This window comes from Lachnospiraceae bacterium (assembly GCA_022794035.1).
In the GTDB taxonomy this organism is placed as follows: Bacteria; Bacillota; Clostridia; order Lachnospirales; family Bianqueaceae; genus CALWPV01.
Window position 1 is genome coordinate 57,672 of the sequence record JAAWDX010000005.1, and the last position, 57,671, is coordinate 115,342.

General features: G+C 48.7%; 56 protein-coding genes. 42 read left to right on the top strand and 14 right to left on the bottom strand.

Annotated features, from left to right (window positions below):
• Positions 1-304: 304 nt before the first annotated feature.
• The 6 genes from HFE64_04960 to spoVAE all read left to right on the top strand — a co-directional run bounded on the left by HFE64_04960 (position 305) and on the right by spoVAE (position 3,925).
• On the top strand, positions 305-823 hold the full coding sequence (locus HFE64_04960) for a hypothetical protein (GenBank protein MCI8632814.1): 519 nt from the start codon (positions 305-307) through the stop codon (positions 821-823).
• A 171-nt stretch (positions 824-994) separates the two neighbouring features.
• Positions 995-1,618 (top strand): hypothetical protein, encoded by a 624-nt coding sequence (locus HFE64_04965; protein MCI8632815.1) that lies wholly within the window; start codon positions 995-997, stop codon positions 1,616-1,618.
• Positions 1,615-2,040 carry a stage V sporulation protein AB gene (locus HFE64_04970; protein ID MCI8632816.1) on the top strand — a complete coding sequence of 142 codons (426 nt, stop codon included), beginning with the start codon at positions 1,615-1,617 and terminating at the stop codon, positions 2,038-2,040. The genes HFE64_04965 and HFE64_04970 overlap by 4 nt, the downstream gene beginning before the upstream one ends.
• Before the next feature lie 11 nt (positions 2,041-2,051).
• Positions 2,052-2,504, top strand: a complete 453-nt coding sequence (gene spoVAC, locus HFE64_04975; protein MCI8632817.1) for a stage V sporulation protein AC — start codon at positions 2,052-2,054, stop codon at positions 2,502-2,504.
• Between the two features lie 10 nt (positions 2,505-2,514).
• Positions 2,515-3,564, top strand: coding sequence for a stage V sporulation protein AD (gene spoVAD, locus HFE64_04980; protein MCI8632818.1), 1,050 nt, complete (start codon positions 2,515-2,517; stop codon positions 3,562-3,564).
• A gap of 4 nt (positions 3,565-3,568) precedes the next feature.
• Complete coding sequence (spoVAE, locus tag HFE64_04985; GenBank protein ID MCI8632819.1) at positions 3,569-3,925, top strand: stage V sporulation protein AE; 357 nt, start codon at positions 3,569-3,571, stop codon at positions 3,923-3,925.
• Between the two features lie 142 nt (positions 3,926-4,067).
• Here spoVAE and HFE64_04990 read toward each other — a convergent pair whose 3' ends face one another.
• From HFE64_04990 to asnS, 3 genes are all read right to left on the bottom strand, one after another.
• The gene (locus HFE64_04990) at positions 4,068-4,472 is read right to left on the bottom strand and encodes a putative toxin-antitoxin system toxin component, PIN family (protein ID MCI8632820.1); all 405 of its coding nucleotides are present in this window, start codon (positions 4,470-4,472) and stop codon (positions 4,068-4,070) included.
• Positions 4,469-4,735, bottom strand: coding sequence for an AbrB/MazE/SpoVT family DNA-binding domain-containing protein (locus HFE64_04995; protein MCI8632821.1), 267 nt, complete (start codon positions 4,733-4,735; stop codon positions 4,469-4,471). Before HFE64_04995 ends, HFE64_04990 begins: the two co-directional genes overlap by 4 nt.
• A gap of 203 nt (positions 4,736-4,938) precedes the next feature.
• Positions 4,939-6,336 carry an asparagine--tRNA ligase gene (gene asnS, locus HFE64_05000; GenBank protein ID MCI8632822.1) on the bottom strand — a complete coding sequence of 466 codons (1,398 nt, stop codon included), beginning with the start codon at positions 6,334-6,336 and terminating at the stop codon, positions 4,939-4,941.
• 194 nt (positions 6,337-6,530) lie between these two features.
• Between asnS and HFE64_05005 the strand changes: the two genes are divergently transcribed.
• Positions 6,531-7,046, top strand: coding sequence for a DUF4358 domain-containing protein (locus HFE64_05005; protein ID MCI8632823.1), 516 nt, complete (start codon positions 6,531-6,533; stop codon positions 7,044-7,046).
• Positions 7,047-7,053: 7 nt separating this feature from the next.
• Here the strand turns inward: HFE64_05005 and glgB are convergent, their stop codons facing one another.
• On the bottom strand, positions 7,054-8,832 hold the full coding sequence (gene glgB / locus HFE64_05010) for a 1,4-alpha-glucan branching protein GlgB (protein MCI8632824.1): 1,779 nt from the start codon (positions 8,830-8,832) through the stop codon (positions 7,054-7,056).
• A gap of 90 nt (positions 8,833-8,922) precedes the next feature.
• On the bottom strand, positions 8,923-10,428 hold the full coding sequence (locus HFE64_05015; GenBank protein ID MCI8632825.1) for an IMP dehydrogenase: 1,506 nt from the start codon (positions 10,426-10,428) through the stop codon (positions 8,923-8,925).
• A gap of 519 nt (positions 10,429-10,947) precedes the next feature.
• On the opposite strand from HFE64_05015, the gene HFE64_05020 reads away from it, so the two are divergent.
• From HFE64_05020 to HFE64_05090, 15 genes are all read left to right on the top strand, one after another.
• A complete protein-coding gene (locus HFE64_05020; protein ID MCI8632826.1) occupies positions 10,948-11,478 on the top strand; it encodes a hypothetical protein in 531 nt (176 codons plus the stop codon).
• A gap of 9 nt (positions 11,479-11,487) precedes the next feature.
• Positions 11,488-11,919 (top strand): hypothetical protein, encoded by a 432-nt coding sequence (locus HFE64_05025; GenBank protein MCI8632827.1) that lies wholly within the window; start codon positions 11,488-11,490, stop codon positions 11,917-11,919.
• Positions 11,886-13,055, top strand: coding sequence for a CpaF family protein (locus tag HFE64_05030; protein ID MCI8632828.1), 1,170 nt, complete (start codon positions 11,886-11,888; stop codon positions 13,053-13,055). Before HFE64_05025 ends, HFE64_05030 begins: the two co-directional genes overlap by 34 nt.
• The gene (locus tag HFE64_05035; GenBank protein ID MCI8632829.1) at positions 13,052-13,798 is read left to right on the top strand and encodes a hypothetical protein; all 747 of its coding nucleotides are present in this window, start codon (positions 13,052-13,054) and stop codon (positions 13,796-13,798) included. Before HFE64_05030 ends, HFE64_05035 begins: the two co-directional genes overlap by 4 nt.
• Before the next feature lie 24 nt (positions 13,799-13,822).
• Entirely contained in the window at positions 13,823-15,268 is a 1,446-nt protein-coding gene (locus HFE64_05040) for a hypothetical protein (protein ID MCI8632830.1), read from the top strand.
• A 22-nt stretch (positions 15,269-15,290) separates the two neighbouring features.
• On the top strand, positions 15,291-15,494 hold the full coding sequence (locus HFE64_05045; GenBank protein MCI8632831.1) for a hypothetical protein: 204 nt from the start codon (positions 15,291-15,293) through the stop codon (positions 15,492-15,494).
• A gap of 128 nt (positions 15,495-15,622) precedes the next feature.
• The gene (locus HFE64_05050; GenBank protein MCI8632832.1) at positions 15,623-15,925 is read left to right on the top strand and encodes a hypothetical protein; all 303 of its coding nucleotides are present in this window, start codon (positions 15,623-15,625) and stop codon (positions 15,923-15,925) included.
• An 11-nt stretch (positions 15,926-15,936) separates the two neighbouring features.
• Complete coding sequence (locus tag HFE64_05055) at positions 15,937-17,748, top strand: hypothetical protein (GenBank protein MCI8632833.1); 1,812 nt, start codon at positions 15,937-15,939, stop codon at positions 17,746-17,748.
• The gene (locus tag HFE64_05060) at positions 17,732-18,673 is read left to right on the top strand and encodes a pilus assembly protein (protein MCI8632834.1); all 942 of its coding nucleotides are present in this window, start codon (positions 17,732-17,734) and stop codon (positions 18,671-18,673) included. Before HFE64_05055 ends, HFE64_05060 begins: the two co-directional genes overlap by 17 nt.
• A complete protein-coding gene (locus HFE64_05065; protein MCI8632835.1) occupies positions 18,661-19,068 on the top strand; it encodes an ABC transporter ATP-binding protein in 408 nt (135 codons plus the stop codon). The genes HFE64_05060 and HFE64_05065 overlap by 13 nt, the downstream gene beginning before the upstream one ends.
• A 3-nt stretch (positions 19,069-19,071) precedes the next feature.
• Positions 19,072-19,710 (top strand): hypothetical protein, encoded by a 639-nt coding sequence (locus HFE64_05070; protein ID MCI8632836.1) that lies wholly within the window; start codon positions 19,072-19,074, stop codon positions 19,708-19,710.
• Between the two features lie 107 nt (positions 19,711-19,817).
• Positions 19,818-20,576, top strand: coding sequence for a class I SAM-dependent methyltransferase (locus tag HFE64_05075; GenBank protein ID MCI8632837.1), 759 nt, complete (start codon positions 19,818-19,820; stop codon positions 20,574-20,576).
• On the top strand, positions 20,573-21,454 hold the full coding sequence (gene hslO / locus HFE64_05080; protein MCI8632838.1) for an Hsp33 family molecular chaperone HslO: 882 nt from the start codon (positions 20,573-20,575) through the stop codon (positions 21,452-21,454). The genes HFE64_05075 and hslO overlap by 4 nt, the downstream gene beginning before the upstream one ends.
• A 111-nt stretch (positions 21,455-21,565) precedes the next feature.
• Positions 21,566-22,627, top strand: a complete 1,062-nt coding sequence (gene tdh / locus HFE64_05085) for an L-threonine 3-dehydrogenase (protein MCI8632839.1) — start codon at positions 21,566-21,568, stop codon at positions 22,625-22,627.
• A 45-nt stretch (positions 22,628-22,672) separates the two neighbouring features.
• The gene (locus HFE64_05090; GenBank protein ID MCI8632840.1) at positions 22,673-23,854 is read left to right on the top strand and encodes a glycine C-acetyltransferase; all 1,182 of its coding nucleotides are present in this window, start codon (positions 22,673-22,675) and stop codon (positions 23,852-23,854) included.
• A gap of 70 nt (positions 23,855-23,924) precedes the next feature.
• Here HFE64_05090 and HFE64_05095 read toward each other — a convergent pair whose 3' ends face one another.
• From HFE64_05095 to HFE64_05110, 4 genes are all read right to left on the bottom strand, one after another.
• Positions 23,925-25,421, bottom strand: a complete 1,497-nt coding sequence (locus HFE64_05095; GenBank protein ID MCI8632841.1) for a glutamate synthase subunit beta — start codon at positions 25,419-25,421, stop codon at positions 23,925-23,927.
• A 10-nt stretch (positions 25,422-25,431) separates the two neighbouring features.
• Positions 25,432-29,943 (bottom strand): glutamate synthase large subunit, encoded by a 4,512-nt coding sequence (gene gltB / locus HFE64_05100; protein ID MCI8632842.1) that lies wholly within the window; start codon positions 29,941-29,943, stop codon positions 25,432-25,434.
• Positions 29,944-30,157: 214 nt separating this feature from the next.
• The gene (locus tag HFE64_05105; protein ID MCI8632843.1) at positions 30,158-31,519 is read right to left on the bottom strand and encodes an MATE family efflux transporter; all 1,362 of its coding nucleotides are present in this window, start codon (positions 31,517-31,519) and stop codon (positions 30,158-30,160) included.
• Between the two features lie 285 nt (positions 31,520-31,804).
• Positions 31,805-32,116, bottom strand: coding sequence for a GNAT family N-acetyltransferase (locus HFE64_05110; GenBank protein MCI8632844.1), 312 nt, complete (start codon positions 32,114-32,116; stop codon positions 31,805-31,807).
• Positions 32,117-32,132: 16 nt separating this feature from the next.
• Between HFE64_05110 and HFE64_05115 the strand changes: the two genes are divergently transcribed.
• Positions 32,133-32,435: a hypothetical protein gene (locus HFE64_05115; GenBank protein ID MCI8632845.1), complete on the top strand. Its 303-nt coding sequence runs from the start codon at positions 32,133-32,135 to the stop codon at positions 32,433-32,435.
• A gap of 34 nt (positions 32,436-32,469) precedes the next feature.
• Here the strand turns inward: HFE64_05115 and HFE64_05120 are convergent, their stop codons facing one another.
• Positions 32,470-32,886, bottom strand: coding sequence for a pyridoxamine 5'-phosphate oxidase family protein (locus HFE64_05120; protein ID MCI8632846.1), 417 nt, complete (start codon positions 32,884-32,886; stop codon positions 32,470-32,472).
• 183 nt (positions 32,887-33,069) lie between these two features.
• On the opposite strand from HFE64_05120, the gene HFE64_05125 reads away from it, so the two are divergent.
• From HFE64_05125 to HFE64_05150, 6 genes are all read left to right on the top strand, one after another.
• Positions 33,070-33,882 (top strand): Cof-type HAD-IIB family hydrolase, encoded by an 813-nt coding sequence (locus tag HFE64_05125; protein MCI8632847.1) that lies wholly within the window; start codon positions 33,070-33,072, stop codon positions 33,880-33,882.
• A gap of 32 nt (positions 33,883-33,914) precedes the next feature.
• A complete protein-coding gene (locus HFE64_05130) occupies positions 33,915-34,592 on the top strand; it encodes an HAD family hydrolase (GenBank protein MCI8632848.1) in 678 nt (225 codons plus the stop codon).
• Between the two features lie 51 nt (positions 34,593-34,643).
• Positions 34,644-35,174 (top strand): GNAT family N-acetyltransferase, encoded by a 531-nt coding sequence (locus HFE64_05135; protein MCI8632849.1) that lies wholly within the window; start codon positions 34,644-34,646, stop codon positions 35,172-35,174.
• Positions 35,175-35,367: 193 nt separating this feature from the next.
• Positions 35,368-36,465 (top strand): Gfo/Idh/MocA family oxidoreductase, encoded by a 1,098-nt coding sequence (locus HFE64_05140; protein ID MCI8632850.1) that lies wholly within the window; start codon positions 35,368-35,370, stop codon positions 36,463-36,465.
• A 65-nt stretch (positions 36,466-36,530) separates the two neighbouring features.
• Complete coding sequence (locus HFE64_05145) at positions 36,531-37,370, top strand: TIM barrel protein (protein ID MCI8632851.1); 840 nt, start codon at positions 36,531-36,533, stop codon at positions 37,368-37,370.
• Positions 37,367-38,332 (top strand): sugar phosphate isomerase/epimerase, encoded by a 966-nt coding sequence (locus HFE64_05150; protein MCI8632852.1) that lies wholly within the window; start codon positions 37,367-37,369, stop codon positions 38,330-38,332. The genes HFE64_05145 and HFE64_05150 overlap by 4 nt, the downstream gene beginning before the upstream one ends.
• Positions 38,333-38,430: 98 nt before the next feature.
• On the opposite strand, the gene HFE64_05155 is transcribed toward HFE64_05150, so the two are convergent.
• Positions 38,431-41,565: an isoleucine--tRNA ligase gene (locus tag HFE64_05155; GenBank protein MCI8632853.1), complete on the bottom strand. Its 3,135-nt coding sequence runs from the start codon at positions 41,563-41,565 to the stop codon at positions 38,431-38,433.
• 504 nt (positions 41,566-42,069) lie between these two features.
• On the opposite strand from HFE64_05155, the gene HFE64_05160 reads away from it, so the two are divergent.
• The 6 genes from HFE64_05160 (at position 42,070) to HFE64_05185 (ending at position 47,614) form a co-directional block, all read left to right on the top strand.
• Positions 42,070-42,726, top strand: coding sequence for a response regulator transcription factor (locus tag HFE64_05160; protein MCI8632854.1), 657 nt, complete (start codon positions 42,070-42,072; stop codon positions 42,724-42,726).
• Between the two features lies 1 nt (position 42,727).
• On the top strand, positions 42,728-44,113 hold the full coding sequence (locus tag HFE64_05165) for a HAMP domain-containing histidine kinase (GenBank protein ID MCI8632855.1): 1,386 nt from the start codon (positions 42,728-42,730) through the stop codon (positions 44,111-44,113).
• Between the two features lie 71 nt (positions 44,114-44,184).
• Positions 44,185-45,390 (top strand): hypothetical protein, encoded by a 1,206-nt coding sequence (locus tag HFE64_05170; protein MCI8632856.1) that lies wholly within the window; start codon positions 44,185-44,187, stop codon positions 45,388-45,390.
• A 74-nt stretch (positions 45,391-45,464) separates the two neighbouring features.
• Positions 45,465-46,085 (top strand): hypothetical protein, encoded by a 621-nt coding sequence (locus tag HFE64_05175; protein MCI8632857.1) that lies wholly within the window; start codon positions 45,465-45,467, stop codon positions 46,083-46,085.
• On the top strand, positions 46,078-46,983 hold the full coding sequence (locus HFE64_05180; protein ID MCI8632858.1) for a hypothetical protein: 906 nt from the start codon (positions 46,078-46,080) through the stop codon (positions 46,981-46,983). The genes HFE64_05175 and HFE64_05180 overlap by 8 nt, the downstream gene beginning before the upstream one ends.
• Complete coding sequence (locus HFE64_05185) at positions 46,976-47,614, top strand: ATP-binding cassette domain-containing protein (GenBank protein ID MCI8632859.1); 639 nt, start codon at positions 46,976-46,978, stop codon at positions 47,612-47,614. Before HFE64_05180 ends, HFE64_05185 begins: the two co-directional genes overlap by 8 nt.
• Positions 47,615-47,996: 382 nt before the next feature.
• Here the strand turns inward: HFE64_05185 and HFE64_05190 are convergent, their stop codons facing one another.
• The 3 genes from HFE64_05190 to HFE64_05200 form a co-directional block, all read right to left on the bottom strand.
• Complete coding sequence (locus HFE64_05190) at positions 47,997-48,908, bottom strand: CehA/McbA family metallohydrolase (GenBank protein MCI8632860.1); 912 nt, start codon at positions 48,906-48,908, stop codon at positions 47,997-47,999.
• Positions 48,909-48,972: 64 nt separating this feature from the next.
• Complete coding sequence (locus HFE64_05195; GenBank protein ID MCI8632861.1) at positions 48,973-49,611, bottom strand: hypothetical protein; 639 nt, start codon at positions 49,609-49,611, stop codon at positions 48,973-48,975.
• A gap of 5 nt (positions 49,612-49,616) precedes the next feature.
• Entirely contained in the window at positions 49,617-51,158 is a 1,542-nt protein-coding gene (locus tag HFE64_05200) for an extracellular solute-binding protein (protein MCI8632862.1), read from the bottom strand.
• Between the two features lie 154 nt (positions 51,159-51,312).
• Between HFE64_05200 and HFE64_05205 the strand changes: the two genes are divergently transcribed.
• From HFE64_05205 to HFE64_05235, 7 genes are all read left to right on the top strand, one after another.
• Positions 51,313-51,966 (top strand): Crp/Fnr family transcriptional regulator, encoded by a 654-nt coding sequence (locus HFE64_05205; GenBank protein ID MCI8632863.1) that lies wholly within the window; start codon positions 51,313-51,315, stop codon positions 51,964-51,966.
• Positions 51,967-51,970: 4 nt separating this feature from the next.
• Positions 51,971-53,020, top strand: a complete 1,050-nt coding sequence (locus HFE64_05210; GenBank protein MCI8632864.1) for an ABC transporter substrate-binding protein — start codon at positions 51,971-51,973, stop codon at positions 53,018-53,020.
• A gap of 7 nt (positions 53,021-53,027) precedes the next feature.
• Positions 53,028-53,783 (top strand): ABC transporter permease subunit, encoded by a 756-nt coding sequence (locus tag HFE64_05215; GenBank protein MCI8632865.1) that lies wholly within the window; start codon positions 53,028-53,030, stop codon positions 53,781-53,783.
• Positions 53,773-54,363, top strand: a complete 591-nt coding sequence (locus HFE64_05220; protein MCI8632866.1) for an ABC transporter ATP-binding protein — start codon at positions 53,773-53,775, stop codon at positions 54,361-54,363. Before HFE64_05215 ends, HFE64_05220 begins: the two co-directional genes overlap by 11 nt.
• Complete coding sequence (locus HFE64_05225) at positions 54,360-55,343, top strand: radical SAM protein (protein ID MCI8632867.1); 984 nt, start codon at positions 54,360-54,362, stop codon at positions 55,341-55,343. The genes HFE64_05220 and HFE64_05225 overlap by 4 nt, the downstream gene beginning before the upstream one ends.
• Positions 55,343-56,236, top strand: coding sequence for a helix-turn-helix transcriptional regulator (locus HFE64_05230; protein MCI8632868.1), 894 nt, complete (start codon positions 55,343-55,345; stop codon positions 56,234-56,236). The genes HFE64_05225 and HFE64_05230 overlap by 1 nt, the downstream gene beginning before the upstream one ends.
• 94 nt (positions 56,237-56,330) lie before the next feature.
• Positions 56,331-57,656, top strand: a complete 1,326-nt coding sequence (locus tag HFE64_05235; protein ID MCI8632869.1) for an MATE family efflux transporter — start codon at positions 56,331-56,333, stop codon at positions 57,654-57,656.
• Positions 57,657-57,671: the final 15 nt, after the last annotated feature.

Below are 57,671 nucleotides of genomic sequence, written 5' to 3' on the forward strand. Positions count from 1 at the left end.
ACAGAGTTCCTCATTCTCTGCGCCAAAATCGATTACTGCTGAGAGTATTGTAATGCACTTCTTGGATAAAATTACTTATACTAATGGTATTCAGGTTTGGGACGATGCTAGTGATCCTAATGGACTTCTCGGTTATTTCGGAGAATATAGCGGAAAGGCTGATTTTTCTGACAAGCGAATTGATCAATCTGGTAGTGTATATTTAGTCGGAGGAAGCGTAGAAACTTTTTCCTCTCAGAAAGATTGTGCTGATAGATATACATCTCTTAAGGATTTGGCTGATCAAAAAGTCATCAACCAATATATGTATAAATACGACACCGTATTATTACGTATTGATGCACTTATGTCTCAAGATGATGCAGAAAAATATTTAGATACATTAAACAATTACCTCGGGAAAAAGCCTATACTATCTTATATTCCTCAGGAAGAATCTTCTGTACCTTCTGTCGATGAAACTTCCAGCGGTGCAGAGCAGCAGGATCAGTCCAGTGAAACAGGCACTGCCGATATACCTCAGGAGTATAGGTCTGCACTTGCTAAGGCTAAGACCTATAGCGATACTATGCATATGTCAAAAGCAGGTCTATATGATCAATTAACCTCCGAATACGGAGAAAAGTTTTCTGCTGAAGCTGCTCAATATGCAGTTGATCATGTCCAAGCTGATTGGAATCGCAATGCTCTGGAAAAGGCAAAGATATATCAGCAAAGCATGAATATGTCGCCTGCTGCAATTTGGGATCAACTCGTTTCAGAATACGGAGAGCAGTTCACTAAAGAAGAAGCTGATTATGCAATAGAAAATCTTCCGCAATAAAGTAAGTCAAAACTATGATTTGGATAAGATGGCTGAGTATCTAAAAGTAAAATAAAAAGAATCGGAGAAACTGACAATACACCTTCAAAAGCAAGATGCTTTTGGAGGTGTATATTTTATATCTCTTTGTGGAAAACTGGAAACAGTTTAGTTTCGGAAAGGATGAAAACGATGTCAGCAGATAAAACCCTATATGTGAAGCCGTCAAAACAGGCAAAGGTCGTTGGCAAAAAGGAAATTACCGTGCAGGATCTGGCGAAGCTGGAGGGAGATCAGACGCTGGTGGAGCAGATGCTGCCGGTCGTGGTCATGCGCGTTAAAAAGCCGGACCAAGAGCAGAAGCTGTACGCCAGCTTTTTAGATATTGCCAAAGCGATTCGCAAGGTCAATCCCAATGTGACGCTTGACTGTGTAGGCGAGCTGGATACGATGATCATGTATGCGCCCGAGATGAAGCAGCCAAAAAAAAGCGTGGAATTTTTGAAGGTTCTGCTCGTGTGCATCATTTTGTTTTTTGGATCCGCGCTTGCCATCATGACCTTTCATAATGATGCTTCTGTGCCGGATGTGCTTAAAATTGTGCATACAATTTTCACCGGAGAGGAAACGGACAGACCGGTGCTTCTCATCATTTCTTATGCAGCCGGAATCGCAATTGGCATTATGAGCTTCTTTAATCATTTTGGCAGAAAAAAGCTGACCGACGATCCAACGCCGGTGCAGGTAGAATTTGTCGCCTATAAAAAACAGATTGATGACGCTGTGGTAGATGAACTGGAGAATCAGCAGCAATGAGAGAGGTAGGCTTATGTTTATTTGGCATTGCCTCCGGCATTGTGATTTCAGGCGGCGTATTTGCCTTTATTGTCATCATCGGGATTGTGCCGCGGCTTGTGCAGAGGACTAAGACGGCCAAGCATATTCTGCTGTATGAATCGGTGATTAGCTGGGGCGGTGTGATTGGCACGCTGACTATGCTGGGTGATCATCTGCTGACGGACATGGGATGGGTCGAGGTTCCGATTGGCATAGGATACGGCGTGTTTGTAGGATGTCTGGCAGTGGCCATTGCCGAGGTGCTGGACGTCATTCCCATCATGTGCCGCCGTTTAAAAGTAGCTAAAAGCATTCCCTGGCTCATGCTGGTGCTGGCTGCCGGCAAAACGGTCGGGGCATTGATTTATTTCTTTGTGCCGGGATTTCTTATATTGAAATAAAAGGAAGGGGGATTCAATTGAAAGTAGAGAAGCAGCAATATCAAATGTGGGTGGAGCAGATCTCCCCGCAGACGAACCTATGGCTTGGATGCCTAAAAGCTTTTTTAGTGGGAGGACTGATCTGTGTATTGGGGCAGTGTATCCGCAATTTTGCGCTGACAATAGACGGTGTGACAACAGAACAGGCGGGGATCTGGACCAGCATCACGCTGATTTTTCTGGGAGCCTTTGTAACGGGAATCGGATGGTATGACAATCTGGGGCATTTTGCTGGCGCCGGATCGATTATTCCGATTACCGGTTTTGCTAACGGCATTGTTTCATCGGCGATTGAATACAAAAAAGAGGGATTTATTTTGGGGCTGGGCGCAAAAATGTTTTCGATTGCCGGCCCGGTGCTGGTGTACGGAACGCTTGCCTCATCGCTGGTGGGGCTGGCGTATTGGATCATAGGGAGGTTTTAACGTGGGAAAGATGCTTGGCAAGCAGAGTGTGATTTTTGAAAATCCGCCTGTGATTATTTCAGAAGCGAGCGTGGTAGGGCCTAAGGAAGGCGAAGGCCCGCTCGGCAGCTTTTTTGATACCGTATGGAAGGATGAGAAAAATGGAGCAGAGTCTTGGGAAAAAGCGGAGAGTCAGCTGGTGCAGCAATCGCTGGAGATGTCCATTCAGAAAGCGGGGCTATCTAAGGAACAAATTCGTTATCTGGTAGCCGGAGACCTCCTCAATCAGCTGACCGCAACACACTTCGGAGTAAGGGATCTAAACATTCCTTTTATTGGCGCCTATGGCGCGTGTTCAACGATGGGGCTGTCTATGGGGCTCGCGGCTATGCTGATTGACGGCGGCTTTGCCGATTATGCGGCTGCGGAAGCATCAAGCCATTTCTGTACGTCGGAGAAGCAGTTTAGAACGCCACTGGGCTATGGCTCGCAAAGGCCGCTGTATGCCACATGGACGGTGACGGGAAGCGGGAGCGTGATCCTTGGCCGCAAGGAGTCCGAGAGGAAGGACGGTCGTCAAACCGTTGTGGTGAGCGGCATGACCACGGGAGCAATCGTGGACTATGGCATCAAGGACGCTTTTAATATGGGCGGAGCGATGGCTCCGGCGGCTGCAGCGGTTATGCTAGCGCATTTTCAGGATTTTTCGCGCACTCCGGAGGATTATGACTGCATTTTCACAGGTGATCTTGGATATTATGGAGCCGAGCTCCTGCAGAAGCTGATGGAGAAGGACGGATATCTCCTGGAGGGGCATTACCGTGACTGCGGCACAATCATCTATGCCAAGGAAGAGCAGGATACGCATGGGGGCGGCTCCGGCTGCGGTTGCAGCGCGGTTACGCTGACCGGCTATTTGATGAAAAAGCTGCGCGGCGGCAAGCTGGGACGGATTTTATTTATCCCTACAGGAGCGCTTCTATCACCGCTCAGCAGTCAGCAGGGAGAGAGCATTCCCTGTATCGCTCATGCGGTCGTGATTGAGACCAAAGGATATTGCCGCACGGCGGAAAGGAGCTGACGCGATGGAATATATTAAGGCATTTATCGTGGGCGGACTGATCTGCATCGTGGGACAGATCATCCTACAAAGAACGAAGCTTACACCAGCGCGGATTGTTGTGATTTTTGTGGCCGCTGGCGCCATACTGACGGGTCTCGGCGTATATGAGCCATTGGTAGAATTTGCAGGCTGCGGTGCCACTGTGCCTCTGACAGGGTTTGGATATACGCTGGCCAAGGGCGTAATGAAAGCAGTGCAGGAAGTAGGAATTTTAGGTATTTTCACCGGCGGCTATCAGGCAGCAGCTGGCGGCGTGGGCGCCTCGATTCTGTTTGGTTATCTGGCCTCGGTAATTTTTGAGCCCAAATCGAAAAAATAAGAACGTAAATCAACTCCCTTCTAAAAACAAGTTATGCAGAGCTTGTTATAAAGAAGGGAGTTCGTTTTATTGATTGCCGAATTCATTGTATAAAACCATCTGACTGATAAGCACAGATGAATGTAAAAATTTCTTCATTGAATTAATCAAGTAAATATTTTTCACAGAAATCTTTAGCTGTAATAATCTGGATATTCTCATATTCTTTAATGATAAGCAAGTCTTTATCGCCGCTGACAATATACAACGCATGGGAATCTTTTGCACATTCCAGAAATTTATTATCATCTGAATCGCGACATATTTCAATATGGGAGGATGGTTCAATTATTTCCATAGTTTTAATTAATGGAATAAGAATTGTTCTATTTATGTGTCCTTGCTTTCGGTCAATCATCTCCTGTATAATTTCTTCGTATTCATTAATAATTTCAAACGTAGCATAAGCTGTTATTTTCCCGTTGACAATAGAGCTGAGAATTTTTCTGGGAAATCCACCAAAAAACACACCTGAGATTAAAACATTAGTATCTATAACAATTCTCATGTTCTTTTTTTCCTTCTTGAAGATTTAATGATATCATTAACGTCATTTTCGGTATAGCCAACAGTTGCTGCCCATTTTTGTGCCTCGTCTAACGTTGCTTCAAATTCTTCTGCGGAGGGAAGCTTTAATGGTTTAAGCATGATAACATCTCCGGAGGCATATGCAACCAACTTATCTCCGGTATCAATTGACAAGCGTTCACGAATGCTGACCGGGAGGGAAATCTGTCCTTTTGAAGAAACGGTTAATATCTGTGTATTCATTTAATTTTTACTCCTTTTAGGTAAGATTTTCTTACTTATATTATGCCACGATATAGCTATTTATACAAGAAAATTATTATCCACCATTCCTATCGTTTTCTTCCTAGCCGGTTTCACTCATATAGCGTTTTAATAATAAACCTCAATTAATAAAGGAACCGGAGCATGAAGTTTCGGTTCCTTTTCTTTGCTTGAAAATGATTTTAAAAATCCAGATTGTTGACGGTACGCGGGAAAGGAATTACATCGCGGATATTGGTCATACCGGTGACGTACATAATGAGCCTCTCAAAGCCAAGGCCAAATCCGCCGTGACGTACGCTTCCATAGCGGCGCAGATCCAGATACCACCAGTAATCCTCTTCGCGCATGCCAAGCTCACGGATGCGCGTTTCCAAAATGTTCAGACGCTCCTCACGCTGGCTGCCGCCGCAAAGCTCTCCGACACCGGGAACCAAAAGATCGGCTGCAGCAACGGTCTTTTCGTCATCATTGAGGCGCATATAGAAGGATTTGATCTCCTTTGGATAATCCGTAACGAAAACCGGTGTACCCTCAAAGGCAACCTCCGTCAGATAGCGCTCATGCTCTGTCTGCAAATCGCAGCCCCATTCGGGCTTGTAATCAAACTGCTTGCCGCTCGCCTGCAGAATTTCAATGGCCTTTGTATAAGAGCAGCGCACAAAGTCTTTATTCACAATGGTGTTCAAACGCTCTAAAACCGTCTTATCTACAAAGCCGTTAAAGAAGGCAAGCTCATCAGCGGCATGCTCAAGCAGATAGCGAATTACATATTTAAGCATATCCTCTTCGAGCTGCATCACATCGGCAAGATCTGCAAAGCAGATTTCAGGCTCCATCATCCAGAATTCGGCCGCATGGCGCGGCGTATTGCTGTTTTCAGCACGGAAGGTAGGGCCAAAGGTGTAGATATTGCGGAAGGCGGTAGCAAAGGTCTCGCCGTTTAATTGACCGCTGACAGTAAGGTTAGCCTCTTTGCCGAAAAAGTCTTCGCTGTAGTCAATTTTTCCGTCTTCGCCGGTGGGCACGGAGGCAAGATCAAGCGTCGTCAGGCGAAACATTTCGCCGGCGCCTTCACAATCACTGCCGGTGATGATCGGCGTATTAACATAAACAAAATCACGCTCCTGAAAGAAACGATGAATGGCAAAGGCCGCCAGAGAACGCACGCGAAATACGGCCTGAAACGTGTTGGAGCGAGGACGCAAATGTGCAATTGTACGCAGGTATTCAAAGGAATGCCGCTTTTTTTGCAAAGGATAGTCGGGAGTCGAAAGTCCTTCGATTTCAACCGAAGCGGCCTGAAGCTCGAAAGGCTGTTTGGCCTGGGGCGTCATCACAAGCCGTCCGGTCACAATGATAGAGGAACCAACGGGCAAGCGGCTGATTTCACTGAAATTATTCAGCTTGGACTCCTCGTATACGATCTGTAAAGTGTTAAAAGAGGTACCGTCATGAAGCACGATGAACCCCAGAGACTTAGAGTCCCGAATACTGCGCACCCAACCGGTGACAGTGATGGTTTGATCCGCATATTGATCAGGCTTCTTAAAAAGCTCACGGATTAAAACACAGTCCACATTAAAACTCCTTTCTTGCTCAGGTTATATTCCTGAGTTAATTTGATGATACTAGTTTTATCTGCCGCGCAGCATTTGACAGATGATGGAAATATCGGTATAATGCTACAGAAAACAGATTACAGACCATTATAGCATTGCACCTTAAAATTGGCAAGGACAAAATTTCAGTCTGTAAACGGAGGATTTTTACAATGAAAAAGAAAAGAAAAGGGCTCGCCCTCATATGCGGCCTGCTGCTGTCACTGAGCATGATCGGCTGCAGCGCGCCAAAGGACATCTCCCTGCAGGAGGTTCACGCGCAGATCAAAGAAGCATACGGAGAAAACTATTTGCCCTCCATGCCCTATGATTCACAGATTCTGGAGACGATATACGGCATAAAGCCAGAATGGGTCGAAGAATTTACGGCTGAAGGGCCGGCAATGAGCGCGCATGTGGATACCTTTATTGCCATCAAGGCAACAGAGGGGAATGCCGACAATGTCAAAAATGCGCTGGAAGCCTATAAGCAGGCCAATATAGAATCCGGATTTAACTATCCCATGAATCTGGCCAAGATCGAACAGTCAGAGGTCTATCAGATCGGCGATTACGTGTTCTATCTTCTGCTGGGCGCTTATTATGAAGGCGAAGATGAGAACGAGGAGCCGGCCTTCTATCAGGAGCAGACCAAGATCGGTCTCGATGTGCTCAAGCAATACGAATAACAGAGGCTCAAAGCTTAAAGAGCAGACCACTAAAGGGCGGCAGATCCAGCATCAGCTGCCCTTTTTGATAGGTAAAAAGCTTTTTTGGCTCAGCCGTTTGACCGCCAAAACATTCTTCATCGCTGCACAGCAGCAAAGCCGGACGAGATTTGCCGGCAAGCTTTAAGCTAAAGGCATGCCGGGGTTCATCCGAGAAATTAAAGACTGCCAATAGACTTTCTTTTTCGGTATGACGCAAAAAAGCATACACGCTGAGCGCCTCCTCATGGCAGTCCACCCACTGAAATCCTTCCTGCTCATGATCGGCGGCATACAAGGCTGGATGCGTCATATAGAGCTCATTTAGCCGGCGCAGATAATGATAAAAGCTGTCATGATTCGGATAGCGCAGGATATCCCAGTCCTGCTCGCGCGATTCATCCCATTCGCGCAGCTGCCCGATCTCACCGCCCATGAAATTCAGCTTTTTTCCTGGATGCGTCATCATATACAGATAGAGCGCACGCCCCTGAGGAAATTTATCTTCATAGTCCCCCTGCATTTTCTGCAGGATCGTGGCCTTGCCATGCACATTCTCATCATGGGAAAAGGGCAGCAGATAGCGTTCGTTATAATAATACATCATAGAAAAGGTAAGCTTATGATAATGCTGCGGCCGCTCCTGCGGCGTTTTTTTGAAATAATCAAGCGTGTCATTCATCCAGCCCAGATCCCATTTGTAATCAAAGTCCAGACCGCCGGAGGCGGCAGAGGCAGTAACGCCCGGATAGCTGGTAGAATCCTCTGCGATGAGCATGGCAGACGGATGAAGCTCATGAAGAGCCTGATTCATATTCCGAAGAAAAGCAGCCGCGGCATGGTTGACGCCTCTGGCGGGATCGCCCTGCCAATACAGAGCACGGCTGATGGCATCCATACGCAGTCCGTCGAAGTGGTATTCGCTGAGCCAGTAATTGGCGGCTGACTGCAGGAAAGAGCACACATCAGGGCGGGAATGGATGAAATTGTAGGTGCCCCATTCGCTTTCGCCTACATCGTGGTGCGGATATTCGTAGAGCGCTGTGCCGTCAAATTGATGAAGACCGTAGGAATCGACGGCAAAATGAATGGGCACGAAGTCGAGGATAGCACCCAGACCGGCCTGATGCAGCTGGTCGATGAGGGATTTGAGCTGCCGCGGCGTGCCATAGCGCGAGGTGGGACTGAAAAAACCGGTGTTCTGATAGCCCCAGGAGCCATCGAAGGGATGCTCGGAGAGCGGCATGAATTCGACATGCGTGTAGTGGCTTTGCTTCAGATAGGCGATGAGGGGCTCGGCAAGCTCTTCATAGCTGTACCAGCCGTTTGGGGCGTCCGGATTGGTACGCCAGGAGCCGAAATGCAGCTCATAGATATTGAGCGGGTCATGAAAGCAGCGTGTTCGTTTTTTCATCCATTTTTGATCATGAAAGGTATAGTCGTTCAGATCAACAATACGCGAGCAAAGACCGGGACGCAGCTCCATACTGAAACCATAGGGGTCAGAGTGGCGCACACGGGTGCCGGCATGATCATAGATGCAGTAGTGATAGAGCTGACCGGGAGCCGCCTGCGGATGGTCATATTCATAAAACTGGCTGTTTCGCTGCATGTCAATCTCCTGCCAGTTTGTAAATTCTCCCATCAGCGTTACGCGGCTGGCGGCTGGGGCATAAACGCGAAACTGTGTGCCGCCAGCATGGGGATGAGCGCCGAAAAACTGATAGGCGTCCATGGTCTGACCTTGATAGAAAGCTTGAAAATCCATACTATTCTCCATTAAAAAGAGGTAGAGAGCCTGGTTCATACGGTTGGTTATGCCGAGAACCAGGCTCTTTGCGTCAATAGTGTTTATTATTTATTTGGGCTGCTCGCTGTTTTTAAGGGTTACGTCGTGATAGCCGCCTTCTACGATGCTGGTGGCAGAAACGAGCGTGATCTTGGCCTTTTCCTGCAGCTCAGGAATGCTCAGGCAGCCGCAGTTGCACATCGTGTGCTTTACCTTGCTCAGGGACAGGTTGACATTGTCTTTCAGGCTGCCGGCATAGGGCACATAGGAATCCACGCCTTCCTCAAAGGAAAGCTTTTTGTCGCCGCCCATATCGTAGCGCTGCCAGTTGCGGGCGCGGTTGGAGCCCTCGCCCCAGTATTCCTTCATATATGTACCGTTCACCATGATGCGATTGGTGGGGCTTTCGTCAAAGCGGGCGAAATAACGGCCCAGCATCATGAAGTCAGCACCCATGGCCAGAGCCAGCGTCATATGATAGTCGTGCACGATGCCGCCGTCGGAGCAGATCGGGATATAAATACCGGTTTCCTTAAAATATTCATCACGTGCCTGCGCAACCTCAATGACGGCGCTGGCTTGTCCGCGGCCGATACCCTTTTGCTCACGAGTGATACAGATGGAGCCGCCGCCGATACCGATTTTAATAAAGTCAGCGCCTGCCTTAGCCAGATACAAAAAGCCCTCGCGGTCAACTACGTTGCCGGCGCCTACCTTTACGCTGTCGCCGTATTTAGAACGGATGAAGTCGAGCGTCAGCTTCTGCCATTCGGAAAAGCCCTCGGAGGAATCGATACACAGCACATCTGCACCGGCCTCTACTAAAGCGGGCACGCGCTCCGCATAATCGCGCGTATTGATGCCCGCACCCACGATGTAGCGCTTGTGCTCATCCAGCATTTCATTGGGGTTTTCCTTATGGGATGAGTAATCCTTGCGGAAAACAAAATATTTCAGGCGCTGGTGCTCGTCCACAATCGGTAGGGAGTTGAGCTTATGCTCCCAGATAATATCATTTGCTTCTTTTAAGGTAATGCCGTCCTTAGCATAAATAATGGACTCAAACGGCGTCATAAATTCCTTGACCTTGGTCTGAGGATCCATACGGCTCACACGATAATCACGGCTTGTCACAATGCCGACCAGCTTGCCGGTGGGCGTGCCGTCCTCTGTCACCGCCATGGTGCTGTGCCCGGTCTCCTGCTTGAGCGCGAGCACATCCGCCAGCGTATCTTCAGGATTGATATTCGAGTCACTGGCAACAAAGCCGGCCTTGTAATTCTTTACGCGTGCCACCATGGCCGCCTCTTCTTCAATCGTCTGAGAGCCGTAAATAAAAGAAACGCCACCCTCTGTGGCCAGCGCAATGGCCATTTTTTCGCCGGATACCGACTGCATGATCGCAGAAACCATCGGGATATTCAGGCTAAGAGGGCACTCCTCCTGCCCCTTGCGGTACTTAACCAGAGGAGTTTTAAGGCTAACATTACTGGGAATGCACTCAGAAGAGGAATATCCCGGCACCAGCAGATACTCGCTAAAGGTGTGGGAAGGTTCGGAAAAATAATAAGCCATTGTAAGAGTCTCCTTTACGTATTCTAATTTAATTTGTTATTATATCAGCCGCCCCTTAGTTGGTCAATCCCGTTTTATCACAAAGCCAAAAAGAAAATTTTGAAGAATGTGAGCGATTTGCATAAAAACTGCAGGAGGCTCTTGCAAAATAGGTTGGCCCGCGGGGCGGGCAGCCGCTGATGGCCTACTTCATCAGAGGTGCGTCGCCTGGGCACATTGCGCCTGTGGCGCTAAACGGGCAAGAATAAAGGGTTTTGCCGGCGGCCCCTAAAAAAGCTGCTTTTCTTTATTTACAAAAATAGATTTTGGCAGAAAAAATACGATAATAGAAGTACAGTGAAAAACCGTGTCACGGAAATCCAAAAGGATTTCATGGTAGTATGATGGGTTTGTTTTGCTGTAGGTGGTGCATGGCTTCGAGACAATCTCTAGCCAACTGGAGCCCGGAATCTTTTGTCAAATTACAGCGAAGCTATGGGCCTTGAGATTCCGGGTGCTTTTTAAGGAGGACAGCAGTAGATGAAGCGCTTTCAGGTGTGGGTGGATTTGCAGGACAGACAATATGCAAAGCGGCTGATTGATTTTTTAAATATGCGGTACGGCAGGCAGATGCAGGCATTTCCAAAAGGAAAGAAGGAGGTTCTGCCGGATGGGCGGGGAATTTTACTCAGCGATCGTCAGACAGAGGAAACCAAATATGGCAGGCTGATGCTGGTTTCGGCGAAGGAGGGGGTGAATCCTTATCAGTCGGGGCATCAGATTGCTAAGGCAATTTTGGAACGGTATGAGCAGGAGGGGGAGGAGTCATATTCAGAGAAAGAAGGAGAAGGCGACTGGGTGAGCGTGTACTCTGCTATCGGCGGAATCGGAAAGAGCACACTGGCCATGGGGCTGGCACAGGCATTGGCGGAGGAAGGGAAAAAGGTATTGTATTTGCCGCTGGAGGGACCCTCTGCATGGGTTTTGTATTATCAGTATCCGTTTGCATATACATTATCCGACTTGCTGTACTGCTTTTTGATGGACGGGGCACAGAAGAGCAGGAGGTAGCTGCAGGATATGATCTATAAGCAGGGCAGCGGCGTATATTTTCTGCCGCCCTGTTTATATCCTGATGATTTGATGGAGCTCACAGAAGAAGAGATAGATGGATGGATGAATATGCTAAAGGATGCTTTTGAATATGTGATTGCGGATATGAATAGTCAAATGATTCGGCCGCTGCGAATAGCTCTGGAAAAGAGCACACGGCTCTGCTATTTGATGGATGCTCGGGCAGAAGGGGAGGCAAAGTGGCAGGACGTTCAGACAAGACAGCGGCAAAAGGAGCACGCGGATGTTTTTTGCCGATACGGGGAAAGGAATAAACAAAATGAGATTTTACTTCCGGAGGAGGCGCAATTGTTTGAAATCTGTGAAGGAAAAAAGCGGTTTAGAAAGGAAACGGCGTATTTCAGATGTCTGAAAAAGACCATAGCGGCATGGAGCTGAGAGATATATATTTGCAATGCAAAAAAAGAATTAAAGAAAGGGTGCGGGAGGAAGATGCCTATACTGATGAGGCCGTAAGAAAAATAATCCTACAGGTGATTGGGGAGGAGCATAGAAAAAGCTGGATTCCAATTCGAGAGAGAATAGCGGTTGGCCGGCGTATTTTCTATGCACTGCGCAGATTGGATGTGCTGCAGCCGCTGATGGAAGACGAAGAGGTTACAGATATTATGGTCAATGGACCCGATCATATTTATTATGAGAAACATGGGCAGATGAGGCGATATCAAGAAAAATTTGAAAGCAGGCAGCGTCTGGAGGATTTGATTCAGCAGATCGTCGGCAATGTAAACCGGAGCGTAAATGAAGCGAGTCCGATTGTCGATGCGCGGCTTGCAGATGGTTCTCGGGTGCACGTAGTACTGGCACCGGTTGCACTAAATGGCCCGATACTTACAATTCGGCGTTTTCGCACTGAACCGATTACGATAGAGGATCTGATTGCCTGGCAAACGCTGACCAGAGAGATGGCCGATTATTTAAAAGCAGCCGTTGAGCAAAAGAAAAACATTTTTGTCTGCGGCGGGACGGCATCAGGTAAGACAACGCTGCTGAATATTTTATCCAACTTTATTCCCAGAGAGGAACGCATCATCACGATCGAAGATGCGGCGGAGCTTCGTTTAGCCGGTTTGGAAAATATAGTGACGCTGGAGACCCGAAATGCCCGTGCAGACGGCAAGGGGCAGATATCTATGCAGGAGCTGATTAAAGCGAGTCTGCGGATGAATCCTGATCGTATTATTGTAGGAGAGGTAAGAGGAAAGGAAGCGCTCGATATGCTGCAGGCTATGAATACGGGACATGAGGGCTCTCTGTCTACAGGACATGCCAATGACTGCAGGAACATGCTGATGCGAATTGAAACGATGGTTTTGATGGGAGCGGATATGCCCTTGCAGGCAATCCGTCAGCAGATTGCCTCTGCTATTGACTTGTTGGTCTATATAGAGAAGGGGAAAACGGGTCAAAGAAGGGTTACAGAAATGATCAGGGTAAAAGGATATAAAAACGGAGAAATTCAAACAGTGCCAGTCTTTTATCAGAATCAATGGTACAAGGAGGAAGCGGAGTGAATGAGAAGATCGATTACGAAAGGTATCCTCTGCAGATCAGACAATACGCCTTAAGCAGTTTATTAGGCATGACGGGTGCAGCACTGATCATGGTCATTTTTTATCGAAATATCTGGATGGTCTTGCTGGCATGCGCAGGAGGCGGTATCTTTGCTCCCTTTTATTATAAAAGATATCTAATCGATAAGCGCAGGAAGCAGCTGCGGGAGGAATTTAAGGATGCGCTGTATAGCCTTATCGTTTCGTTAAGAGCAGGCCGTTCTCTGGAGGGTGCGTTTGCCGCCTCGCTGGAGGATCTGGATGCCGAGATGACACCGCATATTTATCGCGAGTGGCAAGAGGTTATCGCGCAGCTGCAGGTAGGAATCCCGGTTGAGGAGGGGCTGCGGGAATTTGGAAAACGCAGCGGTGTAGAAGAGATTCAAAGCTTTGCCAGAACGGTGGAGGTATGTAAACGCTCAGAGGGCGATATTGCCAAAGTAATGGAAAACACGATTGATCTGCTGCAGGAGAGAATGGAAATTCAAATGGAATTAAAGGTGATTTTAGCCAAAAAGAAGACCGAGCAGAAAATTTTAAATGTGATGCCATTTGTGGTGATTGGATTGTTATTATTGCTGTCACCCGATTATCTGGAGCCGCTTTATGATTCTCTGCAAGGCAAGCTGGTAATGACAATTTGTATGGTACTTAGCGTGGTCAGCTATGCGGTGTCTAAGAAGATATCCAATATTGCTATGTAAGAAAGCGCAGATAGGAGAAGGGGAATGTGGATTGTCAGTATGGCAGCGGAGCTGCTGCTTTTGGTTTGGATCATATATTCCTGGAAAAAGGCAGGAAAAATAAAAGCAAAATGGAAGAAGGAGAGTCTGGTATTTCGAGTCTTACTGCCTGCCGGAAAGGCAATTTCGGATCATGTGCCCATTTCGGAAAAGCGCATGCAAAAGCGGCGTATATATTCTATTTTGTGTCAGCTTACTAGTGAAAAAGAAGGGAGGGAGCAGTATTACTTTTACCGGTGGAAGCGATGCGGATTAGCAGTGGGGATCCTCCTTCTTTGCAATACAGTCTGGATGGGAATGCACATAACAGAGAAACAAAAGGGGGAAACATTTAATTCTATTCAGGAAAGACCTATTTATGGAAGTGGCAGCCAAAAAGAAGAAGTAACCTTAGTTTTAGAGAGAGCTGACGGCGCAGCGGAGCATACATTTTCGCTGTCCATCCCGGAAAAGGCTATTACAGAGGAGGCAGCTGTAAAGAGGCTGGAGGAGGGGTTAGCTTATGTGAAGAATGAATGGCAGGGGAGGCTTGTGCTAGCGGATATATCACTGCCGGCGCGGTGGAAAGAGGTTTCGCTGGTTTATGAAAGTCTTACCCCAGAGCTTTTAAAAGAAAACGGTCGTTGGGTAGGGACCTTAGCGAAGCAGCGGCAGTCGATCCTGTTAAGGATCACCGGCAGCATAGCAGGGCAAAGCAGGAGTACTGAGGTTCAGATGTGGGCGCCGGCACTTGCAGAGATATCGCCGGAGGAGCGAGTAAAAATGATTGCCGAAAAAGCTCAGGCAGGAGATTACACAGAAGAAGGAGTTGTACGGCTGCCCACAGAGACAGAGCTGGGTGAATCTCTTTATTGGACGAAAAGGAAGCCGTCATCGTATGCGTATCTGGGATGCCTGAGCTTATTGTCTTTATTTGTTTTTTGGCAGCAGGAAAGAGAATATAAACAAAAAATAAAGGATAGACAGTATCAAATAGAACAGGCCTATCCTGAATTTATCAATGAGCTGGTGATTTTGCTGGGAGCCGGTCTGAGCTTTTCGGCTACCTGGAAAAGGCTGGGAGAGGATTATCAAAAGCAGCGAGCAGAGGGAAAAGAGGAAAATCCATTGTATGAGGAGATTTATCAGGAGAGCAGGCAGCTGCAAGCGGGTGCATCGATGAGAGAGGTGCTGGAGGAGTTTATCGCCAATATCCGCTCTAAGCAGGCACGTCGCTTTGCGGTACTGGCGATTCAAAATTTGAAAAGAGGAGATGCATTTCTGATCTCCCGATTAAAGGAGCTTAATCAGGAGGCGTGGGAGCTTCGCAAAAAACAGGTAAGGGAAAGATCAGAGGAGGTGGATACAAAGCTTCTGTTTCCGTTGATGCTGATGCTGATTGTCATCTTAATGATTGTCTTAACCCCGGCAATGATTTCAATGCAGGTATAAATCGTTTTACGAAGAAAGGAAAATGATGGGAAGAGCATATTGGAAAATACGAAATATAGTAGAAAACAATGATGGATTCGGAACGATTGAGCTTATTTTGTTGATTTGTGTACTGATTGGCTTGGCACTTATGTTTAAAGATACGATTGTTGATTTTGTCAGCGGTATTTTAGACAACATTTCTAATCAGGGAGGCGTGTTTGATCCTGGCACGATTGTTGGATGAAGGGAAGCCTTACGGTAGAACTATCACTCCTGTTTCCTCTGCTTTTCATCAGTTTCATTCTTGTACTGCAAGGCAGTCTTTATGTTTTCTATAGACTGTATACACAATGCCTTGCAGAGCAGAGCTTTATGGTTTGTGAAGAGCAGAGAAGGTCGGGAGAAACGCCAGAGACCTCTATGCAGAGAGCGAAAGAATATTTATTGGAGAGAACAGCTGCCCTGCCGGTACAAATAGAAGCAGCGAACTGGCATAAGGAGGAAGCTTGGTTCAAAGAGTCATACACAATAAAGCTTGAGCTGCGGTATAGGTTCTTAATTTCTTTGCCGTGGACGGTGCAGAGCAAGGATAGTCAGATCAATCCGGTGCGATTTAAAAACCGTGTAGATTTCCTTTGGGAGAAAGGAAAAGTGTTTTTGGAGAATCACAGGTGAAAAGGCAGTTTATGAAAGTATGTCAAGGCAGTGTAACGGTGTTTTTTTCAATGATTTTTCTTTCTGTACTTGTTTTTTTATATGGGATATGGACATTAGGAAAGTCGGTTTTAATAAGAACGGATATACGAAGGGATATAGATGCAGCGGCTTTTTCGGTCTTAGCAGAGTATGATCAGGCTTGGGTCAGGGAATATGGCTTATATGTTATTCCAAAAGATCAATTGGAGCAGAGCCTTCGGTTTTATCTAAATGAGAATTGCGGACATGCCTGGGGGACCTATGAGCTTACTGCGTTAGAGCTTACGGAGGTGAGGAGTCTGCAGAGCCTGCCTGTTTTGCAGCAGCAGATTTTAGCTTTCATGGAAGTCAGAGGCTTTTTGAATTTCATAGAAGAAGCAGTGAGTCTGCTGCAACAGGTGCAGGAAAAGGATAAACAGGTGACAGAAGAAAATGAGTGGCAGGACATGGCGCAGCTGCAGTGGATTCAAAATATCTATGCGCAGATGGTGACTAACTTAGAAGGGATTCGCCAAGATGGATATCAAAATCCATTTAGTATCAATTTGCTGCTGAAGGCAGATCCTGCTTATGAGGAAGTCAAGGCAGCGGTAGGCCCGCAGCAGCCAAGTGTGGAAGATGTTGCCGTATTAGAAAAGGCATATTATGCATTAGATCAGACTGCGGCCATATGCAGAGAAACAGTGCAGCTTAGCTATGGGCTGGAAGGAGAGCTGGAAAAACTGAAAAATACGGATTTAATACCGGTTACCACGGTTCAGCTACAGTCATACCGAGCGTGCTGGGAGGAAAATGCAAAATTATGTGCGGAAGCATCTCAGGCAATTCAGACTTGGTTAAAGGAGGCAGGAGAACATCACCAAAGGGCAATAGAAACGGTAAATCAATTATGTAATTATGAGCGATCCATTCATCTGCCCTATGAATATCGAGAAAAGGAAAACTCATGGGATTTTACAGGGCTTTTATCTTATTTAAAGGGGTATACGGAGGATATCAGCCGCTTTGCCCCTAATAAAGAGCTTGATCTGGGGCTGATAGAAAAGGAGAATAACGAAGGGCAGGAGATAGGAGATATAGGGCTGGATGGTTCATTTAAAGAGTTATTTTTAATTACAGAATACGCAATGGGTACTTTTCAAAATCTGCGGGAGATATTGGACAAGGAAGAGGGAAAAGCGCCGTACAATTTACGAGGAGAGGAAAAGGAAAATCGGTATTTATCTAATGAGATTGAATATCTAATCGTGGGCAAGGCAAATGAATATCGAAATGTAGAGGGGAGCCGGCAGCGGCTTATAGGGCTGCGGGTTGTCCTAAATATGGCTTATCTTTTGACTGACACAGAAAAGCGTTTAGAAATTGAGGCAATTGCAAACACAGTAGGCGGAATTTTACTTCCGGGAATTGGAAATGGAATTGCATTTGGAGTGCTGCTGGCAGCCTGGAGCTATGGAGAAGCAATTGCGGATTACCGTACTTTGTTACAGGGCGGTGGGATTCCCATATGGAAAACAGAAGCAAGCTGGCAGACAAGCCTGAGCAATATCATATCTATGGATTTTTCAGATGAAACCGAAAGAAGAGAAGGCGGTCTCTCCTATGAGCATTATATGAGGCTGCTGCTTTATATGGTGGGGCAGGAAACGCTGCTGTCACGCATTCAGGATTTATTGTATTTGAATCATCAAAAGAAAAGCATGGATGAATATATAACCGGATTTTCTATAGAAGGAGCGGTGCAGCATTGGGGAAAAGAGAGAAGCTTTTCGGGGGCATATCAATATGAGTTTTATCGGTAAGCACCTTAGAGGTTCAATGGTAGTAGAAGCGGCCTTAATATTTCCATGGGTTATTGCAGTTATCCTGCCATTTATTTATTTGCTGTATGGGCTGCTGATACAAAGTATATTAGAAGCTGCTTTAGACAAAGGCCTTCGTGAGATGGCAGTGGAGGCTTATGTGCTGGAGCGTTTATTGATACTTCCGGAACAGAATGCGGCGGAGGCCGATAAGGTGCCGATAGAGGCAGAAGAGGTACAGGAACTTAAAGGGGTACTGGAAAAATATATGGCGCTACGAGATCTAGATAGCGGAAAGGAAATGCTGGAGGCAGAGGCACTTAATATAGCAGGACAGTATCTTTTAAAGAAAAAGCTTAAAAATCATATTCAAGAGGAGCAATTGGAAAGATGGGGGATTTTAGACGGATGGCAGGGGATTTCCTTTTCAGAAAGCCAATTTTTTTATACGAAAGATGGAAGGAAAAGACTCATTAGAGGCGTCATTTCCTTTAAGTGGAATATAGTTCTTCCTTTCTGGAGGCTCCCGGATGCCAAAATAGAAAGAGTGTACCATACATTTGTTGGAGAGGATGCCCGGTTTGAGCAAGAAAAAGCAGAGAATGCATCAACAGAGACGATCGTATACCGAATAGGGCAGGGAGCTCATTATCATAGCCTGGAGTGTTATCTAATTCAGAAGGATATCGTTGCTCAGGTACGACAGCAAGCGCAAGGTGAGGGGCGAGAGGCCTGTGAGCGCTGTCATCCGCAGCAAGAGGTGATTGTGTATATGACCATCAAAGGAGAGCATTATCATAGACAAGGATGTGCTTATCTGTATCCGCAGCTTTCATCTATGAGGATAGAAGAGGCACTTCAGCAGGGATATACAGGGTGCGGACTTTGTCAGGAGGGAAAAGGAAATTTTTCATGGGACTCATGATGCAGGCTGTTTTAATAGGGTTGGGAGTTTTTGATGTGTGGACTAAAAAGCTGCCGGTTGTATTGTTACTGATCCTTTCGATAGGAGGGATATGGGAATTTGCCCATCTTGCATGGCAGCTGCAGCTGTTTTCTTTCTTTTTTGCTGCGCTAATTGGCGCATGCGGAATCTATTTTCAAAAGAAAAAGCAGTTGGGGGGAGGGGATGTATGGCTGCTCATTGTTTTGGTGCTTTTTTGGCCGCCGGAAATATTTTGTAAGAGCATAGGCAGTGCGGCCATGCTCTTAGGTCTAGTAGCCGTAGGGATATGGCTGTTAGACAAGGAGAGTGATGGAAGGGTTCCGTTTGTTCCCTTTATTTTATTAGGATATTGGATTACGGTTTGCGGAGAGTAAGGCATGGTATATAAAATAAAGAAATCAGAAATGCTCCATATTCAGGCAGATGAAAAGGTAATTGGATATCAAGCTAAAATGATGCGGGAGGTTGGGTGGCTACTGCCATTTAGCTGGGAAGAAGAGCAGTTATGCTATCAAAAGAGTAAAGGAAAAACATTATTAGAATGGCTGAAGGCTGAACCAAACGAGGAGGAGCTTCTAGCGGTTATAGCAGCACTGGGAAGAGTTCAAAAGGATATAGAGCAATACCTGCTGGATTGGGACAAGCTGATTTGGGATGCAGAATGGATTTTTTGGGATTCTGAAGAAAGAAAGCTGCGGTTGGCATATTGTCCGTGGGATAGAGGAACGGCAGTTCATACTGATGTTTTTAAAGGCCTGGCAAAATTATTGTGGCAAAAGGCAGTTTGGCAAAGATGGGTTCAGAAAGACTTGATTTTACTTATCTTTGAGTTTAATGCACAGGTTATAGGAAAGGAACTAGTTGATTGGCAGGATTGGGCAGAAAGGAGACAGAGGATGCAGAAAAAAGAGGAGACAGAAACAGCACTGGATGTTTTAATGCAGGAGGCTCCTAAAAAGGAAAAAAAGACGATTTTGCAGATATGGAAAGAAAAGTTTCCGTTTGTTTTGCGCTGAATGGATAAAGAGTAGCCGCTGATATTTGAAACATGCCCTAGGCAAGCAGGCTATTGTGTGATACAATTTATATATATATTTTTTATGCTGATGGAAATGGAGAGAGCATGTATCAGGAATTTGCGAAAGTTTATGATGAGTTTATGCAGACAATTCCCTATACGGTATGGGCAGATTATATAGAGCAGATATGGAAAGCACATAAGCTAGTTCCTGAGCTAGTTTTGGATTTAGCCTGTGGTACAGGCAGTCTTACGCTGGAGCTGGCAAAGCGCGGCTATGATATGATCGGTGCGGATATATCGCCGGAGATGTTAGAAATTGCACAGGGTAAGGCTAGGGATGAGCATCAGGATATTTTATATTTAATGCAGGATATGCGAGAATTTGAGCTGTATGGAACGGTTGACAGCATTTTATGTACCTGTGACAGCATCAATTACATTTTAGATGAAGAGGAGCTGCTGCAGACTTTTGAATTAGTAGAAAATTATCTGGATCCGGGCGGCCTTTTTGTTTTTGATATCAATACGGCTTATAAATATGAACAGCTGTTAGGGGATCAGACCTTTGCAGATACTACGGAAACAGCGGCGTTTATTTGGCAGAATTATTATGATTCGAAAGAAAGGCTCAATGAATATCAGGTGACCTTTTTTTATCAGCAGGGGGAGCTCTATCAAAGAGAAGAGGAACTTCATTATCAGAAGGCATACACGGCCTCACAGATTTGTAATTTGCTGGAGGCGAGTCAGTTGAAGGTGGAAGCTGTGTATGATGCATTTACATTAAATCCGATAAGGGAAAGCTCTGAGCGCATATGTTTTGTGGCAAGAGAGCAGAGAAAGGAAAAAAAGAAAAGATGAGTGATTATGTATTAAGAGGAATGGCGGCTGACGGACAGATTTTGGCTTTTGCCGCCGTTACATCGGAAATGGTTGAGGAAGCGAGAAAAAGACATGGGACGACACCAGTGGCCACAGCGGCGCTGGGAAGGACAATGACGGCTGCTGCAATGATGGCATGTCAGCTAAAAGGAACTAAAGAATCATTGACGATTCAGATTGAAGGATCGGGCCCAATTGGAAAAATCATTACGACCGCAGACGGAAGCGGAGCAGTGCGGGGATATGTCAGTCAGCCTAAGGTAGAGCTGCCGCCAAAGGAAAAAGGGAAGCTGGACGTTGCCGCAGCGGTTGGCATTGGCGTGATGAATATTGTCAAGGATTTGGGGTTAAAAGAGCCATATGTTGGCTCAACGCATTTAGTAAGCAGTGAAATTGCAGAGGATTTAGCATATTATTTTACAGTATCTGAGCAGATTCCTTCAGCAGTGGCATTAGGCGTTCTGGTTAACAAGGATGAAAGTGTATGGACGGCTGGAGGGTATATTTTCCAGATGATGCCGGGAGCATCGGATGAAATTGCAGAAAAGCTGCAAGAAAAAGTAACGCATTTTCCGCCTATTTCAAAATATCTGGCAGAGGGCCATACGCCTGAGGAATTGCTGCAGGATATGCTGGGGGAATTTGATTATCATACTCTGGATAAGGTTGAAACGAGATTTCAATGCAATTGTACGAGAGAACGGGTCAGCGCCGCCTTGATGAGTATCGGGGAAAAGGATCTGCAGGAGCTGATTGATGAGGGAGAAACGATTGAGATGAGCTGTCATTTCTGCAATGAAAAATATCTCTTTTCTGTAGAAGAAATGCAGGATTTATTAAAAAAAATTCAACGATAAAAAAATAAAAATGTGCTTGCGAAGAAAGAAAATGCATGATAAAATGTGTTTGTAAAGAGGACATCGCAAGCAAGAAGTGTCCTTCACTCGAAGACATTAGGAGGATTCGTTATGAGCAAAACAATGTATGCGCTGGTTAAATCAGAAGCCGGTGTCGGCCTCACACTGGAAAGAGTTCCGATTCCAGAGGTAGGTCCCAACGATGTAAAAATTAAGATTCATAAGACTTCTATTTGTGGCACTGATCTTCACATCTATAACTGGGATGAGTGGTCACAGGCTACGATCAAGATTCCTACGGTAATCGGTCATGAATATGTAGGAGAAATCGTAGAGGTAGGCGAAGCGGTTTCCGAGTATCAGGTAGGGCAAACCGTTACAGGTGAAGGGCATATTACCTGCGGCACCTGCCGAAACTGCCGTGAAGGAAATAAGCATTTATGCCGTAATGCAATCGGCGTAGGCGTTAACCGCAACGGTGCTTTTGCTGAATATCTGGTTATTCCGAAGGACAATGTAGTTCCGGTCACGATCACCGACACGATTACGGAATCGATGGTATCCTCCTTTGATCCGCTTGGCAACGCAGTACATACAGCGCTGAGCTTTGATATGGTGGGAGAAGATGTTTTGATTACCGGCTGCGGAGCGATCGGAATCATGGCAGCAGCGATTGCGCATCATGTGGGAGCTCGCCGTGTAGTTGTTACGGATGTCAATGACTATCGTCTTAATCTTTGTAAAGAAATTACGCCCTCTGTTATTACAGTCAATGTAGCAAAAGAGAAGCTGGAAGATGCAATGAAAAAGATTGGTCTGAAAGAAGGCTTTGACATTGGTTTAGAGATGTCAGGCAATGGTCCTGCCTTTTCCTCTATGATTGACAATATGAATAACGGCGGTAAAATCGCAGTGCTGGGAATTCATGCAAAGCAGCCGCAGGTTGACTGGCAGAAGATTGTTTGGAATGGTCTGACGATTCGCGGTATTTACGGCCGTAAGGTATTTGATACCTGGAATAAGATGATCTTTATGCTGGAAAGCGGCCTGGATGTAAGAAAAGTATTGACGCATGAGTTTGATTTTAAAGATTTCCAGAAGGGCTTTGATGTTATGAATACCGGTAAGTCTGGTAAGGTTGTTTTAGACTGGACTTCCGCACACCAGGAATAATGATTTATAGAATCCATTAAAATATCAGTCAGACAGGAGATTACAATGAAAACAGCATATAAGTATTTTCAAGAGACATTAAGTCAGTTAAAAGCAGACGGTCTGTATAAAAATGAGCGCATCATTACCACACCGCAGCAGAGCCATATTGATACAACGGCGGCTAAAAATGTAATCAACATGTGCGCCAATAACTATCTTGGCTTATCCAATAATGAAAGATTGATTGCCGCAGCAAAGGATAGCTATGATAAGTGGGGCTATGGCCTTTCTTCCGTGCGTTTCATCTGTGGTACGCAGGAGATCCATAAGGATCTGGAGAAAAAAATCAGTGATTTTCTTGGCATGGACGATACGATTTTGTACAGCTCCTGCTTCGATGCCAATGGAGGCCTGTTCGAGACGCTGCTGGATGCAGAATGTGCGATCATCAGCGATGAGTTAAACCATGCCAGCATTATTGATGGCGTTCGTCTGTGTAAGGCACAGAGATTCCGTTATAAAAACAATGACATGGATGATTTAAAACGCTGCTTAGAAGAAGCTAAGGATGCGAAAATCAAATTGATTGCTACCGACGGCGTATTCTCCATGGATGGCATTATCGCTAATCTGCAGGGAATTTGTGATCTGGCAGAAGAGTATGATGCATTGGTGATGGTAGATGATAGCCATGCCGTTGGATTCATGGGTGAGCATGGACGCGGCACACATGAAGCATGTGGCGTTATGGGACGCGTAGATATCATCACAGGTACGCTTGGCAAGGCACTTGGCGGAGCCTCTGGCGGTTATACCAGCGCACGTCAGGAAATTGTGGATATGCTTCGTCAGAAGAGCCGTCCCTATCTGTTTTCTAATACACTTGCTCCCGCGATTGCAAGCGCAGCTCATGAGACCTTTACCATGCTGATGGAGAGCACGGCGCTGCGTGATAAGGTGCATGAAAATACCCGCTATTTTAGAGAAGAGATGGAAAAGGTTGGATTTGATATCATCCCCAGTACGCATCCGATCGTAGCCGTGATGTTCTATGATGCGCATGTGGCCGGTAAGGTTGCAGAGCGTATGCTGGAGCTGGGTGTGTATGTAACCAGCTTTGTATATCCGGTTGTTCCGAAAGGAAAGGCAAGAATCCGTACTCAGGTTTCCGCTGCACACAGCAAGGAGGATCTGGATTACGTGGTGAAATGCTTTAAGCAGGTTAAGGAAGAAATGGGTCTGTAAACGATAAGGCTTATTATAGAGAGGCGCCGGTACCCCTTGTGGGTGCCAGCGCCTTTTCTATTTTATTTATTTATTTGGCCAAACAGGTATATCCCATTAAATATTCATCAATTGCGGCGGCCGCAGCACGGCCTTCTGCGATCGCCCAAACAACGAGAGACTGACCGCGGCGCATGTCGCCGGCGGCAAAGACCTTGGGCACATTTGTTGCATAGCCGCCGTCGATGGTTTGTACAGCAGAGCTTGGCGCAGTTTGCAGCTCAAAGGCGTTGATCAAGGCGGGAGCCGGCCCGGTAAAGCCGCAGGCAATCAGGAGGAGCTCGCAGGGAAGCGTCTTTTCAGAGCCGGGAACTTCATACGGGATCATACGGCCAGTAGCAGGATCTGGCTTGAAGGCCAGCGAAACGATGACAGCCTCCTTCAATTGTCCGTCTGCATCAGAGAGCAATTCCTTAACGGTAGTTTCGTAAAGACGCGGATCATGACCAAAGACGGCGATAGCCTCCTGCTGACCATAATCTGTTTTAGCAATGCGGGGCCATTCGGGCCATGGATTGGTATCAGAGCGCTGCAGAGGAGGCTGCGGCATCATTTCCAGCTGTACAAGGCTGCGGCAGCCGTGGCGAATCGCAGTTGCGCAGCAATCATTTCCCGTATCGCCGCCCCCTACAATGATTACGTGCTTATCCTGAGCGGAAATATACTGTCCATCCTTCAGATCCGAATCGAGCAAGCTCTTCGTTGTCTGAGAGAGAAAATCAACAGCAAAATAAACTCCCTTCGCAGTTTCACGGCCCTTAACAGAAAGGTCCCTCGGGTTCTGAGCACCGCAGCAAAGCAGTACCGCATCATATTCGGCCGTCAGCGATGCAGGCGTCACATCTGTACCTACTTCAACGCCCAGCAAAAACTGCACACCCTCCGCCTTCATCAAATTTACCCGGCGCTCAATGACATGCTTATCCAGCTTCATATTAGGAATGCCATACATGAGCAGTCCGCCGGGACGGTCCGCCTTTTCATACACCGTTACCTGATGGCCGCGCCTATTCAGAAGGTCCGCAGCCGCCAGGCCGGCAGGGCCGGAGCCAATCACGGCTATCTTCTTATCCGAGCGTGACACACGGGGGCGGGGAGCGATCAACTGATGGGCAAAGCCATACTCAATCAGCGCCAGTTCATTCTCGCGGATGGTAACAGCATCATCCATCAGGCCACCGCAGGTGCAGGCCGCTTCACACAGGGCGGGGCAGACCCGTCCTGTAAATTCAGGAAAGCTGGCAGTTTTAAGAAGCCGCGATAATGCAGCCTCCCAGGCGCCCGTGTATAGAAGGTCATTCCACTCCGGGATCAGATTATGCAGCGGACAGCCGGAGTAGGCTCCGTTTAAATGCAGACAGGACTGGCAGAAGGGAACACCGCAGTCCATGCAGCGTGCCGCTTGTTCCTGACGGGTTTCGGCAGAGACGGGCGAATGGAATTCATTAAAATTTTGAATGCGGGTTAATGGATCAGCAGAAGAGCTTGCTTGACGGCTGTATTCCATAAAACCAGTTATTTTTCCCATGATAAGTACCTCACTTCTGTGTTAATGCATAAAAGGCTTCCAGCTGTGCCTGCTCATGGCTTTTTCCATCTGCTTCCAGCTGCGCTGTGGTTTGGAGCATTTTCTGATAATCATGCGGGATAATCTTTTTAAACTTTGAGATAGAGGCTTCAAAATCTGAAAGGATGCGCTCAGCCTTAGGAGAATGCGTAGCAGCCAGGTGTTCCAGAAGCATCTGGCGAAGCTCCTCAATATCCACTGGGTCATGCAGCATTTCCACAGTGACCAGCGATTTATTGACTCTTAGGTATAGATCATGATCCTCATCCAGGACATAGGCAATGCCACCTGACATACCCGCTGCAAAGTTCTTGCCGGTGCGGCCAAGGACGGCAATGCGGCCGCCGGTCATATATTCGCAGCCGTGGTCTCCAACACCCTCTACAACAGCGAGCGCGCCGGAATTACGGACGGCAAAGCGTTCGCCGGCGATACCATTGATGAAGGCCTTACCGCCGGTAGCACCGTAGAGAGCCACATTGCCGATGATGATATTTTCCTCCGGTTTGAAAACACTCTGGTGAGGCGGATATACAATGAGCTTGCCGCCGCTTAAGCCCTTTCCAAAATAATCGTTGGCGTCTCCGCTGAGCTCAAGCGTTTCTCCCTGAGGGATGAAAGCGCCAAAGGATTGACCGCCGCCTCCGCTGCATTGAATGATATAGGTGTCATCCGGCAGAGAGCTTCCATGAAGACGGGTGATCTCACTGCCCAGCGTAGTGCCAAAGCTGCGGTCCGTTGAGCTCACTCTTACCTTGAGCGTTTGAGGAGCAGCCTCAGGCAGCGAGGAAGCAAGCTTTTGCAAAAGAACCTTTTGATCCAGCGTATGCTCCAACTGAAAATCATATTGATCCGATTGGCTAAAGCAGACGTTAGCAGGGGAAGACGATAATAAAGAAGAAAGGTCCAGCGAAGCAGCCCGCTGCGTAGGCTGTGCCTTGCGCATCTGCAAAAGATCAGAACGTCCAACAAGCTCGCGAATAGTGCGAATGCCCAGCTTTGCCATGAGCTCTCTCATTTCCTGAGCGATATAGGTCATAAAGTTGACGATATATTCCGGCTTGCCTTTGAAGCGTTTGCGCAAGGCAGGATTTTGCGTAGCGATACCGGCCGGACAGGTATCCAGATTGCATACACGCATCATGACGCAGCCCATGGTGACAAGAGGAGCGGTAGCAAATCCAAATTCCTCTGCCCCCAGCATACAGGCGATCACAACATCGCGGCCGGTCATGAGCTTGCCGTCTGTCTCCAGCCGGACATGTGAGCGAAGTCCGTTTTGCAGAAGAGTTTGATGCGTCTCAGCAATGCCGAGCTCCCAGGGGAGTCCTGCATTATGGATAGAGCTATGCGGAGCCGCGCCGGTGCCGCCGTCATATCCGGAGATCAGGATCACCTGAGCGCCTCCTTTAGCAACACCGGAGGCAATGGTGCCCACACCGGCTTCGGAAACAAGTTTGACAGAGATATCGGCCGCTGGATTCGCATTTTTAAGGTCATAGATGAGCTGAGCCAGATCTTCAATAGAATAGATATCATGGTGCGGCGGTGGCGAGATGAGCGCCACGCCCGGTGTGGAATACCGTGTTTGAGCGATCCAAGGGTACACCTTTTTGCCGGGAAGGTGACCACCCTCGCCCGGCTTGGCGCCCTGCGCCAGCTTGATTTGGATTTCTTTGGCGGATACGAGATATTCACTGGTAACGCCAAAGCGGCCGGAGGCCACCTGCTTGATGGCAGAATTTTTGGACGTGTGCAGACGGGAGGGAGCCTCGCCGCCCTCGCCGCTGTTGGATTTGCCGCCGAGCTGGTTCATGGCCTCTGCCAGACATTCATGGGCTTCCTGTGAGAGCGAGCCATAAGACATGGCGCCGGTCTTGAAATGCTTGACAATCTCGCTGACGGGCTCGACCTCGGAGAGCGGGATGCCGCCATCGGGGTCAAAAGTGAACTCCAGAAGGCCGCGCAGCGTATGAGGATGGTTTTCATCGTCGATGAGCGCCGTGTATTGCTTGAAAAGATCATAGCGGGCGAGCTGGCAGGACTGGCGCAGGAGCGTGATGGCGGCCGGGCTGTACATGTGGTCTTCGCCCTTGGCATTGGAGCGCAGCTTGTGCATGCCGGGAGCATCGAGCGCGGGGTCGGTGGAGAGCCCCAGCGGGTCGAAGGCCGTGCTGTGGTACCATTCGGCGCCCTCCTGGATTTCTTCAAGGCCGATCCCGCCGACGCGGCTGATGGTATTGGTAAAATATTTCTGAATGACGTTTTGATTAAGCCCAACGGCCTCGAATACCTGAGCGCCGCGGTATGACTGGATGGTGGAAATGCCCATTTTGGCAGCGATTTTGACGATGCCGTGCAGGATGGCGTGATTGTAGGCGTCGATGGCGGCGGTATACTCTTTGTTTAAAAGGCCTGTATCGATCATCTCGCGGATGCATTCATGGGCCAGATAAGGATGGATTGCTGTGGCGCCGTAACCCAAAAGGGTAGCAAAATGATGGACATCGCGCGGCTCGCCGGATTCTAAGATGAGCGAGACGGCGGTGCGTTTTTTGGTCTCGATCAGATGATGTTCTACGGCAGATACAGCGAGCAGAGAAGGGATGGCGACATGATTCTCGTCGACGCCGCGATCAGAAAGAATGAGGATGTTGGCGCCGTCTCGATAGGCGCGGTCACAGGCAATAAAAAGCTGTTCTAGCACCCGGGCCAGCGGCGCAGTTTTATAATAAAGAAGCGAAATAGTAGCCGTTTGAAAGCCCGGGAGCTGCATGGTCTTGATTTTGAGCAGGTCCAGCGAGGTCAAAATGGGATTTTGAATCTGCAGGGACCGGCAGTTTTCAGGCTGTTCAGCGAGCAGATTGCCGCCCGAGCCGATATAAACCGTGGTATCTGTGATGATCTCTTCGCGGATGGAGTCCAGCGGCGGATTGGTCACCTGCGCAAAATGCTGCTTAAAATAGTTAAACAGCGGCTGGTGCTTTTCTGAAAGAACAGCAAGGGGAATATCCGCCCCCATGGCAGCGGTCGCCTCCAGCCCATTTTGAGCCATGGGCAGGATAGAGGTCTTGACCTCTTCATAGGTATAGCCAAAGGCCTTATAGAGCCGGCTTCGCTGCAGTGGCGTAAAGCCTGGGAGCTTTTGGTTAGGAATCGCAAGATCCTTTAAGTGGTGTAGATGAGCGTCCAGCCATTCCCCATAGGGCTTCGCGGCAGCAAAAGCTTCTTTGATCTCGCGGTCACTGAGGATTTTTCCGGAAACGGTATCAATAAGCAGCATTTTGCCGGGTTCCAGACGAGATTTTTGCACAATGGCCTCAGGAGGCAGATCCAGCACGCCCACTTCAGAGGCCAGCACAAGAAAGCCATCCGCAGTGAGATAATACCGGGAGGGACGGAGACCGTTGCGGTCTAAAACAGCGCCTACAGTGTCGCCGTCGGAAAAGAGAATCGAGGCAGGACCGTCCCACGGCTCCATCATGGTGGCATAATAATGATACAGATCCCGTTTGGCACGGCTGATATTCTGATCATTGGACCATGGCTCCGGGATCGTAATCATGATGGCCAGCGGAAGCGGCATGCCGTTCATGACAAGAAATTCCAGAGTATTATCCAGCATGGCAGAATCAGAGCCCTCCTGGCTGATAACCGGGAGGATTTTCTGCATATCGTCTGCATTAAATACGGCAGACTGCATGGTTTCCTCACGCGCCAGCATGCGGTCAGCATTGCCGCGGATGGTATTGATTTCTCCGTTGTGCAGGATAAAGCGATTGGGATGCGCACGCTCCCAGCTGGGCGTGGTATTGGTTGAAAAGCGTGAATGCACCATGGCGATGGCAGAGCGATAGGCAGGATCCTGCAGATCCGGGTAAAAGCGGCGCAGCTGATGCACCAAAAACATGCCCTTATATACAATTGTCCGGCTGGACAAACTCGGCACATAGGTGTTTCGGTTGGATTGCTCAAAAACGCGCCGCAGCAGATAGAGGCGGCGGTCAAAGGCCAGACCGCACGGCAGAGAGTCCGGCCGCTTGATAAAGCACTGCATGATACAGGGCATGCAGTCTCTGGCGTGCGCACCGAGAATGTCAGCATTGACAGGCACCTCACGCCAGCCCAGAAACTCAAGCTCTTCCTGCTGACAGATGATTTCCAGCAGCTTCATGGCTTGCCTGCGCAGCAGTGCATTTTGCGGAAAGAAAAACATGCCCACACCGTAATCCCGTGCTTTGCCAAGGGTAATCCCGCATTTTTTGGCGGCCTTTTGAAAAAAGGAATGTGAGATTTGCAGCATGATGCCTACGCCGTCTCCTGTTTCGCCGGCAGCGTCCTTGCCGGCGCGGTGCTCCAGCTTTTCTACAATCTGAAGCGCCTGATCTACGGTTTCATGCGTTTGCAGTCCTTTTATATTGACAACGGCTCCAATACCGCAATTATCATGTTCAAATGAAGGATCATATAAAGAGTTTTGCATTTGTGCCTCCCCCGAATCTGTAAAAAGAGTAAAAGCGTCCTACCCCATGAAGGGCAGAACGCCATTGTTCTTGTTTCATTCCCGACTAGTATACTGCGAATAGAAAAGAGAGTCAATAGAAAAATGAAGGATCATCATATATTTGTTGCAATAAACAAGAGGATAAAGCAAGGAGGATCGCTGTTTATGCAATTTTAAAAAAGCAAAGCTTCATTTATGAATCGGAGGTTGATTTGGTAAGTGACGCAGTCGAGATACGCTTCATTTGTAAGAAATAAGCCGATACCAATAGCAGAGCAGCGCCTGTCCAAGCTCCGATCTCTGCATAGTAGATGCCATCCTGTCCGATGGCCAGCGGAAGCAGCAAAGCGATGCCGATGCGCATAATCATTTCGGCAAAGCCGGAAATCATAGGAACAACCGTATTGCCGAGGCCCATGAGAGCCGAGCGATAAATATGCAGCATATATAATATAGGCAAACAAACGCTCATAATCGACAGGTAGCGATAGGCAATATCCATGGACGCCTGTACGGTATCGGCACTGCCGGAAATAAACAGGCTTAAGATGCCCCGGCCAAACAGCAGCATTACAGCAGCAATCAGGGCAGAAGTCAGCAGTGCAATGACGGCAGCAGAGCGCATACCGGCCTTAATGCGCTTGATGAGCCCACCGCCCAGATTTTGTCCCACAAAGGACGTGATCGCATAGCCGTAGCTGGTGGCAGCAATCTCCAGCAGTCCGTACAGCTTATTGGTGGCTGTAAAGCCAGCGATAAAGAGCATGCCAAACCGGTTGATTACCGATTGTACAACCATACCGCCCACCGCAATGATGGCGTTTTGCAGTGCTACAGGAAGTCCAAGGCGCAGCAAAGCACTGCTCAGAGCCCGGCTAAGCCGGAAATCGGCGGGGTGCAGCTCAAGGATAGCGATCCGGCGGAGATTGATCCAGCAGTAAATCGAGGAGATGAGCTGTGCGATCAGGGTAGCGGCGGCAGCGCCGGCAATTCCCCAATGGAAAACAACAACAAACAGAAGATCTAAAAGAATATTGACGACCGTGGAGACAGTTACCGCATACAAGGGCGTTTTGCTGTCGCCCAGCGCACGCAAAGTGCAGGCCAGCAGATTATAGGCTGTGATAATGGGAATGCCGCTGAAAATAATGCGTAGATACAGCAGGGAATCCTGAATAATCGTATCAGGCGTATTGAGGAGCTGAAGCACCGGCAGCGCGAGCAGCTGGCTGGCAGAAAGCATAAATAGTGCGGCAAAGACACACAGGGAGGCAGAAGCACCGATCACACGGGAAAGCTTCCGGTAATCCTTGGCTCCAAAATGCTGTGCCATCAGGATGGAAAAGCCCTGAGCCAGTCCCTGCATGACGCTGAGAACCAGCCAGTTCAGCCATTCCGCTGCCCCTAGGGCAGCCAGCGCCTGTACACCGATAAACTGTCCTACTACGGCTGTATCGACCACGGCATAGAGCTGCTGAAATACATTGCCCAGCATCAGAGGCAGGGCAAAGGAAAAAATCAAACGGGTAGGGCTACCCGTCGTCATATTGCGGATTCGTTCTGATCGAGTTGACATACTAACCTCCAGTCCGGAGCGTATGCGACGGGGCAATACCATCATGGCTCATTTGTGACGCTCCGGCACAAATAGCCGTATGAAAAATAAGCTATCGAGCTTATTTTTCATACTAACTTCCAGTATGGAAATGAATGTCATTATAGTACCGTAGAATCAGAGGCATTGTCAAGGCTGTTGATGACATCGCCGGTGGTCAGCGCGGCCAGCAGCAGTTGTACCAATATTTTCTTGAATTGAAAAATTGGCCATGATATAATCAGCTTAAAAAGTGCAAATTTGTCTTACCTTTGCCATATAGTATTCATCCAGATACTTTCCATCTACATACACCAATTTCTGTTTAATACCCTCTATCTCGAAGCCGCTATTTGTGTATAGGCGTTTTGCAGCCTCATTCTCGCAAATTACGGTTAACTCTAAGCGGACAATTTTATTTTCTTTAGCCCAAACATTCAATCTATTAAAAAACTCTGTTCCAATCCCTTGGCCGCGATAATCCGCTAAGATACCAACAACGATATATGCAGAATGAGCAATACGATTGGTTATCAAAAAATGAAAGCAGTTTCTTATATAGGAGGTTTATTGTATGTTTGAAGAAATGTCATTCCCTGAACATGAATATGAGTCAATTCAAAATTACTTAAATAAATTAGGGTATTGTTATACCACAAGGGTATATAAAGAAATCGGAAAATATAAAGTTGGGGAATTATATACGGCTCCATGGGGTGATGTATTGAAAATAGACGAAGTTAAAACATACGGGAAAGTATCAGACCGCCCTTTCTATGATGAAATGAGTGATGACGAAAAGATAGAAATCAGTAAATACTCTGAAGAGATAGGATTGCCATATGAATTCATAAAATTTTCTAAAAGTACAGTATGAGTATATCTGAGCAGTAAAAATCGGGATTTAAGATTTAAAACTCATACCTTGTTCCATGGGAAAGAAGCAGTCCGTCTGTTAATTCTACACATAAAATGATTGTATTTTTATCATCAAAGTTATAGTGTCCATTATCAATCCATTCAGCGAAGACTTTTTTCAGCTTGTCAGCAATTGAATGATTTTCTTCTTTTCCCCAATAACCTAAATTGATGCCCTTTCCATGTGCCGTAAACCAGTCACCGGCTATGGCAACAGTAGGATGGTTTTCAATATGCTTCATTTTATTTGAGAGAGCGTAAGTAATGATATAAAACGCACCATTCTCATAATAGGCATTTACATACCGTACAAAGGGCATGTTATGTTCTACGGTTGATAACGCGATAATTGTATCTTTTCCAAAACGTTCAGTCATTATTTTTTCAGCTTCCTGATTCCATTTGCGCATAAGCTACCTCCTAAAATCCGAATTGGTCAAGCCGACTATATCATGAACAGCTTTTTATTTCAATGAGTTTTCCTTTATGCTTTTGAAAACCTGTAATAAAGCTGTTATAGGCGAGGCAGAGGTAGAGGTAGAATACTCTATGCAGCGATAGTATGATTGCAGAAAGGGTAAAATAATTCTATCATGAAAACACTGTATGTTACTGATTTAGACGGAACTTTAATGCGCGACGATAAGATAATTTCAAATGAAAGCGTCGCCATATTGAATCGGCTGCTTGTCCAGGGGATATTTCTTACATATGCAACGGCAAGGTCGATAAGATCTGCTTCTAAAATTACAAGAAATATTTCTTTTAACCTGCCTGTTATTACCCTTAACGGAACAATTCTTGTCGATCCGTTGACCAAGAAAGAAATCCAAATTTCAACGTTTGGAAAAGAAATACAGCACATAAGACAGGCGTTGGCTGCTACGGCTATCCCCGGATTCGTAAATGCTTATTTGGGCTCGAAGGAAGTAAAATTATACCTGAAAGGAAGAACCAATGAAGGCTTTCAGGATTATTTGCAAAATCATTCTACGGATAAGCGGATTCGCATGGTTGATACAGAAGATCAGTTGTTTGAGGGGGAAACGTGCTACTTTACCTTTATTGCTCCACAAAATGAATTGCAGCCTCTTTATGAACGCGTAAAACAGATCAAGGGAATCAATTGTATTTTTCAACAAGATAAATACAGACCGGAATATTGGCTGGAGCTGTGTCCAGAAAATGCAACAAAAGCCTCTGCAATTCAAAGAGTAAAAGAGCTGTGCGGCTGCCAACGGGTCATTGTGTTTGGAGATTCGGCAAATGATATTTCCATGTTTCAAATGGCAGACGAAGCATATGCAACCCAAAACGCAATTGACGAATTAAAGGAAATGGCTACGGGAATCATTGAAAGCAATAATACCGACGGAGTAGCAAAATGGTTAGAAGCACATGCATGACAAAGGGATATATCAATGGGAGGTGCGATATAATGATGAAGGTTGTCGTTTGTGATTTGGGCGGAACACTCATGCAGTATGTAGGAATGCCTCACTCATGGGAAGATTTTTATCATAAGGGGTTTGAAGAAATTATACGGAAATTCGGCTATCCTATTTCACAAGAAATGGTTGAAAAATCGTTTCAAATGCTAAAAGAATTTAATCCGAGAATTCATTATAGAGAGGTTGAATATTCACCGGAATATATTTTTACCAAAATATTAGAACACTGGCATATGGATATTCCGGTTCAAAGCTGTATAGAAGCTTTTTGGAGTGGATTACAATTAAAAGCGGAAATATATCCGGAGACAATATGTGTGTTGCAAAAACTTAAAGAAAAAGGATATACAATAGCCGCACTGACAGATTTACCAAGTGCAATGCCGGATGAAATTTTTAGACGGGACATTTCGGAACTTTTGGACTATTTTGATGATTATGTTTCATCTTCTGTTGCAGGATATAGGAAGCCGAACTGTAAAGGCTTGCAAATGATTGCTGAAAGATTTTCATTTCCCATTACAGAGCTGATTTTTATTGGAGATGAAGAAAAAGACAGAAAAACGGCAATGAATGCGAATTGCAAATTTATTTGGATCCAGCGCACAGAGAAGAATGAGGAAAGTATTAGTAATTTATACGAATTATTACGGGTGCTGAATTGAAAAAATATTTCCCTCATTTTTTCAATTATCAGGATTTAAAGGAGTAGCGATATGATTGAAATCAGACAGATTGATGCACAGCATAAGCTGGATATCAACATTGCCAACGAACCATTTGATATGTTTGGCCGCATTATCCCGTCTTTTCATAATGGGCAGTGGACTTACGAGCTTGAGCGCTATAGCGCTGAAAGTATCACAGAAATGACATTTCCGGACGAGGATTATGAATATGAAAATATGAAGGACAGTGTATTTCTTGGTGCATACGATGGTGAAAAATGCGTAGGACTGGCTATTTTGCAGCCCGGTTTTTTCAAATATATGTATCTGTATGATTTGAAAGTGAGTAAGCAATACCGCGGCCAGCATATCGGACAGGCGCTGATATCAAAAGCAAAAGAAATCGCTGCGCAGCATGGCTACTGCGGACTATATACACAGGGCCAAGACAATAACCCTGGAGCCTGCCTGTTCTATCTAAATTCTGGCTTCTATATAGGAGGGCTTGATACCAACGTGTACCGGCACACAAAACAAGAAGGAAAGGCAGATATTCTTTTTTATTGTGAGGTCGATTAACCATGGGGTAGTGCGATCCTGTCAGTGTTTGGAAAGGAATATTTTAGGAAAAAGCGGCAGAGATTTTGCTTGACAAGTCCGATGCGTATATGGTATATTGAACATATGTAAACGATTACAAGTTCTCGCAATTTGGATCGTCTGTCGAAAATCTAAAACATATTTGCCGCATGGCGGCAAGCAGGAGGAAAGTATGGCAAATAAAATCAAGGTTGGCATCATCGGATGCGGCGGTATCGCAAACGGCAAGCATCTGCCGGCGCTGTCGCATCAGTCTCATCGGTTGGAGATCGTTGCTTTTTGTGATATCATTAAGGAAAGAGCAGAGAAGGCTGCGAAGGAGTATGGTACGCCGGATGCAAAGGTGTATACGGATTATAAGGAGATGCTGCAGGATGAAAGCATCCGCACTGTGCATGTGCTGACGCCGAACGTATCGCACTGCGAGCTGACGGTGGCTGCACTGGAAGCGGGCAAGGACGTTATCTGTGAAAAGCCTATGGCAGCGACGCCGGCGGATGCACAGAAGATGCTGGATGCACAGAAGAAGAGCGGCCGCATTTTGACGATCGGCTATCAGAACCGCTGCCGTCAGGACAGCCTGACGCTGAAGAAGCTGTGTGATGACGGCGAGCTGGGCGATATCTATTATGCAAAGGCGCAGGCGATTCGCCGCCGCGGCGTGCCGACCTGGGGCGTGTTCCCGGATAAGTCTAAGCAGGGCGGCGGTCCGCTGATCGATATCGGGACGCACTCTCTGGATCTGACATTGTGGATGATGAATAATTATAAGCCGAAGAGCGTGATGGGCGCGAGCTTCCAGAAGCTGGGCCGTCTGCTGCAGCCGGGTGAGCAGGGCAATACGATGGGCGTTTGGGATCCGGAGACCTATGAGGTTGAGGATTCTGCCTTTGGTTTTGTGACCATGGAGAACGGCGCTGTGATCGTGATTGAGTCCTCTTGGGCGCTGAATACGCTGGAGGTATGCGAGGCGCTGACGCAGCTTTGCGGTACCAAGGCCGGCGCGGATATGAAGGACGGCCTTCGCATCAATAAGATCATGTATGATAAGATGACGACCATCAAGCCGGATTGCCGCACGCCCAGAGGCGTTGACTTCTTCCCGGGCGCTACGGTGCAGTCGGCACAGGATACCGAGTGTAGCGCGTTCTATGACGCGGTAGAGGGCAAGGGTAGCCCCATTGTTAAGCCGGAAGAGGCATTTGTGGTAACGCAGATTCTGGATGCGGTATATCGTTCAGCCGCTACGGGTCAGCTGATTACGTTTTAATTTTAATAGCAGATAGAGGAGTCAAATGGGCATGCTTGCATGTCCATTTGATGCATGGAGGGAAAATGGAAAAGGTATATTTGCAGACCTATTCGCTGGGGAATGCGATGCGGGAGGATTTTCGCGGCTCATTGAAAAAGGTGGCGGAGATAGGATATGCCGGCGTAGAATTTGCCGGCGGCTATGGCGGCATGGAGGCCGGTGAGCTAAAAAGCTATTTAGCGCAGCTGGGCTTAGAGCCGATCTCCAGCCATGTAGGCTTGGATCAGATCGAAGAGCATATTCCCTATCTGGCAGAGCTGGGCGCTTCGTATATTATCTGCCCGGGAACGCCCCTTACTTCTATGGAAGAGGTGCTGGAAAAGGCAAAGGAGATGAACCGGCTGGGCAAGCTGGCAAAGCAGGCGGGCCTACGATTTGGCTATCATAATCATACGCCGGAATTTGCCCTGCTAAACGGCCGCTATGTGCTGGACATTTTAATGGAAAATACCGATCCGGAGCTGGTGATGTTTCAGCTGGATGCAGGATGGGCGACCTGCGCCGGCATCAATGTGCCGGCCTATATCGAGGCGCATTCCGGCCGCATTGGGCTGATCCATGTGAAGGAAACCAACAAGGTAATTGGCGTGCAGAAGCCGCGCGATTTTTCTCAATTTGAAAAGGATGCAGACGGCCGGCCCATTTTGCCGCAGAGCGTTTTGGAGGAGATGGCGGCGATTAAAAGGACGGATTGTCCTACTGGCGAGGGTATTGTGGACTGGCAGTTGGTCTGCGATACAGCTTCGGCGCACGGCGCCAAGGCGTTCATCGTGGAACGGGAATATGATTACAAGGGCGATGATATCTTTGGCTGCGTGGCCGAGGATCTGGCCTATATGAAAACAATCAGGAGGATAGTATGAAGCTAGGTGTATTAACAGTACCGTTATATGATTTATCTTTGGAGGAGACCTTAAAGTACTTGCATGGGCTGGGCGTACAGGCTGTAGAGCTTGGCTGTGGCGGCTCGCCGGGCAAGAAGCATCTGGATCCGGATGTATATCTGAACCATCCGGAAAAGATTGCCGAAGTGAAGGAGCTTCTGAAGAAGTACGAGATCGAGATTTGCGCGCTGAGCGCGCATGGAAATGGCGTGCATCCTAATCCCGAGGTGGCTGCGCAGGCGACAAAGGATTTTGAGAATGCGGTGCTGTTGGCAGAGCAGCTGGGAGTGGACACGGTGGTGACGTTTTCCGGCTGTCCGGGGGACAGCCCCACTGCGCAGTATCCCAACTGGGTGGTGTGCCCGTGGCCGGATGATTTTCTGACGATTTTGGAGTATCAGTGGAATGAGGTGCTGATTCCGTATTGGAAGAAGGAAGTGGAGTTTGTACGCGCGCATGGCGTGAAGCATGTGGCGTTTGAGATGCATCCGGGCTTTTGCGTGTATAATCCGGAGACCTGCCTGCGGCTGCGTGAGGCTGTGGGGCCGGAGCTGGGCGCGAATTTTGATCCGAGCCATCTGGTATGGCAGGGCATGGATCCGGTGGCGGCCATCAAGGAGCTGAAGGGGGCGATCTATCACTTCCATGCAAAGGATACGCGGATTGATCCGTATAACACGGCGAAAAACGGCGTGCTGGACACCAAGCATTACGGACAGATTGCAGAGCGCTCGTGGGTGTTCCGTACGGTGGGCTATGGCCATGATACGCAGTACTGGCGGGAAATGGTGACGGCGCTTAAAACGGCAGGCTATGACGGCGTGCTGAGCATTGAGCATGAGGATAGCCTGATGAGTATCCGCGAGGGTCTGGAAAAGGCGGTAGCGGTGCTGAAGGAAGTACTGATTTTTGAAAACGCCGGCGAGATGTGGTGGGCATAAGCCTGTTTGCCGGTCAAAGGGAAGATATGAAATTAAAAACATCCTGTCGCGAAGCATTCGCGGCAGGATGTTTTTCAGTTTATAGCTGATTCATTTATTTAACTAAGCTTTTTTACGCCAAAGATCACTGTCTCGCCGTTGATATCCCACTCTTTAGTATAGAAGGAAGCATCGGCATCGGCCTGAACTGCGTCGCAGAGCGTTTCGCTCTGGATCTCGGCCGCGTGCGCCAGCACGATCTCTGTGATTTTAGCATTGGCGCCGTAGGCGAAGACGATGTGATCCATCACTTCAAAATCCGCCTCTTTGCGCATGGTCTGGATTTTGCTGACGATCTCGCGCACAAAGCCCTCTTCGATCAGAGCAGGTGTCAGATTGGTATCGAGCGCAACCGTGAGAGCGCCTTGCGTCTCAGCCACAAAGCCGGGCACCTGCGCCGTCTCCATCAGCACGTCTTCTTCATACAGTTCCACGGCCGTGCCGTTAAACTCAAAGCGGAGCGGCTCGCCGGCAGCTAGCGTATCGTGAGCGCTGCGTCCGTCGATCTCAGCCAGAGCCTGACGAATCTGCCCTAATACTTTGCCATATTTCGGACCGACTGTGCGCAGCTGCGGCTTGAAACTGTAGCTGATAAACTGCGCAGCATCCTGTGTGAACACCACTTCCTTCACGTTCAGCTCATCCTCGATGATCTCCTGATAGAAAGCATCCAGCGCTGCAGGGGCCTGTACAAACATTTTGCCCACGGGCTGACGGTTCTTGATATTAGAGGTGTTGCGGCAGGCCCGGCCCAGCGTGATGATCTGCAGGACCTCCTCCATTTTCTGCTCCAGCTCCGCATCGATCAGCGCCGGATCAGCCACCGGATAAGCACACAGATGCACGCTCACGGGAGCAGACGCATCTACGCTGCAAACAAGGTTGCGGTAAATATCTTCTGCCATAAACGGGATCATGGGTGCCGCCAGCTTTACAAAGGTCACCAGAGCGGTATACAGCGTCATATAGGCGTTGATCTTATCCTGCTCCATGCCCTTAGCCCAGTAGCGGGAGCGGCCGCGGCGCACATACCAGTTACTCAGATCATCCACAAAGGCCTGCAGCGCGCGCGCTGCTTCCGGGATCTGATAGGTGCCAAGGCGTCCGTCTACCTCTTGGATCAGGGAATTCAGCTTAGAAAGCAGCCATTTGTCCATTACCGAAAGCGTATTGTAGTCCAGCGTATGCTGTGTAGGATCAAAGCCATCGATCTCTGCATACAGCACATAGAAGGCATAGGTGTTCCACAGCGGACGCAGGAACTTGCGCTGTCCCTCGACAACCGCCTTGCTGTGGAAGCGGTTCGGCAGCCATGGTGCAGAGTTGATATAGAAATACCAGCGAATCGCATCGGCGCCGTACTGCTGCAGCGCCTCCATGGGCTCTACGGCATTGCCTTTGGATTTAGACATCTTCTGGCCGTTTTCATCCTGCACATGTCCCAGAACAATAACATTTTTATAGGGCGGCTGATTAAATAAAAGCGTGGACTCCGCCAGCAGCGAATAGAACCATCCGCGTGTCTGATCGACTGCCTCCGAAATAAAGTCGGCCGGGAACTGCTGCTTAAAGGCCTCCTCATTTTCAAACGGATAATGATGCTGGGCGAAGGGCATAGCGCCGCTGTCAAACCAGCAATCGATGACCTCTGGCACACGCTTCATCGCTTTCCCGCACTGCGGGCAGCGGATGGTAATCTCATCAATATAGGGACGGTGCAGCTCCACGCCGCCCTCCGGATAATTGTCGCTCATCTCGGCCAGCTCCTGGCGGCTGCCGATCGCATGGCGGTGGCCGCATTCGCATTCCCAGATGTTGAGCGGCGTGCCCCAGTAACGGTTACGCGAAATGCCCCAGTCCTGAATGTTTTCAAGCCAGTCGCCGAAACGGCCCTTGCCGATGGTCTCGGGGATCCAGTTGATCTGATTGTTGTTGCGGATCAGATCGTCCTTTACAGCCGTCATCTTGATAAACCACGACTCGCGCGCGTAGTAAATGAGCGGTGTGTCGCAGCGCCAGCAGTGGGGGTAGCTGTGCTCAAACTTGGGCGCGGCAAACAGCAGGCCGCGGTCCTCCAGATCCTGCAGCACCATGGGATCAGCCTTCTTGCAGAAAACGCCATTCCACGGCGTTTCCTCGGTGAGCTCGCCCTTGCCGTTTACCAGCTGCACAAACGGCAGATCGTATACGCGGCCCACCTGTGCGTCATCCTCACCAAAGGCCGGCGCAATATGCACCACGCCCGTACCGTCGGTCAGCGTGACATAATCGGCGCAGGTCACATAATGCGCCTTTTTATGCTGCCGCTCGCAGATTGGCTTCACAAACTCATACAGCGGCTCATATTCCTTAAATTCGAGATCCTTTCCGGTGTAGCGCTCCAGCACCTCGGCGTCCTCGCCCAGCACTGCAGCAACCAGCGCCTCCGCCATGTAATACACATAGCCTCCGCTCTGCACCTTCACATAAGTCTGCGCCGGATTCACGCACAGCGCCACGTTAGACGGCAGCGTCCACGGCGTGGTCGTCCAGGCCAGGAAGTAAGCATCCTCGCCCACCACCTTAAACCGCACAATGGCAGAGCGCTCCTTCACATCCTTGTAGCCCTGCGCCACCTCATGGCTCGAAAGCGGCGTACCGCAGCGCGGGCAGTACGGCACGATCTTAAAGCCCTTGTACAGCAGGCCGCGGTCATAGATCTGCTTCAGCGCCCACCATTCCGACTCAATATAATCATCCGTATACGTCACGTAGGGGTGCTCCATGTCAGCCCAAAAGCCAACTGTACCGGAAAAATCCTCCCACATGCCCTTATACTTCCACACGCTCTCCTTGCACTTTTGGATAAACGGCGCCAGGCCATATTCCTCGATCTGCTCCTTGCCGTCCAGGCCCAGCTCCTTCTCAATCTCCAGCTCCACCGGCAGGCCATGCGTATCCCAGCCGGCCTTACGCGGCACCATATAACCCTTCATCGTGCGGTAGCGCGGAATCATATCCTTGATGACACGCGTCAGCACATGGCCGATATGCGGCTTGCCATTCGCCGTCGGCGGGCCGTCATAAAACGTAAATACCGGATGCCCCTCCTGCTCGGCAATGCTCTTCTCAAAAATCTGCTCCTTCTTCCAGAAGCCAAGCACCTTTTGCTCCCTCTCCGTAAAATTCATATCGGGAGATACCTTCTGATACATGCTACTCCTCCTTTATGCTCTATATACGTACTTTGTACGTATGCGCAAAAGCGCATAAATTGTTGATGGCATTTGCCTTCATCCGGGCGGTCCAGCGGCAAAATAAAAACCCTGCAGGCCAAAAAACCTGCAGGGACGATTACAATCGGTATTCGTGGTACCACCCTGATTACTTCTCTCAGCTTCCATCAAAGCCTTCGCCGATAACGGGGCTAACCGTGCGCCCATACTAGCCGCAACGCGGCATTTCGCAGCGCGGCGTTCCGAGCGAAGCTCCGGAGTGATTCGACCTTAGCCCTTTTGCCGTCTCGCACCCGCCGGCGGCTCTCTGAAAAAAGAGGATAAGGAGCTGTCTCCATCGTCGCTTCTGTCAGGTATTGTAACAAGGAAAATTCGGCTTGTCAAGGGCGAAAGCACGGATTTTAACATCGGTTTATTGTTTTTATCTGCCCCAGCGTATATAATAAAGCATGATAGAGCACAAACAGAAAGGACGATTGCCGTATGGAACATATTTTAGTTGTAGAGGATGATCCATCGATATCCGATCTATTATCGATGAATCTTTCTGTCGCAGGGTATGGCTGCGATGTAGCAGGCGATGGAAAGCAAGCACTGACAATGATCAATGAAGGCTCTTATGATTTAGCCATACTGGATATTATGATCCCGGAGATCGATGGCTTTGCGCTATATGAATATATGAAAGCAAAACAGATTCCGGTGATATATCTTTCAGCGAAAGATGATATTCAAAGTAAAGTAAAGGGATTAAAAATGGGGGCTGAGGATTATCTTACGAAGCCCTTTGAGGTGCTCGAGCTGTTGGTGCGGGTAGAAAAGGTGCTCAGGCGCAGCGCGCGCGCACAGGATAGTTATCAAATCGATGGCGTTGCCATTCATGAAAAGGAGCATATGGTTTTGCGGGATGGGTGCCCGGTAGAGCTGAAGCCGATGGAGTATTCTCTCTTGCTCATGCTCGTAAAGCATCCCAATATGGTATTTTCAAGGGAGCAGCTGCTGCAGGAGGTATGGGGAGATCAGTATTTTGGCGAGACGCGTACCGTAGATAACCACATCGCGATCCTGCGCAAAAAGCTGAATTGGAGCGAAAAGATCATCACCGTACACCGGGTTGGCTACAAATTAGAGGTGAAATAAAATGCGTTTAAGAGGAAAAATAATGGCCATCTGCATGGCTGCGGTGCTCCTTGTGATGAGCCTAGGCTTTTTCGTTATTTTACAGATACAGGAGAGGTCGCTGCGGGAAGCCGATGAAAAAAATGTGCAGAAATCACTGGCAATTTATTGCTCCAATGTGATCTCTGCCAGCAGTACAGGAGGCGCCGATATGAGGGATACCACCCTGCGCAGCGTGGCTGCCTATTATTTTTCTGCGTATGCGCGCCTTGTCCAAACAGAAAATGTTTTTTATTCCCTTGTCTGCGACGGAAAATATCTGTATGATATGTCTCCCTATGATCCCTATGCCGTATTTGAGGATTCAGAGGAAGAGGGAGAGAGTATCAAGCGGATCCGCATGGGGGAGGATGCGGTGATCGTGGGGCGCTACTCCTTTGAACTTTTGGGTCAGAAGTTTGAAGCATACATGAGTATGAACGTCAGTGAAACGGAAAATAAAATCAGCGGGCTGCGCATGCTGTGCATCACGGTACTTCTGCTTGGCTGCATCATCATGGCAGCGATACTGGCCCTGCTGGTGCGGCATATTCTGTCGCCGATAGAAAAGCTGACGGAAAACGCCGTATCGATATCCAAAGGCGAGTATCATCTGCGGACAAATTATGAAAGCAACGATGAGATCGGCATCTTATCGACGGCCTTTGACGAGATGTCCGCAGCGATTGAAGAAAAGATAACGCATCTGGATACAGAGCTGCAGAAAAGGCAGCTGCTGCTGGGCGCGCTATCCCATGAAATGAGAACGCCCATGACGGCTATTATCGGATATGCAGACAGTCTGATGCGCATGCCGCTCAGCGATGCGCAGAAAAATGAGTGCGCAAAGAAAATATATGACGCCGGAAAGCATACCGAGCGCCTGGCGCAAAAAATGATGGAGCTGATTGGATTATCTGACGCCGGACAGATAGAGAAGAGCACATTGGATGCTGCTGAATTTGCAGAGGAGCTAAAGGCTATGGTCCCTCCTCAGGTTAAAATTGACTGCAAAGTGCAAAGCCTATACGGAGATAAAACATTACTGCTCAGTATGGTAGCCAATTTAGTGGAGAATGCGGTAAGGGCATCTGACGATAGTCCAGAGGTTGAAGTCCTGATCACAGAAAATCAAAATAGGATACAGTTTATCATTTCAGACCGGGGCTGCGGCATTGCGCCTGAGCAGATTTCGCTCCTTACAGAACCGTTTTACCGGGTGGATAAGGCGCGCTCCAGAAAGAAAGGCGGCGCTGGCCTTGGCCTCGCCATCTGTAAAAAGATATGTGAGCAGCACGGAGGCACACTTTCGATAGAGAGCGAGATAGGCCGGGGGACCACGGTAACAGCCAGTATTATTACAATTTGATGACACTTTACATACAACTTGAGTAGGACTTAGTATACTCAAGTTGTTATACTATAGGGGAGGTGATGAAAATGAAAAAAAGGATACTGGCCGTGGTACTTTTGTTTTTGCTCGTTTTAAGCGGCTGCAGTCAGGAGCAGGCAGCAGAATCTCCCCGCCAAAGCACATATGGAACGACATGGATTGCTGAGAGTATGGAAGTGCCTGAGCATTATGTGTTTGAAAATGTATCCGAGTCTGGGAAAACTAAGGTCGTGGTGGATGCCGATATTATTGTTCCGCAGGTTTATGGGGCCAACATCATAGAAGCAGTTCCGGTTGTGTTTTCAGAGGAAGAAATCCGCACATTCATCAAACAGCACACGGGTCATTTTGAATGGATGAATGCCCAAACCGGTAAAGCCTATTCGGGCGAAGGTCTTATAAAAGAGAATTTGGAGGGAAATCTATTCGGGTTTGAGTCCTATTCGATGCTGCTTAATAATCTGGAAGAGTTTAAGCAGGGAGGCGCCTATCGGGAAATCTATGTTAATTTCTGGCTCGACAAAAAAACAGGTGCAATTGCCTATACGCCTGTTTTATCCTATACCAACAGCCCACAAGAACCGGAGATCAGCAGTATTGTACCGTTAAATGAACAGAACATGGCCAATGACTGTACAATCAGTCTGGAGGAGGCCATCCGGTTTGCCGATGCAGAGGCAAAGCTCATTTCACCTGATTTTACTCTTTTTCAATATGGTCAGCTAGAAAAGGTCAATGAAAATAACGCGCAATACTACGGGTTCAAATATACGCGGGAACTAAATGGCATTCCGGTCAATGCAGATATCGCCCGCGGGGTGGGGGATGGCTCTGCGTATACCGCAGGGACGGAGAGCATTTGGATCTCGGTTAATGATGCTGGGGTTTGCTGGCTTCAGTATAGGAATCCCACACAAAGGGGCGAGGTTGTTGCAGAAAATGCTGCGCTGCTTCCGTTTAAAGACATCCAGGATATTTTTGAAAAAGTGTCGATGCTGAGCATCCAGCATCTGGAGCTCTATGATACCTTAGTGGAAAATGTCATGGACATCAGAGAGATTCGGTTTGGCTATATGGCGGTCAAACAATCAGAAAGCATCGGCGGATACCGCTATATTCCCGTATGGGATTTTTATGGGGTAGACTGGCCCCTTTATGAAAACGCTACATTTTATCCTGAGGACTTTAATGAACCGGTATTTACCATTAACGCCATAGATGGAACGGTCATAGACCGGAATATGGGGTATTAACCATGAAGGCAGTCCTTTCAGAGAGCATTCGGCTGCTCAGAAACAGATGGTTTTATCTTTCCGCCATATTTACGGTGCTGGTATTGTGGATGGATTTGTGCCCCCATATGGACATGCTGCAAGGCAGCAAAAAAGACGAAATCGTATATTTGCTCGCAGATATTTTGAGCGGAAAAGGCAATCTTCTATCGCTTCCACTGCTTTCAGTCCTACCCTGTGCCGCCGGTGTCTGTCAGGAAGTGAATACGGGAGTAGCAAGATACGCCATCTTTTATGGAGGCTATCGGCGCTATGTGCTTAGCAAGGTGACAGCACTCCTATTGTCTGCTCTTCTATCACAGTTCATTGGCGTTACCATCTTTAGCGGTACAGTATCATGGATAACAGGCTTTTTTGCTTTAGCGCCGGCGCCCCTTATCATGCAGCGCCTGCTGCTTGCGTCCTGCTTTGCCATGCTGGGGCATATCAGCGCGCTTTTAACAGGGGATGCGGTCTCCGCTTATGTGATGCCTCTTGTCTTTGTTTTTACGCTGTCGATGTTTCGGTCGCGCTTTTTCTTTGGTGCCGCCTATATGGATCCGAAAATGTGGCTATCCGCGAAAGGACTGGCGATACCGCTTGTATTTACAGCGTTTTTACTGCTGACAGCGCTGTCTTTGCTGCTGACAGCATGGGAGGTGCGAAGGCATGCTTAAAATCAGTCAAATTTATAGCTGCGCTGTGTGGAATGTATACAGCATCCGTAAAAATCCGCGCATTTTTTGCGGTTTTCTGCTGGGGCTTTGTCTGTGCTTTTTTCTGATGCAGCGCATCATAGAGTGTTCGACCATGTTTGACACCAATATTCAGCTATTTGAATTGTTTATCTGGTGCTTTGCCGATGCAGACAGCATTCTGTTCGTTTCGCTGGCAGTGCTTCTTTTCCTTTTTCAGATTCCGCGCTTGGATACGCCTGCGTATTATCTGATCTTTAGAAAGGGGAGAGCGAATTGGCTTCTAGGACAGGTGTTGACGTCTGTCATCATCAGCCTTGTCTATACGCTGTTTCTTTTGGGCGCGTCAATGCTGTTTACCCTGCATAGTGGTCATGTTTTGGGGAGCAATCAATGGAGTGATACGGCAACGATTCTCAGCTTTGCTCCGGAAAATTTTGAGGTAGCGCTTACGGTGGTGAGAAAAACGATTAAGTTAACAACGCCGTATCCCTGTGCGGCCACCATCTTTTCTTTAATGGCACAGTATATTTTATTTTTAACGCTGCTCAATCTGTTTTTTTCAATCCGGCTTGGGAAAAAAGCGGGTATTGCAGCGGTTATCGCTGTCAGCCTATACGCTTATTTGTTAAATCCGCAAAAGCTGACTATGTTGCTGCACATACCGGAGGAAGTGCAATATATTGCCAATGTGCTGGCGGCATGGATTTCACCTTTAAATCATGCGACTTATGCACTGCACAGTTTTGGGTATGGCAATTTCCCCAGTATTGGGCAGTCCCATATGGTTCTGGGAGGGATGAATCTTGCATTGCTGCTTGGTTCCTATTTTAGCATTTCCCATACAGAGCACATCTTTTTAGGAGGTTCTCATGAATAAGGCGGTAGAAGTAAAAGCACTTTCAAAATCCTTTGGCAAGGAGACCGTGCTGAAAGACGTCAATATATCCTTTGAAGCGGGGAAAATTCACGGCATTATCGGACGCAATGGTTCGGGAAAAACGGTTTTGATGAAATGCATTTTAGGATTTTTAAAGCCGACTTCAGGAAGCGTTCAGGTCTTCGGAAAAACAATTGGAAAAGAGGTGGATTTTGCACCCGATACCGGCATGATGATTGAAACACCTGCTTTTATTCAGGCGGAAAGCGGCAGCAATAATCTGAAATGGCTTTTGAGCTTAAAAGGCAAAAAGGATATTGACGTTCTTTCTTATATGGCCATGGTTGGCCTTGATGGAACATCCAAAAAGCATGTTGGAAAATACTCATTAGGGATGAGGCAGCGCCTTGGCATAGCGCAGGCTATCATGGAAAGTCCAAGGCTTCTGATTTTGGATGAACCTCTGAATGCGCTGGATAACAAAGGCGCTGCGGACATGCGCGAATTATTGATTACACTTAAAGAGCAGGGGGTGACAATCCTGCTGTCTTCCCATAATCCCCTCGATATTTCGGCGCTGTGCGATACCGTGTGTGAAATGGACAGAGGCGTATTAAAAGCTGTGAAATGATTAACGGACTGCTATCCATGACGGATAGCGGTCCGTTTTGATGTGCGATAGGGTATTCAGCTTTGTATAGCAAAAATTTGAAATTAGCTGAAAAAATTCAGCTGGCTCTGGTGGAAAAGGCGGCTCATGGCGGAAAATTCCCCGTCATGAGCCGCCTCTGAAGAGCATATGGTGGAAAAAATTCCACCAAGCATGGCGTAAAAAATCAGAATCGCGTAAAAACTTCAGCTATATTTTCGATTTCAGCCATCATTGGTGCAAAAGGTCATCAATCGCATCATTGGTGGAAAAAGTCATCAACGGCATCATTGGTGCAAACGACTACCAACGGCATCAGCAATGCAAGCAGTCATCAATCGCATCATTAGCACCAGCGGCATCATCAAAGAAAAATCGGGTTCGTCCAGGCGCGGCGCCCTTCGGCATCCACAACGCTCACGCGAATATAGTCATACTGGCCGCGCAGATCCAGCTCAGCATGCGTCAGGCCATCGCCCGTCTGCATGCGTGTGGGATGGCGCTCCGAGATAAACTGAATGCGGCTACAGGGCTCACAGCAGATATGAGCGATGCCGTCCTCCACATAAAAATCGTGAATCACAGGGCCGCAGGAGGAATAAAACGCCCCCTCAGAAAGCGCCTTCAAAATGGCCGGCACATGATTTTCCGCATTCACCATGACCCAGCCGTGGCAGTGCTCCTCCATGCAGTGACCGTCATCGGTAGCAATGCCGAAAATGCGCTGTCCCTGCCCTAGCAGTTCATCCCAGTAGGGCGCATTATAATCCATCTCATTGCCCATCACGCAGCCAGTGTTCCAGATCTCCATCGCAAAGTTGCCGCGCAGCTGATCAAAATAGCGCGCCGGCGTGCCGCTCCACTCAGGGTGGCAGTACACCGTCAGGTTGCCGTTTTCATGCAGCCAGTCAAGATAAGGCTGGTATTCCTGCTGATTCGTCGCCTGGCCGCTTTCAAAGGTCTGATCCTGCGTAAAGCCATTTCGCTCATCATCATAGCCGAGGCATACCGTATGAAAGCAGCGAAAGCCATGGCCATTTTCAAAGGTAGCGTCAAACTCCATGCCGGGCACGATGGTAATGTTTGTTTCCGGCGCATAGTTTTTAAAATTGTAGCAGCGATGGTCAGTCAGTGCCATGAAGTCATAGCCGTTCTGCACATGAAAACGAATCGTCTCCTCCGGCGTAGTCTTACTGTCAGAACGTGTGGTATGGCAGTGCAGCGCGCCCTTCAGCATGGGCCGCGCTTCATGAAAAGCAGCTTGTCGAATGATCATATCAGAGCTCTCCTTTGTTTTAAATTGCAGGGATTATATATCAGGCAGGGGGCAAAGTCAACCCCTATTTCACCTTATTTTGCGGATACGAATCAACGATCATTACCGCCGTTTTCATCCACTGCTGCAGCGTGCTAAACTCCGAGAGACTCTCTAAGCTGCGGATCTTCTCGCTTGCCAGATACTGCGGCTCATACCGGCCGTCCTGCCAGCGAAACTGAAAGCGCTCATAGCCCATCAGGCGCTCCATGCGCATGCTACGGTCGAGCAGAAGGCTAAAGCTTCCGTCCGCCTCTGGGCACAGATAGAGCGCCATGCGTGAGTCCGTATTTCCAAAAATGCGGATGCGGCGCTGCCAGAGGCTCTGCAGCTCGCCGCTAGGCGCAAGCGCAGTCACCTCCAATTTGGCAATGGTATGCGCCTGATCGTCCCATTGGAAGGTCAGCAGTTCGTTTTGGCCGTCCGCTGTCAGGTCGGCAAAGCAGAAGCGCACGTCTTGGTTTGCGCGCTGCGCGGCAGCAAGAAGACGCTGCTCATCGGTTGTCAGATCGTCCTGAGAGCCCTTGATGCCGTCCGGAAAGGATTGAAAGGTGCTGTAGTGGCGGTACCAGGGGGCCTCGTGATCTAGAAAATAGCGGATGATGAGCATGCTGGCGGCGATGAAGAGGACGGTTAAAAAGAGGGCGGTGTATACCTTTTTCATGGGCTTTACTCCTTAAATGCAGCGAGATAGCTGTTTAGCGCGTCCAGCGCCTGCTGGTAGCAGGTTTCAAGGTCGGCGCCGTCGGTGATATAGGGCTCCATGGAGCGGAAAATGATGTCGTACACGGGCCAGTTGGGCAGAGTCACGCCTTCGATGTGGTCGATGATATCCAGGATCTGAGCCTTAGTCTGCAGCGAAAGCGGCTTTTGGATATAATCGGGCTCTGAGGCCTCGTACGCCTCTTCGAAATCTTCAAAATCTTCAAAATAGCCCTGGGTCTGGCGGATCTGATACTCGGTCTGCGTGAGTTCGGTGAGAAGCTGCTCGGTGACGGAGCGGTTGACGGAAAGCTCATAATGCATAAAATAGGGCTGATCCAAGCAGTATTTTAAAAATTCATACGCCTCCTGCGGATGGGCGGTGCTCTGCAGTACGCCGCCGAAGGTAGTGATCATAGCAGTATAGCGCGAGGGATCCTGCAAAGAAGGGATGGGGCAGAGCGCGAAGGTCTGCTGCACATCGCGGTAGCGGGATTCGTAGTAGGCAGCCTGAGCAGCGAAGGAGTGAGGATAGGTGTTGTGGCAGCTGCCGCCCTCGATAAAGGCGAAGGTGTGCTCATAAATGGAATCAAACCGAAGCGCACGGCCGTATCGCTCATCATGCCATGTGTTGGCGAGCCAGAAGTCCGGAGCATTCAGCAGGCTTTGGAAATCCCGGGCCTCCTGCTTGGCGAAGGCCTTGTAAAAACGGGCAAGCGAGGAGTAAAAGTCAGCGTCTAAATGAATGGCCTGATTTTCATAGTCGAGAATGTCTGCGCGGGAGGCAGAGAGCAGAATCAGGACAGGGATCTCGGTAAGAGGAGAGATGAACTGAGCCAGCACCTCCTGATTGACATAGGGATCCTGCAGGCCTTCTGCGCAGTGCGTGAGCTGATTCAGCCACTCCGGCAGTGTGCTATCAGAAAGGCTTACGGCGTACTGCCGCAGATTTTCCTGCGAGGTCATGAGCGTGTTGAGATTGAAGGTAAGCGGAAGCAAAAGCTGCTCGCTGTGATACAGGCCGCCCTGCAGGAGACTCGGGTAATAATCGCCGCTGCCATACAGCTCGTCCTGATCGGCATAAGGCTTTAGATCGAGAAAAAGCCCGGCCTCCAGCAGCGCGTAGACATCATCATTATTTAAGGCATCCTCAATGATCACATCTGGCAGCGTGCCGGAGCGCTGATCCTGCCAAAGCTGCTGGTTTAGGTCCTCTGAAAAGTCAAAATAGCGGATGGTTAGGTCGATAGGGTGCGAGGCCTCGTAGGAACGAAGTATCTGATCATAGCGGTAGCTCTCCTCGCCGAAAGCAGTTTGCAGCCCCATGAATTCCCCCAGCGCATAATCGGTATAAGGATAAGAAGCGTCGCCGTGCATGCGAGGCGCGACCATGTAGACAGTAAGGGAAGGTCCAGAATCGGATCCGCTGTCCTCCTGTGGCTGGGAGGTGCAGGAGGTGGCCTGCAAAAGAAGTGAAAGAGTTAAAATATAAAGAAAGAATTTTTTCAAGCCAATACCTCCTTTACATAATCTAATGATTGGATATCCAAACTATAGCAAATGCACAAAGGCTTGTCAATTCATAAAATCAGTGCTTGACAAAGAGCATGGTTTTGCCTATAATATATACGAAAGTGTATCAAATGAGACAGATAGGAGCGCTATGGAATCTCCAGCAAAATTTTCAAAGTCCCATGAACAGGTGTTAGCAGGCTGCTTTCTCTTTCGCTCGCTCACGAGCGCGCAGCGCGAAGCCGTCTATGCCCGTCTCAGAGTGGAGGATTTCCACAAAGGGCAGGTCATTTACAGCCAGCATTATTTTGAGCGGTCCCTGGGCATTTTGCTCGAGGGAGAGGCCGCCGTGCAGAAAGAGAGCGGCGCGCTGCTCAATCTCCTGCAGAGCGGCAGCTGCTTCGGCGTCGCGGCGCTGTTTGCGCCGGCCGAAGAGTATGTCACCACCATCACGGCACGCAAGGCGTGCAAAGCGGCGTTTATCTCCGGAGAAACACTGGCAGAGTTGTTTCGGCAGTATCCTGACATGGCGATGGCCTACATCACGTTTTTGTCAGGCCGGATTCAGTTTTTGAATCAGAAGATCGACAGCTTTGCGGCGTCCTCGGCGGAGGATGCGGTGTACCGGTGGCTGCTGGCGCATCAGGACGAAGCGGGCAGGGTCAAGGTCGGCGGTGGGTTTGCGCGCCTGGCGCGGGAGCTGAATATTGGCCGGGCCAGTCTGTACCGCAGTCTAACGCAGCTGGAGCAGGCGGGACGGATTGTGAAGCATGGGGCAGAAATAGAGCTCTTAGGAAAGGAATAGTCATATGAAAAAAGTACTTGCATGGGTGATGGCTGCGGCGCTGATGATGTCGCTGGCCGCGTGTACCAGTCAGAAGCCGGAGGATTCGCAGGCGGATTCAAAGCCGGAGTCGCAGACGAGCGCAGAGACGGATTCTTCAACGACGATCGGAAAACCGGAGGATGTGAAGATTGCGGCGCTGAAGGGGCCGACGGCGATGGGCATGCTGCAGCTGATGGAGCTGTCGGAGCAGCATTTGACGCCGGATACCTATCAGTTTACGCTGGCCGGCTCGCCGGATGAGATCCTGGGCAGCATCATTCAGGGCGATTTTGACATTGCGGCAGTGCCGACCAATGTGGCGGCTACGCTGTATAATAAGACGCAGGGAGAGGTGCAGATTGCGGCCATCAATACGCTGGGCGTGCTGTACTGCATTGAAAACGGCGATACGATCTACAGCGTGGAGGACCTGCGCGGGAAGACGATCTATAATCTGGGCAAGGGTGCGACGCCGGAGTTTGCGCTGAATTTCCTGCTGGAAAAGAACGGTCTGAATCCGGAGACGGATGTGGATGTGGTGTATAAGACAGAGAGCACCGAGGTGGCCAGCCTGCTGCAGAGCGGCGAGGCCAGCATTGCGCTGCTGCCGCAGCCCTTTGTGACAAGCGTGCTGGCGCAGAATGAGAATCTGCGCGTGGCGCTGGATTTCACAGAGGAATGGAATCAGGTGGGTGATGGCAGCACGCTGACGATGGGCTGCATCGTGGTGCAGAAAAAGTTTGCCGAGGAGCATCCGGAGGCGCTGGAGCGCTTTTTAGAAGCCTATGAGGACTCGGTCGAGTTTACGAATGACACGAAGACGCTGGAGACGGCGGCGCAGTACGCGGAGAAGTTTGGCGTGCTGAAGGCGGCTGTTGCGGCAAAAGCTATCCCGCAGTGCAACATTGTCTTTGAAGACGGCGAGGATATGAAACGGATTGCCGGCGGCTTCCTGCAGGTGATGTTTGAGGCAGACCCGGCCTCTGTTGGTGGCGCTGTGCCGGATGATGCATTTTATTATGATGCGGATTGATACGAAAATGAAAAAGGCGCTTAGCGCAGCAGGCGTGGCCGCATTTTGGCTGCTTGTCTGGCAGCTGGCGTATTACGGAGTAGGGAGAGAGCTGCTGCTGGCCTCTCCCGTCTCTGTATTTAAGCGGCTTACTGAGCTTGTGAGGCAGGCTGGATTTTGGCAGATCATTCTAAGCTCCTTCTGCCGGATCATGGGCGGCTTTTTGCTGGGCCTGCTGCTGGGAACGGCGCTGGGCGTGCTGACAGCCAAATGGAGCCTGGCCTACCGCATTCTGCAGCTGCCGATGAATATCATCAAGGCGACGCCGGTGGCCTCATTTGTCATTTTGGCGCTGGTGTGGATCAGCGGGAAAAACCTTTCTGTTTTTATTGCTTTTCTGATGGTGCTGCCCATGGTGTGGAGCAGTGTCGATCAGGGGCTGAAGAGCGCCGACGGGCAGCTTTTGGAAGCGGCCAGGACATACCGCCTCAGCCGCCTGCAGACAGCGCATGCCGTTTATATTCCGGCGGTCATGCCTTACTTTCTTTCCGTGTGCCGGGTGGCCATGGGATTTGCGTGGAAGGCCGGCATCGCCGGTGAGGTTATTGCCATTCCCAAGAATGCCATCGGTACGCAGCTTTATGACGCCAAGATTTACTTAGAGACCGTCGATCTATTTGCCTGGACGGTCGTGATTATCGTGCTATCGGTGCTGATCGAAAAGCTTTTCACAAAGGGCGTAGCATGGATTGCCAGAAAGTGGGGGGCGCACAATGAAAATTGAAGTGAAAAACCTCTCCTTTTCCTATGGAGAGCAGACCGTGCTGCAAAAAGTCAGCTTTACGCTCACCAGCGAGCAGCCGGTCGTACTGCTCGGCAGCTCCGGACAGGGCAAGACAACACTGCTGCGGCTATTGGCCGGGCTTCTTACGCCGCAGGGCGGCCAAATCAGCGGTATCACTGCCAGCACGCGGATTGCCGTGATGTTTCAGGAGGATCGTCTGTTTCCACAGCTGAGCGTATGGAAGAATTTAAAATTGGTCCGTCCCGATGTGACGCAGCAGCAGGCAGCTGCATTGTTGACGGAGCTGGATCTGGGAGAGACGGTGCTGGGGCAGCTGCCGCGGGAGCTTTCGGGAGGAATGCGCCGCCGGGTCGCGCTGGCCAGAGCGCTTTTGTTTGAAGCGGATTTAGTGCTCATGGATGAGCCGTTTCAGGGGCTTGATGCCAATACGCGTGCGGACGTATTGAAGGCAGTGCGCAAATGGACAGAGGGTCGGCCGCTGCTGTTGATTTCCCACGAGCCGAGCGATGCCGAGGCGCTGGGAGCTAAAATAATGACGCTACAGGAGATTGAATCATGACAAAGCAGGAAATTATGGAAGTATTTCAGCTGCCGCGCGCAGAGTATGAGGCCGCAATCAGGCCGCGTGCGTTTGAGGTGCTGAAACGTGAAAAGCGGGGAGTCAGTCCCGTTGCCATGCTGGGCTACAGCAATGTATGTAAAAATCAGTGCTTATACTGTGGAATGAGGGCGGGCAATGCCAAGCTGCCGCGGTATCGCTTCCAAGAGGAGCAGATTGCAGGCTCGATTCATTCTGCATTTGCTATGGGGCTGCGCCGATTGTTTTTAATTTCGGGCGAGGATCCTAAATATCCGTTTGAAACACTGCTGCGCATAATTGAACAGGCAAAACAGATGGGCTTTGTCAGGGTGAGCCTTGGAGCAGGCGAGTTTTCCAAGACGCAGTATGAGGAGCTTAAGGCGGCCGGGCTTGATGAATATGTGATGAAGTTTGAAATGTCCCATAAGGACACTTTTGAAAGAATGAACCCGTCCACCACGTTTGAAAAAAGGAATCAAGGGATTCGCTGGATTCAGGAGGCAGGGCTCGATCTCGGCTCCGGCAATATCGTCGATTATCCGGGGCAGACGCTGGAGGAGCTGGCGGATGATATTTTGCTGATGCAGGAGCTTTCCATCAGCTGGGCGCCGAATATTCCCTATATGCCGGCCATCGGCACGCCGCTGGCTACGCAGGAGGATGGTACGCCCAGTCCGCGCGGTAGCATTGATAAGATGCAGCGGGAGATTTCATTGGTGCGGCTTCTGTTGCCGCAGTGCGACATCACTGCACAGCAGCCGGGCGAAGATATCCGTAACGGTCTTTCTGATCAGCAAGGAAATGCAGAGGCAGTGCGTGCCGGCGGCAATGTGCTGTTTGTCGATCTGCTTCCGGCCGCTCAGGCAGGAAATTTTCATGTGATCGATCATAGAGTGATCGCCGGACTGGATCATGTGAAGGAGATCGCGCAGATGACGGGGCTGGAGCTCATCTGCTGATGAAGGATATCTATGAAATTCATGTGAAGGAAAATAGCGGAGAAGAGATTCTGGAGGGGATGACCCCTGATTTTCCTTACACAAGCTCGAGGGCCTTTCTGGATCATTACACTGTATTCTGGCACTGGCATAAAGCGGTAGAGCTGTTTTATATGGAAAGCGGGACGCTCGAATACGATACGCCGCAGGGCAAGCATGTCTTTCCGCCCGGATCGGGAGGGCTTGTCAATACGGGCGTTCTGCATAGCTCCCGGCCGAAGAAGGGATGTAAGCATACGGTTCAGAAGCTGCATATTTTTGATGCGGCTTTTCTGTTTGGTGATGTAAATGGACGGATTTATCAAAAATATTTTGCGCCCATCCTTACGGCGCCGCAAATTGAGATGATTTCTCTTGATCCGCAAGATCCGCAGCAGCAGAGGATCCTGCAGAAAATTAAAAGCTCCTTTTTAATTTCAAACGAAGCAGAGGGCTATGAGATCAAACTCAGAGAAGCGCTTACTGATATCTGGCTGGATATGAGCGCTCTGGCACAGCCGGAAATGGGAGGACAGAGGGGGTCCAAAGAAAGCGTTAAGCAGATGATGCTTTACATTCATGATCATTACCATGAGAATATTAAAATATCAGAGGTGGCAGCGGCCGGCTTTGTCAGCGAAAGAGAATGCTATCGTTCATTTCAGGCCCTTCTGCATATGGCGCCGGGAGAGTATGTCCGCAGCTATCGGCTGCAAGCAGCGAGCCGGCTTTTGGCAGAAACGGACGAGAGTATTACTCAGATCAGCCAGCTGTGCGGCTTTGGCAGCAGCAGCTTTTTCGGGAAAAGCTTTCTTTCTTTTTTTGGCATGACACCCAGTGCGTATCGCCAGATGCGGCAGAATAATACCAATTAGAGGCGGGAAAATGATAGTCCTTCGCCATAAGCTTTGCTAAAATGAATTTGCATAAGTCATTCAATGAAATTTATTTTAGCAAGCGGAGGGAAAAATGGCGAATCGTGATTTAACAGTGGGCGAGCCTGGCAGAGTGATTAGAAGCTATTGCCTGCCGCTTTTTGGCAGTGTGTTTTTTCAGCAGATGTATAATCTGGCTGATAGCTTTGTGGCAGGGCGTTTTATCAATGAAAATGCTTTGGCAGCGGTAGGAAACAGCTATGAGATTACGATGATCTTTTTAGCATTTGCAGTGGGCTGTAATACGGGCTGCTCCGTCATCGTTTCCCGTTATTTTGGCGCTAAGGATTATAAAAAAGTCAAAACAGGGATTACGACCTCTTTTATCGTCACGGCCATTGTTTGCCTGCTCTTTATGGCAGGAGGGCTGCTCTTTGCTTCTCCTATACTCCGGCTGATCCGGACGCCGGCCGATATTTTCCAGGATTCCTTAGCTTATCTGCAGATCTATATCGGCGGTCTTTTCTTTGTTTTCTTTTATAATGTGGCCAATGGTGTGTTTTCTGCATTGGGAGATTCAAAAACGCCGTTTATTTTCCTAGCGGTTTCTTCTACTGCGAATATTGCCATGGACATTCTGTTTGTAGCCGTATTTGACTGGGGCGTCATCGGCGTAGCGCTGGCGACCTTTATCTGTCAGGGAGCTGCCTGCATTCCGGCGCTTGCTGTTATGGCGGTCAAAATGCGGAGGCTTTCCAAAACAAAAGCGCCTTGGTTTACCTCCGGCGTCTTCAAGGAGTTTACCTCCGTTGCCATACCGAGCGTTTTGCAGCAGGGATTTGTTGCGGCAGGCAATATTATCATTCAGAGTGTAGTGAATACCTATGGCGCGGCAGTGGTGGCCGGCTATTCGGCAGCGGTAAAAATGAATAACTTGGTAACATCATGCTTTACAACGATTGGAAGCGGCGTGACTAATTATACTTCGCAGAATCTGGGCGCCGGTAAGCCGGAGCGGATTAAGGCCGGCTTTAAGGGTTCTGTTCGTTTCATGTGGACAATTGCGATCTCTATGTGTCTGCTGTATTTTTTGTTCCCTGCTCAGCTAATCCGGGTCTTTCTGAATCAGCCCTCACAGGAAGCGCTGCAGTCGGGCGTGGACTTTTTACGCATTGCTTCGCCCTTCTACATAGCGGCCGCGTTTAAAATCACATGCGATTCATTCTTATGCGGCGCCAAGCGCATGGGCTATGTGGTATTCAGTATTTTTCTGGATCTGGGGCTGCGCGCTGCGATTGCCATTATTTTCTCCGCACTGTTTCAAACGGCATTTAGCGTCTGGTTTGCATGGCCGATTGGCTGGACGATTGCTGCGGTGGTTACTTACCAGCTATACCGCCGAAAGCTGGGTATAGATTGAACTAGGATATGAGAT

Excerpts from the sequence above, each read along its gene's own strand:
- HFE64_04960 (MCI8632814.1), top strand. The coding sequence starts at position 305 with ATGTATAAATACGACACCGTATTATTACGTATTGATGCACTTATGTCT.
- HFE64_04965 (MCI8632815.1), top strand. The coding sequence starts at position 995 with ATGTCAGCAGATAAAACCCTATATGTGAAGCCGTCAAAACAGGCAAAG.
- HFE64_04970 (MCI8632816.1), top strand. The coding sequence starts at position 1,615 with ATGAGAGAGGTAGGCTTATGTTTATTTGGCATTGCCTCCGGCATTGTG.
- spoVAD (MCI8632818.1), top strand. The coding sequence starts at position 2,515 with ATGCTTGGCAAGCAGAGTGTGATTTTTGAAAATCCGCCTGTGATTATT.
- spoVAE (MCI8632819.1), top strand. The coding sequence starts at position 3,569 with ATGGAATATATTAAGGCATTTATCGTGGGCGGACTGATCTGCATCGTG.
- HFE64_04990 (MCI8632820.1), bottom strand. The coding sequence starts at position 4,472 with ATGAGAATTGTTATAGATACTAATGTTTTAATCTCAGGTGTGTTTTTT.
- HFE64_04995 (MCI8632821.1), bottom strand. The coding sequence starts at position 4,735 with ATGAATACACAGATATTAACCGTTTCTTCAAAAGGACAGATTTCCCTC.
- HFE64_05005 (MCI8632823.1), top strand. The coding sequence starts at position 6,531 with ATGAAAAAGAAAAGAAAAGGGCTCGCCCTCATATGCGGCCTGCTGCTG.
- glgB (MCI8632824.1), bottom strand. The coding sequence starts at position 8,832 with ATGGATTTTCAAGCTTTCTATCAAGGTCAGACCATGGACGCCTATCAG.
- HFE64_05015 (MCI8632825.1), bottom strand. The coding sequence starts at position 10,428 with ATGGCTTATTATTTTTCCGAACCTTCCCACACCTTTAGCGAGTATCTG.
- HFE64_05020 (MCI8632826.1), top strand. The coding sequence starts at position 10,948 with ATGAAGCGCTTTCAGGTGTGGGTGGATTTGCAGGACAGACAATATGCA.
- HFE64_05025 (MCI8632827.1), top strand. The coding sequence starts at position 11,488 with ATGATCTATAAGCAGGGCAGCGGCGTATATTTTCTGCCGCCCTGTTTA.
- HFE64_05030 (MCI8632828.1), top strand. The coding sequence starts at position 11,886 with ATGTCTGAAAAAGACCATAGCGGCATGGAGCTGAGAGATATATATTTG.
- HFE64_05040 (MCI8632830.1), top strand. The coding sequence starts at position 13,823 with ATGTGGATTGTCAGTATGGCAGCGGAGCTGCTGCTTTTGGTTTGGATC.
- HFE64_05045 (MCI8632831.1), top strand. The coding sequence starts at position 15,291 with ATGATGGGAAGAGCATATTGGAAAATACGAAATATAGTAGAAAACAAT.
- HFE64_05050 (MCI8632832.1), top strand. The coding sequence starts at position 15,623 with ATGGTTTGTGAAGAGCAGAGAAGGTCGGGAGAAACGCCAGAGACCTCT.
- HFE64_05055 (MCI8632833.1), top strand. The coding sequence starts at position 15,937 with ATGAAAGTATGTCAAGGCAGTGTAACGGTGTTTTTTTCAATGATTTTT.
- HFE64_05060 (MCI8632834.1), top strand. The coding sequence starts at position 17,732 with ATGAGTTTTATCGGTAAGCACCTTAGAGGTTCAATGGTAGTAGAAGCG.
- HFE64_05065 (MCI8632835.1), top strand. The coding sequence starts at position 18,661 with ATGGGACTCATGATGCAGGCTGTTTTAATAGGGTTGGGAGTTTTTGAT.
- HFE64_05070 (MCI8632836.1), top strand. The coding sequence starts at position 19,072 with ATGGTATATAAAATAAAGAAATCAGAAATGCTCCATATTCAGGCAGAT.
- HFE64_05075 (MCI8632837.1), top strand. The coding sequence starts at position 19,818 with ATGTATCAGGAATTTGCGAAAGTTTATGATGAGTTTATGCAGACAATT.
- hslO (MCI8632838.1), top strand. The coding sequence starts at position 20,573 with ATGAGTGATTATGTATTAAGAGGAATGGCGGCTGACGGACAGATTTTG.
- tdh (MCI8632839.1), top strand. The coding sequence starts at position 21,566 with ATGAGCAAAACAATGTATGCGCTGGTTAAATCAGAAGCCGGTGTCGGC.
- HFE64_05090 (MCI8632840.1), top strand. The coding sequence starts at position 22,673 with ATGAAAACAGCATATAAGTATTTTCAAGAGACATTAAGTCAGTTAAAA.
- HFE64_05095 (MCI8632841.1), bottom strand. The coding sequence starts at position 25,421 with ATGGGAAAAATAACTGGTTTTATGGAATACAGCCGTCAAGCAAGCTCT.
- gltB (MCI8632842.1), bottom strand. The coding sequence starts at position 29,943 with ATGCAAAACTCTTTATATGATCCTTCATTTGAACATGATAATTGCGGT.
- HFE64_05115 (MCI8632845.1), top strand. The coding sequence starts at position 32,133 with ATGTTTGAAGAAATGTCATTCCCTGAACATGAATATGAGTCAATTCAA.
- HFE64_05120 (MCI8632846.1), bottom strand. The coding sequence starts at position 32,886 with ATGCGCAAATGGAATCAGGAAGCTGAAAAAATAATGACTGAACGTTTT.
- HFE64_05125 (MCI8632847.1), top strand. The coding sequence starts at position 33,070 with ATGAAAACACTGTATGTTACTGATTTAGACGGAACTTTAATGCGCGAC.
- HFE64_05130 (MCI8632848.1), top strand. The coding sequence starts at position 33,915 with ATGATGAAGGTTGTCGTTTGTGATTTGGGCGGAACACTCATGCAGTAT.
- HFE64_05135 (MCI8632849.1), top strand. The coding sequence starts at position 34,644 with ATGATTGAAATCAGACAGATTGATGCACAGCATAAGCTGGATATCAAC.
- HFE64_05140 (MCI8632850.1), top strand. The coding sequence starts at position 35,368 with ATGGCAAATAAAATCAAGGTTGGCATCATCGGATGCGGCGGTATCGCA.
- HFE64_05145 (MCI8632851.1), top strand. The coding sequence starts at position 36,531 with ATGGAAAAGGTATATTTGCAGACCTATTCGCTGGGGAATGCGATGCGG.
- HFE64_05150 (MCI8632852.1), top strand. The coding sequence starts at position 37,367 with ATGAAGCTAGGTGTATTAACAGTACCGTTATATGATTTATCTTTGGAG.
- HFE64_05155 (MCI8632853.1), bottom strand. The coding sequence starts at position 41,565 with ATGTATCAGAAGGTATCTCCCGATATGAATTTTACGGAGAGGGAGCAA.
- HFE64_05160 (MCI8632854.1), top strand. The coding sequence starts at position 42,070 with ATGGAACATATTTTAGTTGTAGAGGATGATCCATCGATATCCGATCTA.
- HFE64_05165 (MCI8632855.1), top strand. The coding sequence starts at position 42,728 with ATGCGTTTAAGAGGAAAAATAATGGCCATCTGCATGGCTGCGGTGCTC.
- HFE64_05170 (MCI8632856.1), top strand. The coding sequence starts at position 44,185 with ATGAAAAAAAGGATACTGGCCGTGGTACTTTTGTTTTTGCTCGTTTTA.
- HFE64_05180 (MCI8632858.1), top strand. The coding sequence starts at position 46,078 with ATGCTTAAAATCAGTCAAATTTATAGCTGCGCTGTGTGGAATGTATAC.
- HFE64_05185 (MCI8632859.1), top strand. The coding sequence starts at position 46,976 with ATGAATAAGGCGGTAGAAGTAAAAGCACTTTCAAAATCCTTTGGCAAG.
- HFE64_05190 (MCI8632860.1), bottom strand. The coding sequence starts at position 48,908 with ATGATCATTCGACAAGCTGCTTTTCATGAAGCGCGGCCCATGCTGAAG.
- HFE64_05195 (MCI8632861.1), bottom strand. The coding sequence starts at position 49,611 with ATGAAAAAGGTATACACCGCCCTCTTTTTAACCGTCCTCTTCATCGCC.
- HFE64_05205 (MCI8632863.1), top strand. The coding sequence starts at position 51,313 with ATGGAATCTCCAGCAAAATTTTCAAAGTCCCATGAACAGGTGTTAGCA.
- HFE64_05210 (MCI8632864.1), top strand. The coding sequence starts at position 51,971 with ATGAAAAAAGTACTTGCATGGGTGATGGCTGCGGCGCTGATGATGTCG.
- HFE64_05215 (MCI8632865.1), top strand. The coding sequence starts at position 53,028 with ATGAAAAAGGCGCTTAGCGCAGCAGGCGTGGCCGCATTTTGGCTGCTT.
- HFE64_05220 (MCI8632866.1), top strand. The coding sequence starts at position 53,773 with ATGAAAATTGAAGTGAAAAACCTCTCCTTTTCCTATGGAGAGCAGACC.
- HFE64_05225 (MCI8632867.1), top strand. The coding sequence starts at position 54,360 with ATGACAAAGCAGGAAATTATGGAAGTATTTCAGCTGCCGCGCGCAGAG.
- HFE64_05230 (MCI8632868.1), top strand. The coding sequence starts at position 55,343 with ATGAAGGATATCTATGAAATTCATGTGAAGGAAAATAGCGGAGAAGAG.
- HFE64_05235 (MCI8632869.1), top strand. The coding sequence starts at position 56,331 with ATGGCGAATCGTGATTTAACAGTGGGCGAGCCTGGCAGAGTGATTAGA.